Genomic DNA, 55,683 nt, shown 5'->3' with positions numbered 1-55,683 from the left:
CCCACGCCCGATGGGGTACAGATTGTCCTGATGCAGGGAGATCGTCATTACCGACGGGTCGTCGTAGAACAGGGTCTCGGTACCATTGCCGTGATGAACATCCCAGTCGATAACCGCAACCCGCTCCACTTCGCCCGTGTGCTGAAGATGGCGAATGCCGACCGCCGTGTTGTGGAAGATGCAGTAACCCATGCCCTGGCCCGCAAGCGCGTGATGCCCTGGTGGCCGGATGAGTGCGTAGGCGTTGCTCACTGTGCCCGCCACGACCGCCTTGAACGCCGCGATAACTGCCCCTGCCGCGAGCCTAGCGACGTCTGCCGAATTAGGTCCCACAGGTGTTTCGCCATCGCCCGCATCGCTCCACGCAGGGCCGACCGGGTTGAGAATTCGATCAACATAGGCCGGCGTATGCACCCGCAGCAGGTCGGCCTCCGAGGCCGGGCTGAAGGGCAACGCAACAAGGTTTTTCTCAAGGCCGCTGCGTTTGACCAAGCTTGCGAAGCGGCGTTTTGTATCGCCCTTCTCCGGGTGGTCGATCGGCTCCTGCCAAGGCAGGCTCCAGGCCCGGGTATCGTGCGTGGTAAAGCGTTCGTCCCAAATCCAGCCGGTTGTTTTCATATTCATCGCTCGCTGACTTGTTGTTCCTTGTCCACCAGGCGACGTTCGTTGCCCAGATCAAGGGTTCGAGAAGTAAGAAGATAAAGTGCGCTGGCAGCCACCAGGCCCACGAACATCGAGAGGTCGATTTCACCCATTTGCCGGGCGACCCATCCGGTGTAAGGCGCAGTGACAAAGAACGGCACCATCACCGCCAGCGCGCCGATATATGCGACATTTCCTTGCCACCCCCATCGCCCGTAGATACCCGCGGGATTAAACAGTTCGCGGATCGAGTAGCAGCCTTTGCGTACCAGGTAGAAGTCCACCAGATTGATAGCCGTCCAGGGAGTAAATAGGTAGGCAAGGAATACAAGGACATTTCCGTAAAACACGTTGAACCGATCCTCGCCGACCATTGCCGCTATTCCCCACACCGACAGCGTCATCGCAACAATCGTGACAGCTCGCATTGCCAGCGACGGCCGCACTCGGCGGAAGCAGTCGACGATCGAGATCAGGGTCAGGCTGCCGCCATAGGCATTGAGCGCCATCACCACCAGCAGGCCAACGAATAGCAGCGCGACCGCAAGCCGCCCGCCCCCCGCGAACAAGCTGTCGCCACCATTCGCGATCGCCATGATCACCGTGGCGCCGGGCGTGGCCGCCGCGAGCAGCGAGCCCAGGCCGATCACCCACAGCGCCGATATCGCCGACGGCAGGTAGGTCCACAGGAACGAGGAGCGCGTGGAAATGCTGGGGGCCAGGTAACGGGAGTAATCCGACACATAAGGCGCCCAGCCAAGCTGGAAGCCCGCCACGATGACAAAAGTGGTGGCGAAGGCATGCCATTCGATGGGGCCTGGCTCGAACGCCCCCGCGGGAATCGCGCTTCGGGCCACCGAGGCGAAGGTCAGTACCACGATGGTCAATCCGAGCGGCACGACCAGGAAGCGGTTGACCCGGTGGATCCAGCGGTAGCCATACAACGCTAGCGTGCCCGCGAACAGTACCGCGATCGGGAACCCCCAGGCGGTTGGAATTCCCAGCAGAAAATGCAGGCTTGACCCCGCCAGGATGGCATCGGCGACGTTGTAGTTGAAGTAGTTGACGAGGGCGAAGACCCAGACGGTGATCGCGGCGCCGAAGAAGCCGAACTGCGCGCGGGATTGAACCAACTGCGGAAGTCCTAATTGCGGTCCCTGCGAGGAATGTAGCGCCATGAACAGCGTGCCGAACAGTGAGCCGCACACAGTCGCGACCAACGTCCAGAATAATGGCCCTCCCAGCGCCAGCGTGGTAACGCCGGTCGCCATTGCGGTCAGGTTGATGTTGGCAACGATCCAGACTGCCCCTAGGTGTCGCACGCTGCCGTGACGCTCAGACACCGGTACGAAATCTACGGAGCGCCGTTCCGCACCGTCGGTTCGGGCCTGCGCAACCGCAGGCCTCACCGAGGCACTTTGCCCATTGGATGTCATTCTCATGTTCTTGTTTTCCTGGTTGAGATTGATCATGCGTGCATCTTTGATAGTGCGTTTATCGATCGCTCGGTGGTATCCCTCATGGGTCGATGGCAATACTGGGATTCACACCTTGGCTCAACCGGCGACCATCGCCAGCGGTTGCCCCTTGGCATTGGCCAGCAGTGCGGCGGCCAGCCGATCGCGTTCGCGGGCGTAATCGCGGGAGATCTCCCGGCCACGCTGCCGGGTGGCCCATTGCGGGTCGGCCAGCAATGCGGCCCCTTGCGCTTCGGGCAGGTGACGGCCGCGGATCAGGTCGGACAACCGTTCGGCCAGCACCAGGGTGGGGGCCTGCAAGTCGCCTGCGGTGGCCGCCGGCATAAGGGAGGCGTCTACCACGCGCAGCCCGTCGACGCCGCGGACCCTGCCATCCGGGAAGGTCACCGCAGCATCGTCGCTGCCCATGCGACAGGTCCCGCAAGGGTGGTAGGCGCTTTCAAGCTTTTGCTTGAGAAATGCATCGATAGCGGCATCATCCTGCACGGCCGCGCCCGGCGCCAATTCCCGGCCCCGATAGGGCGCAAAGGCCGGCTGGGCGAAAATCTCCCGGGTCAGGCGCACGCAGGCCCTGAATTCCGCCCAATCGTCGGGGTGAGTCATGTAATTGAAGCGTACCCGCGGCAGGCTCTGTGGGAGGGTGTCGCGCAGCCTGACCCAACCCCGGCTTTTCGAGCGTTTGGTGCCCACGTGCACCTGGAACCCATGTCCTTTGGCGAGCGTCTGCCCATCATAGGAGATGGCCAGCGGGAGGAAGTGAAACTGGATGTCCGGATAAACGATGCCCGCCCGGCTGCGAATATGCCCGCCGCTCTCGAAATGGTTGGTGGCCCCAAGCCCGCGCCGGGTGGCGAGCCACTCGATGCCGATCTTCGCCTTGCCTAGCAGGCTCTGGGTGGGGAACAGACTGACCGGCTGGGTGCACTCCATTTGCAGGTAGAGTTCCATGTGGTCCATCAGGTTCTCGCCTACTTCGGGGGCGTCGTGGATCACGGGGATGCCATGCTGCGCCAGCTCTTGCGCCGGGCCGATGCCTGAGCGTTTGAGGATCACCGGGGACATAATGGCACCCGCCGACAAAATCACCTCTCGCGAGGCCATGGCCCTGGCGAGCTTGCCGCCCACCGAAAACACCACCCCGGTGGCTCGCTGGCCCATGAACATCACCCGGTCCACCAGGCCGCCTTTGATCACGCGCACATTGCCGCGGGCGATGGCCGGCCGCAGGTAGGCAACCGCAGCGCTCATCCGACGCCCGTCGCCGACGTTCATCTCCATCGGTCCGAAGCCTTCATGCTGGCGGCTGTTCATGTTGTCGGTCACAGCGTAGCCCGCTTCGTTGCCCGCTCTGACGAAGGCCTGATACAGCGGATTGGTCTGAAGCCCCCGGGTAATTCGCATTGGGCCCTGAGTGCCGCGCAACAGCCCACCGCCTTCGACATTTTCCAGGCGCTGGAAATACGGAAGCACGTTCGACCAGCGCCAGCCCTCGGCCCCCAACGCTTCCCATAGTTCATAGTCCATGGGGTTGCCTCGAACCCAGCACATGCCGTTGATCGACGAGGAGCCGCCTAGGCCCTTGCCACGCGGCAGGTTCACCTGCCGGCCATCCAAGCCGGGCTCCGGCTCGGTTTTCATGCCCCAATTGAAGCGTTTGGTGTTCATCGGGATCGACAACGCCGCCGGCATCGACACGATGACTGAGTTGTCGCTGCCACCGGCTTCGATCACCAGTATCTGCACGCCCGGGTTTTCGCCAAGGCGGTTAGCCAGTACACACCCGGCGGCACCGGCGCCGACGATGATGTAGTCATAGCGCCCTTCGTCATGCGCGCTGGAAATCGAGGTTTGCTCAGAAGTCGACATGGTACAAGTTTCCACCGTCGTGAAGCTGGAGACAGGCCCACCCGCAGTGCGCGGGAATGCCCGCGCAACGTCCAGGGTTTGGGTCGAGTTAAAGACGTGGCGGTTTGCCTGGGCGGGCTAGCCGACGATCACGTAGAACTTGCGCATCGGCACTGGCTGACGCCAGATACCACGAAAGCCTTTGGGTACCAGGAAGCAATCGCCTGGAGCATAGGTTTCGCAGAAGCCCTCTCCCTCAAGCGTGACCTCGCCCTCCAGCACCACCATGAATTCGTCGGCCGGATAGCTTTCGTAGTGTTCGGTATACGGTTCGCAACGCCAGATACCTGATTTCACTAGCGGCTCGCTGCGGCTGAAGTAGGCATGATCAAGGCCCATCGGCCGGCCTTCGATCAGTTCGGCATGTTCAAGGGCTTGGTTCGGCAACCGCTGCCAGCCAGCGGGACCAATAGAAGAAAAGCGGATCGGAAGAAGCATGATGAAGCCTCGGATTTGCGCGTTGAGATTGACATTCAGGCTAGGGTCGGGCTCCCATACAGACAAGTGACAAGATTTCTGCCTGCGTCACCTCAGGTTACGGAGCCTCCCCTTTTGAGAAAGCACCAGTCCCTTACCGCGCTCCGTGCCTTCGAGGCCGTTGCCCGGCTAAACAGCATCTCCTGCGCCGCACAGGAGCTGAATGTCACGCGCCCCGCTGTGTCCAAGCAGGTCACTCAGCTGGAGAGCGACATGGGCTGCCCGCTGCTACTGCGCACAGGCAATATCATCCGCCTGACAGCGGCCGGGCGCGAGTTGTTCATTGCCCTGCAGCAAGCTTTCGAGCTGATTCAGCTCACCACCGATACCATAAGCCGCCGTGCACGCCAGGGCGAACAGCTCCGGGTGCTGGTATGCCGCGATTTCGCCTCGAGCTGGCTGGCCGGCCAGGTGGGAAAATTCCTGGTCGCCAACCCCGGCATCTCCGTGGAAATCACTGCGGAGAAGAACGCGACCTTCCGTCTCGACGAAGACTTCGATTTCCGTATCTTTTATGGCATGCACGGCGCCAAGGTCGGCGGCGGACTGGAAGCCTCTGAGCTATGCCGCTGGATCGACCTGCTGGTCTGCACCCGCGATTTCGCCCAGACGTACTTGTGCGAAGGCCGCAAGCCTTGCAATGCGCCGTACCTGATCGATGCAAATTACGACATCTGGGACGAGTGGTGCGCCCTGACCGGGCTCGACCCCGGCGGCCCACGGCGCCGGCAGACAACGTTCAACGAAACCACCCTGTGCCTGTCTGTCGCGGCATCCGGGGGTGGCCTGACGATCGGCGACAGCTTCCTGGCCATGCCTGCCATCCGCGCAGGCGAGCTTATCGTGCCCTACCCACTTGGCCTGGTCAGCGCTCAGAACTACACCCTCTTCAAACCCAAAAGACCAAGTTCTCCCGCAAGTCAGAAGTTTGAAATCTGGTTGCGTGAAGCAATAGAAAGCTATCAAGTGGCGGTACGCCAAGCGCTGACTGAACAGGGCATTCAGATCATGGAACGTCACGAAGCGCGCATGACATGAACATTTTCTCGTCAAAGTCCAACGGTCCAGCCTCCCATCTTATACATGCCATACCTTGTCTGAGGTGGTTGCTTCAATGGGGCAAGTAATCTTTGACGTAGCGCACTGTCTTTTCCAAAGCTCGCGCCATGTCGGGATGTGTCAACCGATACTTCAGTTCCAATTGCCTGCTATGGCTCATATCAAAGCGTTGCGTCTGAATAAAATTCAATGACTCGGCGCTGATCGCGAATCGGGCCGCCAGTCCGGGAATTGTCAAAAGCCATCTCAGCAACCCTATCGCTACATGGCGGCGGGGTGCCTTGATCTTCAGCGTTTTCGCTATCTGCCCTAGCAGCCCCTGCAAGTTCGGTGTGTGCTCATAGAGTGCCAGGACCTGCTGGTTGGCCATCGAGGGGTCGAACGCCGCGCAAGTCATCATTGTCACCAGGTAATCGACGCTGACTAATGGCAACCAGTGCCTGGTGGAACCGGGAACAGCTTTGAACCGGCCTTGTGCCAGGTTTCGAATGAGTTCGGCCAAAGGTTGTCCTTCCAGAATGTGCCCACTCTCGCTGTGGCCACACACCGTAGCAGGATGAACGATTGTGTAATCCGCGCCCGCTTCCTGCATGTAACGGATGACCGCAAAATGGGACTCGAGCTTGCTGCCTTCGTAGCCACCTGCACGGCAGTAGACCACGGGCCAGTTCGTGTTTTCAGGGCACTCATTGTCAACCCCGATACTGGCAAGGTGGCTAAGGTTTTGCAGCATGAAGCCCCCCACCATCAGCAAGCGGATGCGCTGGCTCGCCGCAAGCCTGGCGACTCTCAGCGCCCCTTGCACATTGACTTCGCGGGCGCGCTCCATTGTCAGCCCCCAGGAAAATTGCGCCGCGAGGTGGAAGACCACAGAGGCCGAAGACACGCGCTGCTCGTCTGCCTCGCTGAGCCCAAGCCCCTCTCTGCTGATATCGCCCTCAACGGCATGGATACAGGCAGGGTTACCGCCCAGTCGGCCTACCTGCTCCCTGAGGCGCTCGATGTTTGCAGGGGTGCGCATAAGCACCCAGGTCTTGTGCCCTGTCGCGGTAAGACGAGCCAGTAAATGTTGACCTACAAACCCACTGCCGCCTGTGACGAAACATTCCACGCTCATGCCTGAATCCTTGTTTGGATGATGGGCCCAGGCTAAGGTGTAGAGCCTGCTCTACAGTCAAGGAATTTTTACTGTGAACATTGGAGAGTTGGAGCGCCGCAGTGGCATTGGCCGCCATGCATTGCGCTATTACGAACAACTCGGGCTTATCGTGGCCCATCGACAGGCCAACAACTATCGCAGCTACAGCGATCAGACCGTTGTTGATCTGGCCTTCATTCAGAGTGCCCAGGGCGTGGGCTTTTCACTCGCCGAGATTGGCGACATTCTTGCTGCCAGGCGGGGTAATACGATCAATTGCGCGCAAGGCGCGGCCTTGGTCGCCAGCAAGATGGCCGAAATTCAGACGAAAATAACCACCTTGCAAGCCACGTATGTTTTTCTGGAAGCAGAGCGTGTGAAGCTTGAAGCCAGTGCCATTGCCCTCGGACAGACCATTCCTCACCTTCCTGTACATGGGCGTGCCGCAACGCAATAGTTCCCGGCTCAACCGTTCAGCGTGGCCCCGCACCCTGGCGGGCCTGCTGGCCGATTACTGCCGATGCAGAATGGCTGCCTGGGTCGGAAGCGGCCATCCACGGCCAGCAGCTTTCCAATCATAGCGGTCAGTCACGGTCTATCTTTTAAGGCTTGACTCAGATTGATCAGGTCCCTGATGCATGAACGCTCTCTGGATCGCACTGGCCATTTTTGGGTGCTTGGTCGCCGCCTCGCTGCTCATGATGCTGTGGTACCCAAAGCTGGCATCCCACCACAGGGATGAAGACACTAATACAGTAATTCGCCTGGTAGCTAACATTTTTGTGGTGATGACATCACTGGTCTTTGGCTTGATGATCAATTCTGCCAAAAATACCTTCGAGTCCATTGATGCAAACTTCCATGGGTATGCAACCAGCATGATCATTTTTGATCGGACACTGCGGGGCTATGGCGATTCGGCCCAAGAGACTCGCAACCGACTGATCATCTATCTTGAGCACGCTATCGCGACGCCATACCGGGGGGACGAGGCGCTGCAACATCGTAACAGCGAAGCAGCTAAATACTTGGATGACATAGGAAAATCTTTGGCCGTTATTAAGCCGCCAGACCGTTACCATGAAACGATGCTGCAGGATATTCGTCAGCAATATCATTCGCTCATCGAGCAACGCTGGAGGATCGTCGAGCAGTCAGAGGGGGCAATTCCCGGCCCGCTTATCGGGATGCTTGCTGCTTGGTTGACGCTCATTTTCGCCAGTTTTGGATACCGCGCGCCCCCTAATTCGATGGTAATAGCGATGTTCATCATTTCTTCATTGCTTATTTCGGCTTCCGTGTACCTCGTATTGGACATGGACGTGCCATTTCACGGCCCTATCCAGATATCCGACGAGCCTCTGCGCAGGGCGCTCGCCGTCATGCAGCTTTAAGAGAGCGGGGGCGCTTGCGTTCTGGGTGGTGACCTCGTGGCGGCATAGCTTTTCGCGAGCCTGTCGAAGCGCGATAGGATCCGGCGATTCTCTTTCAGCCAGCCCGGCGATGAGGCGCAAAGCGGCCAATACCACTAAACAAAGGTGCGGTGGATAGCCGCAGGCATCTGCAATCCAGTACGCCAAGCACCGAAATACAAGGCTTCAACAAACTCACCTCTCATCTGATATGGTTTTTATCTCGATACCTGGGCCTGTGCTGAAAACAGATCGAGGGCCATAGTGCCCTGGCCTGATCGAGGCCTGATGAGCGACGAACCATGAGCGACAGAATCCCCTTCCGAGTCATCGAGATTGCCCCCACCACCCAAAAGAGCAAAAGCCAGGTGGCCGGTGGCATTCATACACGCAGTTTCACCGGCTTCTACCGCAACCTGCGGATCGCCTTCGCCGGGTTGCTGTTCGTGCTGTTCTTCGGCACCGCCTGGTTGCAATGGGGCGACCGCCAGGCCGTGCTCTGGGACCTGGCCGACAGCAAGTTCCATATCTTCGGCGCGACCTTCTGGCCGCAGGACTTCATCCTGCTGTCGGCGCTGCTGATCATCTGCGCCTTCGGCCTGTTCGCCATCACCGTGTTCGCCGGGCGCGTCTGGTGCGGCTACAGCTGCCCGCAAAGCACCTGGACCTGGCTGTTCATGTGGTGCGAGAAGATCGCCGAGGGCGACCGCAACCAGCGCATCAAGCTGGCCGCCGCGCCGTGGGGCGCGGAGAAGATCGCCCGTCGCGGCCTCAAGCATGGCCTGTGGCTGGCCATCGGCGTGCTCACCGGGCTGACCTTCGTCGGCTACTTCACGCCGATCCGCCCGCTGGCTGCCGAACTGTTCACCTTCGAGCTGGGTGGGGTAGCCTTGTTCTGGGTGCTGTTCTTCACCGCCGCCACCTATCTCAATGCCGGCTGGCTGCGCGAAGCGGTGTGCATGCACATGTGCCCCTATGCACGGTTCCAGAGCGTGATGTTCGACAAGGACACCCTGGCAGTGGCCTACGACCCCAGCCGCGGTGAAGCCCGTGGCCCGCGCAAGAAAGGCAGCGACGCACGCAGCCAGGGCCTGGGCGACTGCATCGACTGCACCCTGTGCGTGCAGGTGTGCCCCACCGGCATCGATATCCGCGAAGGCCTGCAAATGGCCTGCATCGGCTGCGCCGCCTGCATCGACGCCTGCGATGGGGTGATGAACAAGATGGGCTATACGCGCGGCCTGATCGGCTACAAGTCCGAACACAACCTGCAAGGCGGCAAGACCCACTGGCTGCGCCCTCGCCTGCTCGGCTACGCCGCCGCGCTGACGGTGATGATCGGCGCCCTGGTGGTCGCCCTGCAGATGCGCCCGATGGTATCGATGGACGTGATCAAGGACCGTGGCTTGTTCCGCGAGAACGCCTTGGGCCAGATCGAGAACATCTACCTGCTCAAGATCATCAACAAGACCCAGGAACCCCAGCACTATCGTCTGCGCCTGGTTGACGCCGACGGCTTCGAGCTGCACGGCCGCACCGAATTCACCCTGGCCTCCGGCGAGATGAGCGAACTGCCGGTGTCGGTGGCGATGCTTGCCGATCGCCCGACCAGCAGCTCCCAGGAACTGACCTTCGAGATCCAGGACAGCGACCAGCCGGGGATCCGCAGCACTGCACACAGCCGTTTCGTCGCGCCGATGAATCGCTGATCCCTTACACTGACACTCACCTTGCCTGCCAAAAACACAATGAAACGCTACGAACGATTCGCCGACGACATTGCCGAACTGATCCGCTCCGGGGTGCTCGGCCCCGGCCAGCGGGTGCCCTCGGTGCGCTACGCCAGCCAGACCCACGGGGTCAGCCCGTCCACCGTGTTCCAGGCCTACTACCTGCTGGAACGCCGCGGCTTGATCCGCGCGCGGCCGCGCTCTGGCTACTTCGTCAACGCCCACGCGCCGCGGCCGTTCTGCGAGCCGCAACCCCAGGCGCCGGCCAGCGAGTCCACCGATGTGGATGTGAGCGGCCTGGTGTTCTCGATCCTCGACTCGATCAAGGACCCGCACACCGTGCCGTTCGGCTCGGCCTTCCCCAGCCCGAGCCTGTTCCCGCTGCAGCGCCTGTCCCGTTCGCTGGCCAGCGCCAGCCGGGCCATGGACCCACGCATGGTGGTCACCGACCTGTCGCCGGGCAATCCGCAACTGCGTCGGCAGATCGCCCTGCGCTACATGGTCGGCGGGCTGATGCTGCCGATGGAAGAGCTGCTGATCACCAACGGCGCGCTGGAGGCCTTGAACCTGTGCCTGCAGGCCGTGACCCAGCCCGGTGACCTGGTGGCCATCGAGGCACCGGCCTTCTATGCCTGCCTGCAGGTGCTCGAGCGCCTCAAGCTCAAGGCGGTGGAAATCCCGGTGCACCCGCGCGAGGGCATGGACCTCGGCGTGCTGGCCCAGACCCTGGACAAGCACCCGATCAAGGCCGTGTGGTGCATGACCAACTTCCAGAACCCGGTGGGCGCGAGCATGCCGGAGGCCAAGAAGCAGGAACTGGTCGAGCTGCTGCGCCGCCACCAGGTGCCGCTGATCGAGGACGACGTCTACGCCGAGCTGTACTACTCGCAGCAGGCGCCGAAGCCGGCCAAGGCCTTCGATACCGAAGGGCTGGTGATGCATTGCGGCTCGTTCGCCAAGAGCCTGGCCCCGGGCTATCGCATCGGCTGGGTCGCGGCCGGGCGCTTTGCGCAGAAGATCGAGCGGCTCAAGCTGATGACCTCGCTGTGCGCCTCGATGCCGGCCCAGGCGGCGATCGCCGACTACCTGCAGCACGGTGGCTACGATCGCCACCTGCGCAAGCTGCGCTACGCGCTGGAGGGCCAGCAGGCCAACATGCTCGCCGCCATCGCCCGCCATTTCCCGGCGCAGACCCGGGTCAGCCAGCCTTCCGGCGGCTACTTCCTGTGGCTGGAACTGCCCGAACAGATGGACGCGCTGAAGCTGTTCCACATGGCGTTGGCCCAGGGCATCAGCATCGCCCCTGGGCCGATCTTCTCGCCGACCCGGCGCTTCGGCAACTGCATCCGCCTGAACTATGGCAGCCCTTGGGGCGATGGCGCGGAGCAGGCCATGGAGACCCTCGGGCGGATCGTGCGTTCGTTCTAGCCGCCGATGGGCATGCAGGATACAGTTGGTTCACGCCCAACGCCGAACTCCGGACACCTGCATGCCCGAACGTGAAATCCAGGCATTGCGCCAGCGCAATGCCGAACTCGAAAGCCAGCTCGCCCAACGCAAGGACATCGACAACAGCCTTTATCGCTTCTTGTTCGACACCATGGACGAGGGCTTCTGCGTCATCGAGTTCTTCGACGGTCCCCATGGGCCGCTCAGCGACTACATCCATGTCGTCGCCAACGCCGCCTACGCCCGCCATGCCGGCATACCCAATGTAGTCGGACAGAAGCTGCGGGAGATGGTGCCCGACGAGGCCGACGACTGGGTGGCCCGCTACGGCCAGGTATTGCGCACTGGCCAACCATTGCAGTTCGAACAGGAACTGGTGGCCACCGGCAGGATCCTGGCGGTAACCACCTTCCGTATCGAGCCCGCCGAGCGCAATCAGGTGGCGGTGCTGTTCCAGGACGTTACCGAGCGACGTCGGGCGGAAACCGCACTGCAACAGCTCAACGACCATCTCGAACAACGCGTGGCTGACGCCCTGGCCGAACGCAGCCTGTTCGCCGAACTGGTCGAGCACAGCGTGGCGCGCGTCCAGGTGGTGGACACCTCGCTACGTTTTCTTGCTGTGAATACCCGTGCGGTCAAGGATTTCCAGTTTCTTTTCGGGCGCACGCTTAAGGCAGGTGATCGCCTGGCCGATTGCCTGGACGGTTTCCCCGATGAGTACCAGCGCTCGGTGGCGCTCTGGCACCGGGCGCTGGCGGGCGAAAGCTTCATCGAAGTGATCGAATATGGGCGCGGCAACTACCGGCGACATTTCGAACTGCGCTTCAACCCCCTGCGCAACGCCGACGGCGGTGTTGTCGGCGCCTACCTGTTCGTCTACGACATCAGCCGTCAGGCCAACGAGCAGAAGCGCCTGCTCGAGGCCGAGGAGGCCTTGCGTCAGGCGCAGAAGATGGAAGCCGTCGGCCAGCTTACCGGCGGCATCGCCCATGACTTCAACAACTTGCTCGGTGGCATACTCGGCGCCCAGGAGCTGATGCGCCAACGCCTGGGCCAGGCACGCCACGAAGAGATCCCTGCCTTGCTCGATACCGCCAGCGATTCGGCACGACGGGCTGCGGCACTGGTGCATCGCCTGCTGGCGTTCTCGCGACGCCAGACCTTGTTGCCACGGGCTACCGCAGTTGGCGCGCTGGTCCTCGACATGGAGGATCTGATCCGCCGTAGCGTGGGACCGGCCATTGATCTCAGTGTCGCTTGCGCACCGCAGCTCTGGCCGACCTTCATCGATCCCCCGCAACTGGAAAGCGCCCTGCTCAATCTGTGCATCAATGCCCGCGACGCCCTGCCCAATGGAGGAAGAATCGAGATACGCTGCGAGAACCGGCATCTGGACGAAGCGAGTGCCGCAGCGCTCGACCTCCCGGCAGGCGACTACCTGCAACTGAATGTCGAGGACAATGGTCGCGGCATGGCGCCGGAGGTGATCGAACGGGCAATCGACCCGTTCTTCACCACCAAGCCGCTCGGCCAGGGAACCGGGCTGGGGCTGTCGATGGCGTTCGGCTTCGTACGCCAGTCCGGCGGCCAGTTGCGGATCCGCTCGACCGTGGGCGAAGGTACGCGGGTCGAACTCTACCTGCCACACCACCATGAGGCGCCAGCGCTACCGCAGGCGCTGCCGCAGGCCACACCGCTGGTGCACCTCGGGCAGGCACGCATCCTGCTGGTTGAGGACCAGGCTGCCCTGCGCCTGGTGATCGGTGAGCTGCTGGAGGAACTCGGGCATGAAGTGCATAGCGCAGGCGACGGTGCCGCGGCGCTGACTATGCTCGAAGGGGGGCTGGTTCCACAATTGTTGATCAGCGATATCGGCTTGCCTGGCAGCCTCAATGGTCGCCAGGTCGCTGAGGCGAGCCGTGCCTTGCATCCGGCGTTGCCGGTGCTGTTCATCACCGGTTATGACGAAAGCGCGGCGCTCGCCGATGGGCAACTGCCCCCACGTACGCAGGTACTGCGCAAACCGTTCGAACTGACGGCCATTACCGACGCGGTGGCCCATTTGTTGAGCGCCGGATGACCCCGGTCAGCGCCCGCCGCCCAGGTCAATGAAACTGCCGGTCGAATAGGAGGCCTTGTCCGACAGCAGCCACATGATTGCCTCGGCCACTTCCTCAGGCTTGCCGCCACGCCCCATCGGCAGGCCGGGCTCGAGCTTGCCGACCCGGTCCGGATCGCCACTCAGGGCATGGAAGCCGGTGTGAATGTACCCCGGGCGCACGCCGTTGACCCGTACCCCCTCGCCCGCCACCTCCTTGGCCAGGCCGAGAGTGAAGGTATCCAGCGCGCCCTTGGACGCGGCGTAGTCGACATATTCGTTGGGCGAGCCCAGGCGCGCGGCCACCGACGACACATTGACGATCGCCCCGCCCTGCCCGCCATGCCGTCGGGCCATGCGCAGCAAGGCATGCTTGGCGCACAGCATCGGCCCGACCACATTGGTCTTCATCACCTTGAGCAGGCGAAACTCCGACATCTCCTCGACCCGGCTCTGCTGGCCGATGGTCCCGGCGTTGTTGACCAGCGCGGTGACCGGCCCGAGCTCCTGGTCGACGAAGTGGAACAGCCGTACCACTTCATCCTCGACGCTGGCGTCGGCGCGCACCGCGATGGCGTCCGCGCCCAGCGCGCGGACCTGCGCCAGCATCGCCTCGGCGGCCTGGTCATCGGCGTGGTAGTTGATGCAGATGCGGTAACCCTGTTGCGCCGCCAGCAACGCGGTAGCGGCGCCGATGCCACGGCTGGCGCCGGTGATGACGATGACCTTGTCCATGAGCCTGCCAAGTAGTCCGGAAAAGACCTACAAGATTAGGGGAAATGCCATCATTTGAAAACCTGCGGCCCCACCGCAAAAGGGGGCTTGTCGGGCCGCCCCCGCAGGTTGCTCTCAATGCCCCGCCGACGCCGGCGCGGCCTTGGCCGTGAACGGTGGCTTGGCCAGCCACACCAGCAAGATCAACCCGGCGAACACCCAGGTCAGCAAGGTGAAGTAGTCCACCGTCGACATCATGTACGCCTGGCTGTTGAGGATCTGCTCCAGCTTCGCGAAGTTCTGCGGGCTGGCACCGCCCAGTTGTTCCAGGGTCTGGCGGGTGGCCGGCTCGAAGGTGCTGATGTGCTCGCTGAGGTAGGCATGATGCTGGTCGGCCCGGCGTATCCAGATCCAGGTGGTCAGCGACGCGGCGAAGCTGCCGCCCAGGGTGCGCAGGAACGTCGCCAGCCCCGAACCGTCGGCGATCTGGTGCGGTGGCAGGTCCGACAGCAGGATGCTCAGGGTCGGCATGAAGAACAGCGCCACGCCGATGCCCATGAACAACTGCACCAGGGCGATGTGCAGGAAGTCCACCTCGTTGGTGAAGCCGGCGCGCATGTAGCAGCTGGTGCCGATCGCCAGGAAGGCGATGCCGGCCAGCAGGCGCAGGTCGAAACGGTGCGCGTACTTGCCCACGAACGGCGACATCAGCACCGGCAACAGGCCAATCGGCGCCACCGCCAGGCCCGCCCAGGTGGCGGTGTAGCCCATCTGGGTCTGCAGCCATTGCGGCAGGATCAGGTTGATGCCGAAGAACCCCGCGTAGCCGCCCACCAGCACCAGGGTGCCAATACGGAAGTTGCGGTGCACGAACAGGCGCAGGTTGACCACCGGGTGGCGGTCGGTCAGCTCCCAGATGACGAACACCGCCAGGAACACCACCGAGATCAACGTGCCGATGACGATGAACGACGACTCGAACCAGTCCAGGTCGTTGCCCTTGTCCAGCACCACCTGCAAGGCGCCGACACCGACGATCAGGGTCAGCAGGCCGATGTAGTCCATCGGCTGGCGGCTGGTGACCACCGGGCGCGTGCGCATCTGCTGGCGCACCACGGCGGCGGCGAACAGGCCGATCGGCACGTTGATGAAGAAGATCCACGGCCAGCTATAGCTGTCGGTGATCCAGCCGCCAAGGATCGGCCCGGCAATCGGCGCGACCACCGTGACCATCGCTAGCAACGCCAGGGCCATCCCCCGTTTCGCCGGCGGATACACGGCAATCAGCAGAGTCTGAGTCATCGGGTACAGCGGGCCGGCCACCACCCCCTGCAGCACCCGGAAGAACACCAGCTCGGGCATCGACTGGGCGATACCGCACAGGAACGACGCCAGCACGAACAGCAGCGTGGCCCAGATGAACAGCTTCACTTCGCCGAAACGCCGGCTCAGCCAGCCGGTCAGCGGCAGCGCGATGGCGTTGCTCACCGCGAACGAGGTGATCACCCAGGTGCCCTGCTCCGAGCTCACCCCGAGGTTGCCGGAAATGGTCGGCAACGCCACGTTGGCGATGGTAGTGTCGAGCACCTGCATGAACGTCGCCAGGGACAGCCCGATCGTGGTCAACAGCAGGCTCGGCGGGGTGAACTGCGCGGGGGCCGCCTGGCTCATCGCTGGGCCGTCTTGCCGGTGGCGCTGTTTTCGTGGATCAGCCGGGCGATCAGGTCATCGGCCTCGACCAGCTGGCGGTCGTACACCTCGGTGGTGTAGCTGGCCTGCTGCGGCGGTTGCTGGGCCAGTGCCGGGCCACTCTGGTCGTGCAGGTCGACTTCGGCGACGGTGGACAGGCCGATGCGCAGCGGATGGGTCTTCAGCTGTTCAGGGTCCAGATGGATCCGTACCGGTACCCGCTGGACGATCTTGATCCAGTTACCGGTGGCATTTTGCGCCGGCAACAGGGCAAAGGCGCTGCCGGTGCCGGCGCCGAGGCTGTCGACGGTGCCGGAGTAGGTCACTTCGCTGCCGTACAGGTCGGCGGTGATTTCCACCGGCTGGCCGATGCGCATGTCGCGCAGTTGGGTTTCCTTGAAGTTGGCGTCGACCCACACCTCGTCCAGCGGGATCACCGCCATGGTCGCGGTGCCCGGCTGCAGGCGCTGGCCCAGTTGTACGGTGCGCTTGGCGACATAGCCGGTGACCGGCGCCACCAGCGTGGTGCGGGCATGGTCCAGGTAGGCCTGGCGCAGGTCGGCGGCGGCGGCCATCACTTCCGGGTGCGACGAGACCACCGTGTCGTCGACCAGCGCGGTGCTGGTGTTGAGTTGCTGGCGGGCACTGTTGACGGCGGCCTGGGCCACGGTCAGGTCATCACGGGAGTGAGCGACTTCCTCGGCGGCGATGGCACCGCTGTCGGCCAGCACCTTGCGCCGGTTGTAGTCCTGCTGGGCCTTCTGCAGCTCGGCCTGGCGGGTCTGCAACTGCGCCTTGAGCGAGTCGACATTGCTGTACAGCCCGCGCACCTGGCGCACGGTACGCGCCAGCTTGGCCTCGGCAGCCTGCAGGGCAACCTCGCTGTCGGCCGGGTCGAAGCGCAGCAATACCTGGCCGGCATGCACCAGGTCGCCATCGTCGGCGCCGATGCTGGTGACGGTGCCGGTCACTAGCGGGGTGATTTCCACGACGTTGCCATTGACGTAGGCATCGTCGGTGCTTTCGTGCCAGCGCCCGACCAGGCTGTACCAGGCCCAGGTGCCGGCCCCGGCGAGGATCAGGATCAGCAACAGGGCGAGCAGCCAGGCCTTGCGCTTGCCCGAGTTGTCAGGCGCGGGTGCCGGGGTGGAGGTGTCAGCGGGAGTGGCCATGACAATACCTTGGAAAATGCGTGACTGGGATCAACGGTCGCCGAAACGGCGGATCGTCAGGGGGTCGCCGGCGCTGAGCAGGACTTTGGCGAGCAGTTGCTCAAGGGTCTTGAGCTCCTCGGGCTGCAGCACGCCGACCAGTTCGTTCATTGCCGCCGCGCCGACCTGGGGCAGGCGGTCGGCCAGGCGCTGACCGTCGGCGGTGAGGGCCAGGCGCACCTGGCGGCGGTCGTCGGGGCAGCGGTTGCGCAGGATCAAGCCCTTCTGCACGAGGCGGTCGAGCATGCGGGTCATCGAACCGCTGTCCAAACCGAGGTAGCGGCACAGTTCGGCCGGGGTATCGACCTGGTACTGGGTGACGATGATCAGCACCTTGAACTGGGCGGCCGTGACGCCGTCGGCTTCTAGGTGCCAGTCGAGGATGCGGTCCTTGAGCAGCGCGGCGCGGCCGAGCAGCATGCCGATGGCGCAGGTCTGGAAGTTTTCCGGGGTGAAATGGGACATCGGCGGTCTGCTCGGGCAATTGTGTGAAAATATTACTGCTTAGGCAGTGAATGTCAAAGCTTTGATTAGGAGGCTAAATAAATATTTATCGGGAGGGGCTGAAAGCGTCAGCGCTTTGCTGCGTGGAGTCGGGCTGTTGCGTATTCATGAAAGGAGCGCCGCCTGAGGCGGGATGCTCGACGTTAGAGTTGCAGTGCCTGTCAGATCGAGCGCCGCCCGCGCGGCGCATCGCGGATGAATCCGCTCCTACACTTGTTGCAACGTACCGAACCTGTCAGGCCATGGTTGCCAGCCTTGGCGCAAGGCTTGAGACAGGTGGGGCAGCAGCAATGCCCACCGAAAAATCGCGTCGAGCAACAAGGCTATCAACCATGGCCTATCAGGCATGGCCACGTTGCAAAAGATGTAGGAGCGGATTCATCCGCGATGCGCCGCGCGGGCGGCGCTCGATCTGACAGGCGTTGCAAGCGTTGAGAGGAACACCCGAAGCCGTCAGCCTTGGCGCGCCACCTGCCACAACCGCGCCACATCCGCGGCCCGCGCCTTGAGCAACGCCCCCGCCTCGGCACAAGCCTGCTCCAGGCTCATCGGCCCGCTGGCCAGGGCGAAGGCCGCATCGATGCCCTGCCCATACAGTTGCTCGTAGCCCGCACCGAGCGTGCCCGCCAGCACCACCACCGGCACGCCGTGGCGCTTGGCCACCCGCGCCACCCCGAGGGGCGTCTTGCCGCGCAGGGTCTGGGCATCGAAACGCCCTTCGCCGGTAATTACCAGATCCGCGCCCTGCACCAGGGCATCGAGCCCGGCCAGCTCGGCGACCACCTCGACCCCTGGGCGGAACTGCGCGCCCATGAACGCCTTGGCTGCGAAGCCCATGCCTCCGGCCGCGCCACTGCCTGGCTCATCACGCACATCCTTGCCGAGCACGTCCGCGCAATGATCGGCGAACCGCGCCAGGGCCTGGTCCAGGGCCTGCACCTGCTCGGGGTTGGCACCCTTCTGCGGGCCGAAGATCGCCGAGGCGCCATTGGCGCCGCACAGCGGATTGTCGACATCGGCGGCAACATCCACCTGCACCCGCGCCAAGCGTGGGTCCAGGCCGCTGGCGTCGATGCGCGCCAGCTGCGCCAGTGCAAGGCCACCCTCGGCCAACGGCTCGCCCCGGGCATCCAGCAGGCGCAGGCCCAACGCACGCAGCATGCCGCTGCCGCCGTCATTGGTGGCGCTGCCGCCGATGGCCAGCACAATCCGCGAAGCGCCGGCCGCCAGCGCCGCGGCGATCAGCTCGCCGGTGCCCCAGGTGCTGCTGCGGCAAGCGTCGCGCTGCCCGTTGGGCACCAGCTGGATGCCACTGGCCTGGGCCATCTCGATCACTGCCGTGCGGCTCTCGGCCAGCCAACCCCACCCGGCCTCGACGGGCTCGCCCAGCGGGCCGCGCACCACCTGGCGGCGCAGCTCGCCCTGACTGGCGGCGACGATCGCCTGCATGGTGCCTTCACCGCCATCGGCCATCGGGCATTCGATGCGCTCGCAAGCCGGCCACACTTCGGCCAGCCCGCTGGCGATGGCGCGGGCGACGCCGGAGGCATCGAGGCTGTCCTTGAACGAATCGGGGGCGATGACGATTTTCATGGGGATTCTCCTGTCCTGTTCCGCGCATGCTGACAGGTGCGCGGTGCACTGGCCTCGGTCGGATGCACAAAACCCAGGGGCGGTTGTTTGGGCGAATGCCTTTGCCAGCCGTCAGTCCGCCGGCAACAGCTGCAACCCCAGGTACAAGCTCAGCATCCCCTCCATGCGCAACGGATCCACCTCCCCCACCTCGGCAATGCGCTCCAGCCGGTAGCGCAAACTGTTGCGGTGGATACCCAGCGCCTCGGCGCAGGCCTGGCTCTGCCCCTCATGGGCGCACCAGGCGCGCAAGGTGAGCAGCAATTGCCCGCTGGCATCCTTGGCGCGAATGCGCTGCAAGGGTTCGAGCAGCTCGTCCAGCGCATCGTCGTTGCGATGCCGCCACAGCAGCGCTGGCAGGCGATAGCGGGCCAGGCTCAGCAGGCGCTCGTCGGGCAGCACCTCACGGCCGTAAGCCAGCAGGTCGCGCACCCGCCGGTAACTGCGGCGCAGTTGCTCCAGGCTCTGCGCCGGGCTGCCCAGGGCCAGACGCTCGACGTCCCAGCCGTGGCGCTGCAAGCGTTCGAGCAGACGCGGCTCGTCCAGCGGCACACCGGCCGGCCGACACCACAGCAGCGACTGGCGCGCAGGGCTGACACACCAGCTGTCCGGGTAGCGGCTCATCAGCCAGGCCGAGAGCGCCTCGGCAGGCGGGCCGCCACGCAACTCGAACAGGCAGGCAATGCGTGGCAGGTTCGGTTTGAGCCCCAGCTGCCGGGCTTCATCGACCAGCCGCGGCGAGTCGCCGCTGCCGCCCAGCAACAGTGCCAGCAGGTCGTCGCAGCGCTGGCGACGCCACTGCTGCTCCACCTGCAGATGGCGCTGGGCCAGGAGCATCTCGGCGGTCATGCGCACCAGCTCGCCGTAGGTGCGCAACTGTTGCGGGTCACCGGTCAGGCCGAGCACGCCGATCAGCCGGCCATCAAGCATCAATGGCAGGTTGACGCCGGGCTGCACGCCCTTGAGGCACTTGGCCGCCTCGACGTCCAGCTCGACGATGCGCCCGTTGGCCAGCACCAGCTGCGCGCCTTCGTGGCGGGTGTTGATGCGCTCGGCCTCGCCACTGCCCAGGATCAGCCCCTGGCTGTCCATCACGTTGACGTTGCACGGCAGGATGGCCATCGCCCGGTCGACGATGTCCTGGGCCAGGTCGTGGTCCAGCTCGAACATTTAAAAATCCTCAGGCTCTGTGCAAAATGTGTCTGCGCGAAGGCCAGATAAGGCGAAACGGGGGGGAGGAAGCGCAGTGTACTGGAGTACATGAGCATTCCGAGCCCCGCTTCAACGCAGTATGGGCGAGTGCAGATACCTTTCGTGCGGGGCCTGGGCTTTGGTCGGGGGCACAGCAGCCCATGCCTGAAGCTGTGCAAAAGCACAAAGACAGCCGCGCTACACTGCCCGAGACTTTTCCAGGCGAGCGCCGGCACAGGCGACGCGGTGACAACCATAACAACAGAGAACCCGATCATGGCACACAGCCCCGCCCCTGACCAAGGCAACGAGATCACCCGCAACGCGCTCTACCGGCGCATCACCCTGCGGCTGATCCCGTTCATTTTCATCTGCTACCTGTTCAACTACCTCGACCGCGTCAACGTCGGCTTCGCCAAGCTGCAGATGCTCGACGCACTGAAATTCAGCGAAACCGTGTACGGCCTCGGCGCCGGCATCTTCTTCATCGGCTACGTGCTCTGCGGCCTGCCCAGCAACCTGGCGCTCAACCGCTTCGGGCCGCGGCGCTGGATCGCGCTGATGATGATCGCCTGGGGCAGCCTGTCCACCTGCCTGCTGTTCGTCACCACCCCCACCGAGTTCTACACCCTGCGCCTGTTGACCGGCGCCGCCGAGGCAGGCTTCTTCCCGGGCGTGGTGCTGTACCTCTCGCGCTGGTTCCCGGCGGACCGGCGCGGCCGCATCATGGCCCTGTTCATGTCGGCGATCCCGGTGTCCGGGCTGCTGGGCGGGCCGTTCTCCGGATGGATCCTCGACCACTTCGCCGCGGGCCAGCACGGCCTGGCCGGCTGGCAGTGGATGTTCCTGATCCAGGGCTTGCCCACCGTCGTGCTGGGCGCGCTGGCCATCGTGCTGCTCAGCGACGGCTACCAGAGCGCCCGCTGGCTGAGCCCGGCCGAACGCCAGCTGATCGAGGCGGACCTGAAAGCCGACGCCGCCGGCAAGCCGGCCACCCGCGGCGACAGCGTGATGTCGGTGCTGGGCAACCCGCTGATCTGGACCTTCGGTTTCGTCTACTTCTGCATCCAGAGCGGTGTCTATGCCATCAACTTCTGGCTACCGTCGATCATCAAGAACATGGGCTTCGACAGCCCCCTGCTGATCGGCTGGCTCAGCGCCATCCCATACCTGCTGGCCGGTGTGTTCATGATTGTCGTCGGCCGCTCGGCGGACCTGCGCAACGAACGCCGCTGGCACCTCGTGGTACCGATGCTGATGGGGGCGCTGGGTCTGTTGATCGCGGTGAACTTCGCCGCCCACCCGACCATCGCCATCCTCGGCCTGTCCATCGCCACCATGGGCGCGCTGACCGGACTGCCGATGTTCTGGCCGATGCCGACCGCGCTTCTCACCGCCGGCACCGCCGTGGCGGGCCTGGCGATCATCAACTCGGTGGGACAGATGGCCGGCTTCCTCAGCCCCTACCTGGTGGGCTTCATCAAGGACCAGACCGGCTCGACCGATGCGGCGCTGTATGCGCTGGCCGGGTTGATCGTGGTCGGTAGCCTGGTGGCCTTGCGCGTTTCGCGCAGCACCAGCAGCGCCCTGGCAGGCGTTCGCCAGTAGGTGCCGACGAGGCCATCGCGGGCTTGCCCCGCGATGGCCACCACGCTAGTCGCGAGGTTTCCAACCGGCTTCATGCAATGCCGTCAGCAAGGTATCCCCGTCCAGCGCCGGCACCACCACGCCTCCCTTGCCCTGCATCGTGCGTCCCGCCAGCAAGGCATTGACGATCGCCTCCTCCACCGCTTCCGCCGCCGCCATGAACAACGCCGAAATATGGTCGTTGTTGAGCATGCGCAACTCGGTGCATTGTTCCAGCCCCTTGCGTGCATAGTCCGCCGGCGGCAGATTCTGGTTGCCGGTGGAGAACGCCAGGAAGATATCGCCGCTGGAGTCCTCGGTGCCGCCACCAGTACGGGCGATGCCGATCGACGCGCGCTGGGCCAGGCGCTGGCACTGATGTGGCAGCAGTGGCGCGTCGGTGGCGATCACCACCACGATCGAGCCCATCCCCGGGGTGCCGGTCACAGGTTCGGCGAAAGGCGACGGCAAATGCCCCAGCTGACGCCCCACCGGGTAGCCATCCACCCGCAACTCGCGCCGCTGGCCATGGTTGGCCTGGACCAGGGCGCCTACGGTCCAGGCGCCCTGCCCGTCCTCCAGGCGCCGCGAGGCGGTGCCGATGCCGCCCTTGAACTCGTGGCAGATCATCCCCGTGCCACCGCCCACCGGCCCTTCCTGCACCGGCCCCGAGATGGCCGCTTCCTGTGCCTGACGCACCTGCGCCGGGGTCACGTGCTGGCCCCAGATGTCATTGAGCAGGCCATCGTAGGTTTCCATCACCACCGGCATGCACCAGTACACCGCCTCGTCCGGCAGGCGCTCACGCTCTGCGGCGATCAGCGCATCGCGCACCACGCCGACGCTGTGGGTATTGGTGATGGCGATCGGCGTGGTCAGCAAACCGGCCTCGCGGATCCACTCCAGGCCCGTGGCGTCGCCGTTGCCGTTGAGCACGTGGCAGCCGGCGAAACAGGGCTGCTGACGAGCCGCGCCTGCGCGGGGCTCGATCAGCGTCACCCCGGTGCGGATCGGCGCCGGGCGGTGTTCGTCGATCAGGGTGCTGTGGCCGACCCGCACCCCCGGTACGTCGGTGATGGCATTGAACGGGCCCGGGGTGCCGTGGCCGAGGGTGATGCCCAGTTGACGCGCACGCATGTGTACTCCTTGGATGCTCACAATTTCTGGAAGGTCGGGCTGAGCCGGCCGTGGGTGCTGTACAGCGTGACCGACACGGCCAGCAGCCCGAGGATGATCAACAGGTCGCGCAGGGACGCCTCGCGCAGCAGGGTCACCAGCAGCCAGCCGGCGCCGCTGACCGCCAGCAGCGCCGGCAACGGCCACAGCGGCATACGGTACGGATGCTCGCGGTCGCGGCGCAGTACCCGGCTGCACAGGGCGCATGCGGCCACCACCAGGTAGATCAGCAGCAACAGCAGCACGGTGAACGAGGTCAGTTCCTCCAGGCTGCCGGACAGGCTCAGCAAGGCCGACGGCACGGCGAGGAACAGCGTGGCCAGCCACGGCGACTCCCAGCGCGGATGGATCAGGGTGAAGGCGCGGTTGAACGTGGGCGTCCAGATCGCGTCGCGCCCGCTGCTGTACACCACCCGGCCGACCTGGATGACAATGGCCACGATGGCGTTGAACACCGAGAGGAAGATCCCCGCGCTGACCAGCCGTGCCAGGGTCTCGTTGCCATGGGCGGTCAGCAAGTAGCCGATCGGATCGCCGCTGGCCAGCATCGCCTGCAGCGACGGCGCGCCGATCAGCAGCGCGGCCAGCGGGATCACCTCGATCGCCACCACCACCGCCAGTGACCACAGCACCGCCCGGTGCACGGTGCGGCCACGGTCCTTCATGTCTTCAGCCAGCAGCACAGCGCCACCATAGCCATTGAAGGCGAACAGCGCCATGCCCACCGCGCCCAGCACCAGTGCCCAGGGTGCCGCCGTCAGCACCCCTTGCTCGAGCATCTGCGGCTGCAACAGGCTCGCCGCCGGTTGGCTGGCATTGCCGAACCCCAGAATCACGATCACCAGCAGCGCGGCGACCTCGCAGAACAGGAACACCCCGGTGATCCAGGCATTCAGGCGGATGTTGAGAATACCCAGCGCATAGCTGGAGACGACGATCACCAGCGCCACGGTCTGGGTGTCGAAACGCGTGCCCAGGGCATTGTTCAGGTAGGTGGCGGCGCCACCTGCAAGCACTGGCGGAATGAACAGCATCGAGGCCAGCACGGTGAGAAAGGTGGCATAGCCCGCCAGCCCGCCGAACACGCGCTTGGCGTACACATACTCGCCGCCGGCAGAGCTGTGCGCGCGCCCCAGTTCGGCGTAGCACCAGGCGAACATCAACGCCAGCGCACCGGCCATGATGAAGGACAGAAACGCACCACTGCCGGCCTGTTGGATGGCGAACGGGGCAATGACGAACACGGAACTGGCCGGGGTCACCGCGGAAACAGTGATGGCGACCACGTCGAACACACCCAGGCGCTGCTTGAGCGCGCTTGCGGGCTCTTCGCTGGAGCTCATGGCGTTTTTCCTCTGATTGTTATTGGTTGTGAGGGGAAAACCGGTCGCGCGGCCGCTGGACCTGGGCCGGACTGTAGGCCTGGGCAAGCCTTCGGCCAATTACCCTTAGGGGGTACGCCTCTTGACGGGGAGCGGGAAACCTCCCGAGACTGCGCAATCGCAGGTCGAAACTTGTGGGAGCGGGCTTGCCCCGCGATGACTCAGGGTTGCCTGATCCGACGCCATCGCGGGGCAAGCCCGCTCCCACGCACCCATTGCGATCGGGAAATCTGCGATATACCTGACCTGCAACTGGCGTAAGCCACGGGGGCCCATGCACCACCTGTTCACCGAAGCCAGCGCCCACGCTGGCCTTGCCCGCACCGTCGAGCAGATCGGCCAGCCGCGCTTCTGGCGCCAGTTGCTCCTGCTGCTGCAGCAATGGCTGGCATTCGACAATGCCCTGGCGATGTTCTACCCCCGTACCGGGCTGCCCCGGGCACTGGAAATTTTCGACGCGCGGGGTGAAGGCAACCCCGAGGCCATGGCCCTGTACCTGAGTGGCCTGTATCAGCTCGACCCGTTCTACCAGGCCTGCCAGGAGTGCATCGGCGATGGCCTGCATCGCCTGGAAGAAGTGGCGCCGGACCAGTTCCGCCAGAGCGAGTACTACCTCAAGTACTTCCACGACCATGTCCTGGAGGACGAGGTGCAGTTCATCGTCCAGCTCGGCGACAGCGGCGCCCTGTCCCTGTCGCTGGGCCGGCGCGAACGGTTCGACAGCGCCAGCCACGGCCTGCTGGCGCTGGTATGTCCGTGGGTGGTCGCGCTGATGACCCAGCACTGGCAGCAGCACAGCCTGCGCCCGGCGCCAGCGGCGGGCATGGCCCACCAGGTGCGCGACGCCATGAGCCTGTTCGGTGCCAAGGTGCTGTCGGAGCGCGAGCTGGAGATCGCCCGGCTTATCCTGCGCGGTTATTCATCGAAAGCCATGGCCGAGCGGCTGGCCATTTCACCGGAGACCATCAAGGTGCACCGCCGGCACCTCTACGCCAAGCTGGACATCTCGTCGCAACCGGAGCTGTTCTCATTGTTTCTGCAATCGTTGGGGCACGATCCGCAGGACCCTTGAAAATGTCACTGGCGCAACCGCCCAAGTGCCTCCAGTACATGCCCGGTCGCCCGCTCCACCTCACCTTCGCGGCAGGCGATGCCCAGCTGGCGCCACAAACCTGGCCGCAGCGGCCGTTGGGCAATGCGCGCCTGCGGCTGACGCACCTCACCTTCCTGCGGCAGCAAGGTGGCGCCGTACCCGGCGGCCACCAGGCTCTTGATCGCATCGTTGTAGTTCAGCTCGATTCGCGGCTCGGGGTACAGCCCCGCCGTGGCGAACCACTCCGAGGTGACCCGCGACAGCTGGGTGGTGCTGTCGTTGAGAATCAGCGCCCTACCGGCCAGCCAAGCCGGGGTGACCCGCGCCGGCGGCTGCCAGTCGGCGGGCACGTAGGCCATGATCGGATCGCGCCGCCACGGCGTGATCCTCAAGCCCTTGCCCGCCACCTGCGGCAGCGCCACCAGGCCGATGTCCAGGGTGCCTTCGCGCAGACGCGCCAGGGAGGCCTGCGAGGTCAGCACCTGGACCTGCACGTCGATCCCGGGGTGGTCCACCCGCAGGGTTTCCAGGGCCTGGGGCAACAGGTGGGCGATGGCGCCGGTCGAGGCGCCGAGGCGCACCCGACCGGTCAAGCCCTCGACCTGGCGACGCACCTCGTCCAGCGCCTGGTCGGCATCGGCCAGCAGGCGCCGGGCGCGGGCCAGCAGGGTCGCACCAACGGTCGTGGGGCGAACCTGGCCGCGCGTGCGGGTGAGCAATGGGGCACCGATGCGCGCCTCCAGTTCGGCCACATGCAGGCTGATGGTCGGGGGCGCCAGGTTGAGCTGGCGGGCGGCCTGCGCGAAGGACGCGCAGTCGGCGATCACCACCAGGGTGCGCAGGCGGTCGAGGCTGATTTCTCGCATGAGATCTCGCAAGAGCGGCTATCAATTCAGGATTACTGAACGTGGCCATCATGATATTCAAATTTTCTTTCGTCCAGTAAGCGGCGAGGATTAGCCATCACCCTCGTCACCGGATAATCGACATGCACCAACCCCTCGTCTTCATCGATGGCGACCAAGGCACCACCGGCCTGCAGATCCACGCCCGCCTGCAAGGCCGCGATGACTTGCGCCTGCTAACCCTGCCCGAGGCCGAGCGCAAGGACCCGGCCCGTCGCAGCGAGGCTATCAACAGCGCCGACATCGCCCTGCTCTGCCTGCCCGACGAAGCCGCCCGCGAGGCCGTGGCCACCCTGCGCAACCCGGCGGTGCGGGTGATCGACGCAAGCTCGGCGCACCGTACGGCTCCAGGCTGGGTCTACGGCCTGCCGGAGCTGAACGCCGAGCAGGCCGAGCGCATCGCCACGGCCACCCGGGTCAGCAACCCCGGCTGCTACCCTACCGGTGCCATCGCCCTGCTGCATCCGCTGGTCAAGGCCGGCCTGCTGCCCGCCGACTACCCGCTGAGCATCCATGCCATTTCCGGCTACTCCGGCGGTGGCCGTGCCGCCGTCGAGCGCCATGAACGGCGCAGCGATGATTACCTGCCGACGCTGCAGCTGTACGGCCTGGAACTGGCCCACAAGCATGTGCCGGAGATCCAGCGACACGCCGGGCTCAGCGCAAGGCCGGTGTTCGTCCCTGGCTACGGCGACTACCGCCAGGGCATCGTGCTGAGCATCCCCCTGCAGTTGCGCCTGCTGCCCGGCGTCAGCGCCGAGCAGTTGCAAGCCTGCCTGGAACAACACTACCAGGGTGCCCGGCACGTGCAGGTCATGCCCCTGCACCAGCATGGCGCGGCCGCGGCGCTCGACCCGCAGGCGCTGAACGATAGCAATGACCTGCGCCTGGCCCTGTACGCCAACCCCGAGCACGGCCAGGTGCTGCTGACCGCGGTGTTCGACAACCTGGGCAAGGGCGCGTCGGGCGCCGCCGTGCAGAACCTCGACCTGATGCTGGCTGGGCTGCGCTAGCATCTGCGGGTAGAATGGACACCCGCCTCGTCCGGGGCGGGTGTTTCACACCTTGCCGGAGTTCCACCCGCGATGTTCATCCTCAGCCGCCTTGACGGCGTGCCGCCCGAATCCTTCCAGAACCAGATCCGCCAACTGGTGATCGACCATGTCGGTCAGCTCAGCAGCGTCGCCATCAACCCGGACAACCCGCTGTACCCGCTGTACCAGTACGGTGTCGGCCTGGAGGTGCACCAGTACCTGATGGCCCTGGACGGCACCCGCGGCCTGCGGGTCGAACTGACCCTCGCCCTGGATGCCGACGCGCCGGACCAGTTGCTCGGCTTTGCCCTGGTATTGCCAGCCCAGGACAACCCGCAAGCCTGCGCCCTCGCCTACCTCGCCGTGGACGCCAGCCACCGCCGCCAAGGCATCGCCCGTGGCCTGCTGGATGCCGTGCGTGGCCGCTATGCCTGTGTCGAGCTGAGCGCCTTTGCCCAGCAAGTGCCGTGGTTCGAGAACATGGGCCTGCAGGTAGTCGCCAGCGCCGGGCCGCAGGTATTGATGAGCAGTACCGGCAAGGCCAGCGACGCACTGATCGGGCGACTGGACATCGCGCCGATCTACCAGACCGTCGAGGTGCGGCAGATCCATGCCTACCTGCTCAAACAGCAGGGCGAGGCGACGATGGTCGAGGCCGAACGGCTGCGCGACGAACGGTTGGATACGCTGGCCGAGCAAGCGAGGGCATGCGTCAGCGAACGCAAGCGCGTGCACTGAGGCGCCCCTCGGTTCAGCCCTTGATGGCTTTCTCGATGGCGGCGATATCGATCCTGCCCATCTGTAGCATTGCCTCGAACGCCCGCTTCGCCACGCCGCGATCGGCGCTGGCAACGGCCTCGGTGAGTATCCGTGGACTGATCTGCCAGGACAGGCCCCATTTGTCCTTGCACCAGCCACAGACACTTTCACTGCCACCATTGCCGACGATGGCGTTCCAGTAGCGGTCGGTCTCTTCCTGGCTGTCGGTCGCCACCTGGAACGAGAACGCCTCGCTGTGGCTGAACGCCTTGCCGCCGTTCAGGCCGATGCAGGGCACGCCCATCACGGTGAACTCGACGGTGATCACGTCGCCCGCCTTGCCCGAAGGGTAGTCGGCGGGCGCCTTGTGCACCGCGGTCACGCGGCTGTCGGGAAAGGTGCTGGCGTAGAAGTTCGCCGCGTCCTCGGCGTCGTTGTCGTACCACAGGCAAACGGTGTTCTTGGCGGTCATGGGCGCTCTCCTGGGCGGGTCTCACTGCCCACGAGTCTAGTCCCCGGATCCACCTGCCCTGGGCAAGCGCGATCAACGGCTGACCAGTCAGCCCCCCTGGCTCAGGAGGCGACCCATGCGGCTTGCACGGCGTCAGCGTCGCGCTGGCTGAACGCCAGGTAGGAGGTACCAGCGCAACCTGGCGCTTGCCGCCACAGGTCCTGCTCGGTGAAGAGCAGGCCTCCAGGTGCCCGCCGCAACCCTTACAGCGCCTATAAAATCGAGCGCCGCGCGGGCGGCGCTCGATTTCATAGGCGCAGAAGCCTTCGTGGCGAACACTTTGAAATGAACGCAGACAGCAACAAGGGTGCTGTATGCCGGGTTTGCTCGCCATCTGTGTCTAACGGCAATTGTCCGCCACGCCTAGGATCGAAGGCTGTAACCAAGGGAGCTGCCATGAACGAACTGCCCACCACCAGCGACTTTCCCGGGCTGGTCCTGCGCCGCTTGCTGCCGGGCGACCAGGCCATGGTCTGCGCCCAACGCGAGGCCATGTTCCTGGAGGCCGGTGGCGACCCTCTAAACCTGCAAACCATGACCGAACACTTCCGGCCCTGGCTGCAACCGCGCCTGGCCGATGGTCGTTACTACGGGTTCGTGCTGCTGGATGACGAGCAGCCGGTGGCGGCCATCGGCCTGATGTCGATCGACTGGCCGCCGCACCCGGCGCATCCCTGTCACGACCAGCGCGGCTATGTGCTCAATGTCTACGTGGAACCTTCCCATCGCCGCCGGGGACTGGCGTCGAAACTGATGCGTCTGGCCGAGGCAGAGTTCACCCGGCGCGGCCTGGGCTTTGCCGTCCTGCATGCCACCGAGGTGGGCCGCCCGGTCTACGCCGGCATGGGCTGGGCGCCTACCACGGAAATGGCCAAGCACCTCGGCTGAGCGCTCAAGTCAGCCGCGCAAGCGCCGATACCTCTCGTGCATCCGCCCTGATTGTGCGGTTACTCAAGGAAGATTCAAGTTGCGTTACAACCTCCCGGCCCTGCTGATCCTGTCGCTGTTCCTGTCACTCACCGGCTGCAATGGCCTGCCTCGCGCCACCAACGACAACGCCCCGCCACTGGGCCCGGTTCTGCCGGACAGCGAGGCGCGCAATGCCTGGATCGCCCAGGCGCTCGCCCGGGATCCGCTGGCCAGCCAGAACCGCCAACCAGCACCGCGCCAGAGCAATGCGCAGGTCGTCGCCAAGCTGCGCCAGAAGCGCGATCTTCAGCTGCCGGACGCCTACTGGACGCAATGGCAACGTAACCTCGATGCTTTCGATGCCGACACCCTGCGCCACAAGGAAGCGCAGCGTGCCCTTTACATCGCCACCTTCACCGATCAGCTCAAGCGCGTCGACGACCTCACCCTGCAACGCCTGGCCAACGCGCCCGACACATTGGACGCAGCCACTCGCGAGGACTGGAAGCTCCGCCTGATCGATCGTTACAGCCGCTACATCATCGACAGCGAAGTAAACCGCGACATCATCGACGCCCACCTGCGGCGCATGGCGCAGATGGACCGGCAGTACGGCGTCTGCGCCCTGGACAGCGACTGCTGGGACCGCCCACCCACGCCCTGATATTTGACGCTCGGTGGCCCAGCGTTCAAGGTTGTCGCACCCCATCGATCCGGAGTTCTCCATGCATTTCGACCTGATCCAGTCCCTGAGCCTGGCCGGCAAGACCGATGTGCCCAATGACGACCGCCTCGGCAGTGCCGACCGTCATGCCTGGGTGATCGACGGCGCCACCGACCTCGGCGCCCCAGGCCTGCTGGGTGAGCGCGGCGGCGCGGCCTGGCTCTCGGCCACGGCCCAGCGTGCCTTCGCCATGGCGTCGGGGCCGCTGCGGCAGGTCTGCGCGTCAGTCTTCGACTCGATCGCCCAGGCCTATCTGCAAGACCGCCAGCGTGAGCCCGTGGCCACCTGGGAGTTGCCACGTGCCGCCTTTGCCGCCGTGGCGCTGGAAGGCGAAGAGCTGGTCTGCGCGCACCTGGCCGACTGCGTGGTGCTGCACCGCAGCGCGCGCGGCATTCACTTCCTCACCCCGGAGCCCGACCGCGAGGCCGAGCGTGCCGAGGCTACGGCACTTGGCCCCGGCACCGGCGCCCATGGCGTGCGCACCCCCGCTGTGCTGGCTGACCGACGGGTAGCCCGTGAACGCCCCCGCGCCGTGCTAGGCATCGATGCCCAGTTGTCCCGGGAAGGGACGCTCTACAGCCGCGCTCCAGTGGCCCGAGGCGACGATATCCTGTTGATGAGCGACGGTTTCGCGGCGCTGTTCGACACCTACCGGGCCTACGACCCGGCCGGTTTCATCGAGCGCCTGCTGGCTCATGGCCTCGATGACCTGGCGCGCACGTTGCGTGGCATCGAGCACGACGATGCGGCCTGCCTGCGCTATCCGCGCTTCAAGATGAGCGACGACGCCTCGGCGATCTGGTTGCGGGTTGGTTAAGTCCCCGCGAGCCAGGCCAGGCGCTTGTGCAAAAAATAGCGGGTATGCCCAGGCGGGAAATCGGCAATCTCGCCAAAGACTTCGAACCCCAGCTTGCGGTAAAAGTCCGGCGCCTGGAAGCTGAAGGTGTCGAGCCAGATCCCGCCACAGCCCTTCTCCCTCGCCAGAGCCTCGGCCCTGGCCATCAGTTCACGCCCACAGCCCTGCCCGCGCATCCGCTCGGGCACCACCAGCAGTTCGACGAACATCCAGCCCCCGCCGAGCCTGGCATAAAGGCCACCGACGATTTCATCGTTGGCAGGATCGCGTAGCGTCCAGGCGACAGTGGCCGCGCCGGGCGAGCCGATCACGCCATCGTTGAATGCGCGCAAGGGTTTTAGAATTGCATCGTGATGCAGGCTGGTCGCCTGGTCGGTGAAATCGATACCGAGTGTCATGGCAGGTCGTCCGGTTGACCATGGAGGGGCGGCGCCAAGCGCGCCGGGTTAAATTTGCTTGACGTTACATCAAGGCTTTACGTACAGAGCGTAACGCCAGAAACCTGTTTCCCTGCTATGGTAGCGCCCTTCTACCGGGCAGCAGGAAGCAAGTTGGGGATGGACCTCTTGAGAACTCTAGGCATGATTTTATTGGCCTGTGCTTGCGCTCCTACAATGGCGCACGAAACGAGTGATCCATTCGAAAGTGCGACGTATGGCACGACACTACTCCCCTTTATAATTGTTGGGGGGACCACGGCGCTGACGGTCTGGAATACCAATATGAAATCGGCAAAAGCCGACGCACTGGCGTTCATCGGTTCAGGTGGCGAGATACGGGGAGCTCAATTTGAGCAAGCTGTCCGGTACTACCATTCAGCCTACAGCCAACCTTATATGTCTGATGAGCAGCTGGCTCTTGCGATCGTAACTTCGATCTAGGCGCTGTATGAAAAGCCTTTGGACGAAGGTCAGGCAAGGCGAAAACCGCCTAGGCTCTGTATGAAAAGCCTAAGAGCCCTGCGCCTTCACCTGGCAAATGCCGTTGGCCCGGTTCCTTCCGGTGTATGAGACGCTCGGGGAGCCGTCCGGGTTGATCGATAGCGAAATGGTCACTCCGCTGGCTTTGGCTTCGAAGTAGTTCTCGTTGAACTTCTTCAGTTTGCCCTCTTTGCCATTGATGTAGATCGGGCCGCCCTCGTCCGCGTGGACTTCAATTTTCCCGGGGCATGTTGCGTTCAGCAGTGGAATACCAGCCTGAGCCGCGCCTGACGCTACCAGCAAAGCCAACAGCAGTAATCGCTTCATCTCACGCGCCTTGAGTGGTTGATCAAGATCGAAGCAATAGCTCAAATCGGCGCTGCCCGCCAGCGTCTTCCCCACTTCAACGAATTCAGCGAGTGACTTGTCCGAGCTTGCCAAGCTGGAATCGGCGGTAATTGGTACAGGATTGGTACAGGATTAAATTTCGTTCACGTTACGCCCTTTGGATATAAGGCATTCGACAGCCGTTCGACCATACTCCAGAATGCAACGGTTTTTTGGGGGAAACCCTTGCACAGCCAACGACATACCAACATTTAGTGAGCCTCAACGTGAAAACTTCCCTGTCCATCCTCAGCCTGCTGCTGTTGCTCACAGGAACCGCGACCCTACCGTCGACCGCTGCTGCACAACCCCCGGCCCAGGTCCAGCGTGACCCGAGCAAACTGCACCTGGCGTCCGGCAGCGCCCTGTTGATCGACCTCAACACCAACAAGGAGCTGTATTCCAGCCACGCCGATCGCGTGCGCCCCATCGCCTCGGTCACCAAGTTGATGACCGCGATGGTCGTGCTCGACGCCAAGCTGCCCATGGACGAGATGCTCACAATGACCATCGCCAACAACCCGGAGATGAAAGGCGTGTATTCCCGGGTAAGGCTGGGCAGCGAGCTGAACCGTCGCGAGACGTTGCTGATCACCCTGATGTCGTCGGAAAACCGTGCGGCCAACTCACTGGCCAACCACTACCCCGGTGGCTACGGCGCGTTTATCAAGGCGATGAACGCCAAGGCCCGCAGCCTGGGCATGAGCCACACCCGCTACGTCGAGCCGACCGGCCTGTCGACCTTGAACGTCTCCACCGCCCAGGACCTGGCCAAGCTGCTGATGGCCTCGCGCAAGTACCCGATGCTCAGCGAGCTGTCGGTCACCCGCGAAAAGACCGTGGCGTTCCGCAAGCCCAATTACACCCTGGGTTTCCGTAACACCGATCACCTGGTGAACAAGAGCAACTGGGACATCAAGCTGACCAAGACCGGCTTCACCAACGAGGCGGGGCACTGCCTGGTGCTGCTGACGAAGATGGACAACCGGCCGGTGGCCATGGTGATCCTCGACGCCTTCGGCAAGTACACCCACTTCGCCGACGCCAGCCGCATGCGCCAGTGGCTGGAAACCGGCAGTGCCAAGCCGGCGCCGGCGGTGGCCATGCAATACAAGAGCGAAAGACAGCGTGCGCGCCTGGCGCAGGACTGAAACGACAACGCCCCGCGCAAGCGGGGCGTTGTGGGCTGAAACCGGGCGTTTTCAGGCCTGGGTGGATACCATGCCACCGGCACTGTTGCCGCCGGTCTTGGTCAGTGCATCAAGCAACTTCGCGGTCGCTGCCTGTATTTGCCCGCTCAAGGTGGCAATGCTCGACTGCTTGGCGAGAATCATCGTCGCTTTCGTGGTGTCGTCCATTTCCTGCGCGGCGATCTTCGCCAGCTGACGCTGCTCTTCGGCCATCTGCTTCTGCAATTGCCTGATCATCTCGCGCATTTGCTGAATGTACGACGGCTCGCCGCTACCCTCGTCATCCTCGGCCTTCTTTGCGCTGGCAGGCTTGCCTGATTCGCCGGTGCCTTTGAGGTCTACCGCGACAGTAGCCGGCGACTTCTCGTCTTCTTTGGCCTGCCCCTTGACCAGTTGCGTGGCGATGCTGCTGCTGACGTTGTTGATACCTACCATTCCTTAATCCTCCACGGTGGGTCCTTTCAATGACTGGAGTATCGGCGCCACGCGCGCAAACTTGATGCTCGCCCACCGATAAATTTACCCGCCCGCCATTCGTCCACCTGATACCCGAGCCCTGCCCTAGCGCCCACCGCGCCGCCAGGCCGGAACCGATCAGCCCTGCAACGAGATGGCAATGACCAAGACCCGCTCCCGCAAAGCCTTGTACATCGGCCTGCCCCTGGCCCTGGTGGCCGCCCTGGGTGGAGCCGCCGGCTATTACTTCTGGAAACAGGACGGCGGCTACCCCCGTGCGATCGTGCAGCAGGCCAACGACCTGCATGAGCACATGCTCTCCTTCGACAGCCATGTCACCGTGCCGTTGGGCTACGGCAGCACCGGTTACGAAGCAGACAAGGACGGCCGTGGCCAGTTCGACCTGGCCAAGGCGGCCAAGGGCCGGCTGTCCGGCGCGGCGCTGACCGTCTTCGGCTGGCCGGAGCTGTGGAACGGCCCGAACGCGCCACACCGCCCCACCCCTGGCTTCATCGACGAGGCCCGCAATCAGCAGGAAGTGCGCTACAAGATCATCAGCGGCATTGTGCGCGACTTCCCCAACCAGGTCGGCATCGCTTACACACCGGACGACTTCCGGCGCCTGAACGGCGAAGGCAAATTCGCCATCTTCATCAGCATGCTCAACGCCTACCCACTGGGCAGCGACCTGTCACAGCTCGACCTGTGGACCAAGCGCGGCATGCGCATGTTCGGCTTCAGCTACACCGGCAACAACGCCTGGGCCGATTCCTCACGGCCACTGCCATTCTTCAACGACACCCCCGACGCCTTCGGCGGCCTGTCGCCACTGGGCGAGCAGGCGGTCAAGCGGCTCAACGACCTGGGGGTGATCATCGATGTCTCGCAGATGTCCACCCTGGCCCTGGAAGATGTCGCCCGCCTGAGCCGCGCGCCGTTCGTGGCCTCGCATTCGGCACCACGGGCGCTGGTGGACATTCCGCGCAACCTGTCCGACAAAGAGATGCAACTGATCAAGGACAGCGGCGGCGTGCTTCAGGTGGTGGCCTTCACCACTTACCTCAAGCCCCTGAGCAAGCCGACCCTGGAGAAACTCGAAGCCCTGCGCGCACGCTTCGACCTGCAACCGTTGCAAGGTTTGACCAACGCACTGATGCCGGGCGACCCGATCATCGCCATCTGGCCAGAGGCGCGCTTCGGCGAATACGCCAGCAGCCTGTACGCCATCGTCGACGAAGAGCCCCGCGCCGGCCTCAAGGAGTATGTCGACGCCATCGACTACGCCGTGAAGAAGATGGGCATCGATCATGTCGGCATCAGCTCCGACTTCAACGATGGTGGCGGCGTCACCGGTTTCATGAACGTCGGCGAGATCCGCAACGTGACCGCCGAACTGCTGACCCGTGGCTATTCCGAAACCGATATTGCCAAGCTCTGGGCAGGCAACTTCCTGCGCGTCTGGGGGCAGGTGCAGAAAGCCGCCAACCCCGTGGCCCAGCTCGCCAATACCGCCCAGGAAACCCGCCATGACTGATCGGCGCGCCTTCCTCAAGCAGGCCGCCGCCCTGGCGGCCAGCCTGCCGTTGCTGCCAAGCGCCCTGGCCGCCACCGCCACCCCGGCGTCATTGCAGGGCCCGGACAAATGGCGTCAGTTGCGCCAACTGTTCCCCCTGGCGCCGGATGTCGCGCACTTCGCCAACTTCCTGATCACCGCCCACCCGCGCCCGGTACAGGATGCGATCGACCGCCACCGCGCCACCCTCGACCACAACCCTGCGGTGTGCATGGACTGGGAGAGCCAGTACGAATGGCAGCGCGAGGATGAGGTCCGCGAGTGGGCTGGCCGCTATCTGGACGTGCGCCCCCGTCAGGTCGCCCTCACCGGCAGCACCACCGAAGGCCTGGGCATGATCTACGGCGGCCTGCACGTGGCGTCGCACCAGGAGATCCTGACCACCGAGCACGAGCACTACTCGACCCACAACTGCCTGGCCTTCCGTCAGCGCCAGCATGGCACCCAGGTGCGCAAGCTGCGCCTGTTCGACAAGCCGGGCGACGTGTCCACCGACCGGGTGCTGAGCGTGATCGACCGCAGCATTCGCCCTGAAACCCGGGTGCTGGGCATGACCTGGGTGCATTCGGGCAGCGGCGTCAAGCTGCCGGTGGGCGCCATCGGCGAGCTGGTGCGCCAGCACAACCGCAACCGCGACGAGGCCGAGCGCATTGTCTACGTGGTCGATGGCGTGCATGGCTTCGGCGTGGAAAACGCCCGCTTCGCCGACTTCAACTGCGACTACTTCATCGCCGGCACCCACAAGTGGATGTTCGGCCCACGCGGGACCGGGATCATCTGCGCGGCGTCCGAGAAGATGCAGCACCTGACACCGACCTTCGCCACCTTTTCGCGCAACGAGGACTTTGGCACCATCATGACCCCGGGCGGGTACCACGCCTTTGAGCACCGCTGGGCGCTGGGCGAGGCCTTCAAGCTGCACCTGGAGCTGGGCAAGGCCGATGTCCAGGCGCGTATCCACCAGCTCAACGACTACCTCAAGGCGCGGCTCGCCGAACACCGCGCCGTGGAGCTGGTAACTCCGGCCAGCCGCGAGTTCTCCGCAGGCTTCACCTTCTTCCGCATCAAGGATCGCGATCCCGATGCCGTCGCCGCCTACCTGAACGCCAACAAGGTCATGGTCGATGCCGTGGATCGCGACGCAGGACCGGTGATCCGCTTCGCACCGAGCCTGCTCAACGACGAACAGCAGGTTGACCGGGCCACGGCATTGCTGCGTACGCAGATCGGGTAAGCCTCGTCACAGGCTCCACAGGGCTGCGTGGGAGCGGGCTTGCCCCGCGATCACCGGCCCCGCCGGTGCCATCCTGCATGCGCGCCGTCGCGGGGCAAGCCCGCTCCCACTTTAACCGGCCACGTGCTCGCAGCTAGCGCAGCAACGCCTGGATCTGCTCGTGCAGGGTATCCAGGTCGAACGGTTTGGCGAGGATCGGCGCCTTGCGTGCGATCGGGCTGCCGGACTCGAGAATCTCCGCCGGGTAGCCGCTGATGAAGATCACCTTCAGGTCAGGCCGCAGTTTCACGGCAGGCTCGGCGATCTCCACTCCGGAAATCCCGCCCGGCAGGCGGAAATCGGTGACCATCAGGTCCAGGTGCGGCTTGCTGGCCAGGATCGCGAACGCCTGCTCGCCATCCTCGGCCACCAGCACGTGGTAGCCCTCGCCTGCCAGGTAATCGCGCAGGATCATGCGGATCGCTGGCTCGTCCTCGACCACCAGTACCACGTCTTGTGCATCTTCACTCATGACAACGCCTTCGAATTCAATAGGTTGGCTATCAGACCGCAGCTTTACGCAGAGGTTGCCCGGGTCTGGTCACAGGCGTGCGGCAACACCGATAGCGGCAGCTGGACGGTGAACGTCGACCCTGCTCCAACCTGGCTGTGGACCTGGATCCGCCCGCCATGGGCGAGGATGATCTGCTCGGAAATGTACAGCCCCAGGCCCAGGCCGCCACTGGCCTGCTGCGCGGCGACACGCTCGAACTGCTGGAAGATCCGCTGCTGGTTCTGCGCATCGATGCCGATACCCTGGTCCTGCACCTGCACGCAGGCCATGGCATCCTCTTCGAACACCCGCACCTGCACAGGCTTGCGATTGCCGTAGCGCAAGGCATTGGACAACAGGTTGGCCACCACCTGTTCAATCCGGAATTCGTCCCACTCGCCCTGCAAGGCATCGCAACGCTGCAGCTCGATGACGGTATCCACCGCGCTGGCCTGGGCGGCGAAGTTCTCCACCAGCCCGCGTACCAGCTGGCCAAGGTCGAAGGTGCGCGGCCGGATCGACAGCTTGCCAGTGCGAATCCGCGAGACATCGAGCATATCCTCGACCAGGCGGATCAGGCTGTTGATCTGACGCTCGTCGCGCTCGACCATGGCCTTGAGCTTGTCCTCGCTGAACGCCGCGAGGTTGCCGCGGGACAGGTGCATGCGGCGCAACTGGGTTTCCAGGATCAGCCCGTTGAGTGGCGTACGCACCTCATGGGAGACGATCGACATGAAGTCGTCGCGCATGCGCACCGCCCGCTCCAGCTCGCCACGGGCCAGCTGCAACTGGTTGAGCAACAGTTCCTGCTCCTGGCGGCCCTGCTCCAGGGCCTGCAGTTGGCGGTCCAGCGCCTTGCGCTGACGGAACAGGTCGACAAACACCGACACCTTGCTCTTCACCGCCAGGGTTTCCAGTGGTTTGTGCAAGAAATCCACCGCCCCGCTCTCGTAACCCTTGAAGGCATAGTTCATCTCGCGCCCGGCGGCGCTGACGAAGACGATGGGGATGTTGCGGGTCTTCTCCATGCCGCGCATCAGCTCGGCCAGCTCGAAACCGTTCATGCCCGGCATCTGCACATCGAGAATGGCCAGGGCGAACTCGTGCTCGAGCAGGAGCGACAACGCCTCGTCGGCGGACTGGGCCTGGTACACCTCGCGGTCATCGCCGTGGATCAGGGCGTCCAGAGCCAGCAGGTTTTCCGGCAGGTCGTCGACGATCAGCAGTTTCGCGGTGATGTGGCTTAGCATGCGCTGGGTTCCAGGGTAGCGAGCAACTGCCCGATACCACTCAGGGAAAGAATATGGTCCGGGTCGTGCAGGGCCAGGGCGGCCTCCGGCATCAACGCGACCTGTGCTTCGCGGGGGTCCTGGACGACCGTCCGGCCACCGCTTTGTCTGATGCGCAAAAGCCCTCGGGCACCGTCTTCATTGGCCCCGGTGAGCAATACGCCGAGCAGCTCCGAGCCATAGGCGTCGGCGGCCGACTCGAAAAGAAAATCAATGGCCGGTCGCGAGAAATGCACCGGTTCCTCCTGGCTCAACGACAAGGTGCAATCACGCTCCACCGACAGGTGATAGCCCGGCCCCGCCACATAGATCAGCCCCGGCTCTATCCGCGCCTTGTCGAAGGCCTCGCGAACCGGGCGGCGCAGGCGGCGTTGCAGCACCTCGGCCAGCTGGCTGTGGCGATCATCGGGCAGGTGCAGCACGCACAACACCGGGATGGCGAAATCGTCGGGCAGCACGCCGAGCACGCTGAACAGTGCCGACACGCCACCCGCCGAGGCGCCAATGACAATCGCACGCACGCTGTTCATGTCTTGCGGTAGATCCGCTCGGGCCGCACCAACGGCTCGAAACGCTCGCCGTAGGCCGAGAAGTCCACCGACTCCTTGCTGCCCAGCACCAGGAAACCGCGGTGGCACAGCGACTCGTGGAACAGCCCCAGGGCACGGTCCTGCAGGCCCTTGTTGAAGTAGATCAACACATTGCGGCACGACACCAGTTGCGTCTCGGAGAACACGCTGTCAGTGGCCAGGCTGTGATCGGCGAAGGTCACGTTGTCACGCAGGCTGGCGTCCATGATGGCGTTGCCATAGGCGCTGGTGTAGTACTCGGAAAAGTCGCGCCGGCCTCCGGCCTTGCGGTAGCTCTCTTCGTACTCACGCATGCTCTGCATCGAGTAGATGCCCTGCTTGGCCCGCTCCAACGAGTGTGGATTGATGTCGGTGGCATAGAGGATGGTGCGCTCGAGCAGGCCTTCCTCGCGCAGCAGGATGGCCATGGAGTACACCTCCTCGCCGGTGCTGCAACCGGCGATCCAGATCTTCAGCGACGGCCAGGTGCGCAGCAGCGGCACCACTTCGTTGCGCAGTGCCAGGAAGTGCCCGGGGTCGCGGAACATCTCGCTGACCGGGATCGTCAGGTACTGCAGCAGCTCGAGGAACATGCCCGGGTCATGCAGCACCCGCTCCTGCAACGACGATACCGTGCGGCAGTCGAACTGGCGCACGGCATGGAGGATCCGGCGCTTGATCGAGGCGCCGGAGTAATCGCGAAAATCGTAGCTGTACTTGAGGTAGATCGCCTCGATCAGCAGCCGGATCTCGATATCGGTATTGCGTTCACTGGTCAAGATTTCAGATTCGCTCCAATTGCGGCAGCCAGACCCGGATCAGCGAGAACAGGCGGTCCAGCTCGATCGGTTTGGCCAGGTAGTCGTTGGCCCCAGCCTGCAGGCAACGCTGCTGGTCGTCCTTCATCGCCTTGGCGGTCACGGCGATGATCGGCAGCTTGCGCCAGCGCGGTTGCTGGCGGATCAGCCGGGTCGCCTCGTAGCCGTCCATTTCCGGCATCATCACGTCCATCAGCACCAGGTCGATGTCGTCGTTGGCTTCCAGGCATTCTATGGCCTCACGCCCGTTGCGCCCGATCTCGACGATGGCGCCCTTGTGTTCCAGGGCGCTGGTCAGGGCGAAGATATTGCGCACGTCATCGTCCACCAGCAGGATCTTGCGCCCCTCGAACACCTTGTCGCGGCTGCGGGCGGTCTTGAGCATGCGCTGGCGTTCGTTGGACAGCTGCGACTCGACCTTGTGCAGGAACAGCGTCACCTCGTCGAGCAAGCGCTCGGGCGAACGCGCGCCCTTGATGATGATCGAGCGCGAATACTTGAGCAGGTCGGCCTCCTCCTCGCGGGTGAGGTTGCGCCCGGTGTAGACGATCACCGGCGGGAAGCTGCGAATGTCTTCGGCAGTCATGCGCTTGAGCAGCTCATTGCCGAGCATGTCGGGCAGCTTGAGGTCGATGATCATGCAGTCGTAGATGTTCTCGCGCAGCAGCGCCAGGGCGTCCTGGGCCATGGCTACGGCAGTGATCTGGATATCGTCGTCGCCGATCAGGCGGGCGATGCTCTCGCGCTGCAGGTCGTCGTCCTCCACCAGCAGGATATGCTTGAGCTTCTGCGTGAGCTTGGCCTCCAGACGACCGAACACTGCCTTGAGTTCCTCGCGGCTGGTGGGCTTGACCGCGTAGCCCACCGCGCCCATGTGCATGGCAGCCTCGACCCGGTCCTCGACCGAAATGATATGCACCGGAATGTGCCGGGTACTGGCCTGCTCCTTCAGGCGCTGCAGCACGGTGAGCCCGGAATGGTCAGGCAGGCGCATGTCCAGCAGGATAGCGTCGGGCAAGTACTGGGCGGCCAGCTCGAAGCCCTCGTCGGCGGCATGGGCAACCAGGCAGCTGTAACCCAGCTCGTGGGCCAGGTCGAAGAGAATGCGGGCGAAATTCGGCTCGTCCTCGATCACCAGGATGCAGCGGTTGCCGAACGGCGCCCTCTCGCGGTCATCGGCAAAGGCCGGGGTCGGACGCTCGCTGCGCACGGGTGTCGGCACTGGCGGTGGCGGCGGCAGTTCGTCGACCGCCGGGCGAAGGCTGTGCACCTCGACCTGCTGCGCGGAGGGCTCGAAGTGCTCGGGCAGGATCAGGCTGAACACGCTGCCCTGCCCCGGGCTGCTGTCGACATTGATCTGTCCGCCAAGCAGGTGGGCCAGGTCACGGGAGATGGACAAGCCCAGGCCCGTGCCGCCATAGCGCCGGTTGCTGGTGCCATCGACCTGGTGGAAGGCGCCGAAGATCGCCTGCTGCTGGTCGGCGGCAATGCCGATGCCGGTGTCGCGCACCGCGAAGACGATGCCCAGGCCCGTCTGGTGGCTGATGCGCAGGCTGACCTGGCCGCGCTCGGTGAACTTGATGGCGTTGGACAGCAGGTTCTTGAGAATCTGTTCCAGGCGCTGACGGTCGGTGAACAGGGACGCCGGCAACGGCTGCTCCAGCTGCACGGCGAAGGACAGGCCCTTGTCCTGCGCCAACGGCCGGAACATGCCCTGCAGGCCTTCGACCAGGCGCTCCAGCGGGGTGCTTTCGGCGCGCACTTCCAGCTTGCCGGCCTCGACCTTGGCGATGTCGAGAATATCGTTGATCAGGTTGAGCAAGTCGTTGCCAGCCGAATAGATCGACTCGGCGAATTTCACCTGCTCCTCGCTGAGATTGCCTTCGGCGTTCTCGGCCAGCAGCTTGGCCAGGATCAGCGAGCTGTTGAGCGGTGTGCGCAGTTCATGGGACATGTTGGCAAGGAACTCGGACTTGTACTTGCTCGAGCGCTGCAGGTCGTCGGCGCGGGCCTGCAACTCGACCTGGGCCTGGTTCAGCTCGCTGTTCTTGCGGTCCAGGGCCTCGGTGCGCTCGGCCAGTTGTTCATTGGTCTGCTCAAGTTCGGCCTGCTGGGTCTCCAGGTGGGCCTGGGATTCCTTGAGCACCCGCGACTGCTCCTCGAGCTCCTCGTTGGCGGTCTTGAGCTCCTCCTGCTGCACCTGCAGTTCTTCGTTGAGCTGCTGGGTCTCGGCCAGCACTTCCTGCAGGCGCTGGCGATAGCGGGCGCTTTCGATGGAGATGCCCAGGTTTTCGGCGACTCGCTGCAGCAATTCCACGTCGCGCTCTTGCAGTGGACGCAGGAATCCCAGCTCCAGCACGCCGTTGACCCGCCCATCGTCCTGCGACGGCACCACCACGCCGCTGCGCGGCAAGCCACGGCCCAGGCCCGAGCTCAGGCGATAGTAGTCCTCCGGCAGTTCGTCCAGGCGCAACAGCCGCGCCTGGGCCACCGCCTCGCCCAGCAGGCCGGCATGATCGCCCACGCGCGGTTCGCTGCCCTGCTGTTCGGCATCCAGACCATAGGTGGCGACCCGCACCAGCTGGCCATGTTCATCGCGCACATACAGCGCACCGACCACACTGCCCAGGTAGCCGGCGAAAAAGCGCAGGATATTGTCGCCGAGCATTGGCAGCGTCAGTTGACCCAGCACCTGCTCGGCCAGCTGGGTCTGCCCGGCGCGCAGCCAGGCCTGTTGTTCCAGGCGCTCGGCGGCGCGTTGCTGGGCTTCCAGGTTCTCGACATAGCTCGATGACAAGGCCAGCAGGTCACGCCGCCCCAGGTAGGCGAGCAACGCGCTCAGGGCTACGATGAACAGCACGAACGCCGAGATCGCGGTCATGGTGACCGTGCTGACCGTCTCGTTGCGCGTCGTGCGCAGTTGCTGCTCGGTGTTGATGAAGGTCTCGAACTCCTTGCGGATCTCGTCGGTCAGGCGCTTGCCGCGGCCACGGCCAATCGACGACACCACATCACCCTGCTGGCTGCGCCGCTGGCTGATGACTTCGTTGCCGAAGGTGTTCCACTCGCGCTGCAGCGCCGCAATGCGGTCGATGCGGTCGACTTGCTGAGGGTTGTCGGCCACCATTGCCCGCAGGCTGTCCAGGCTGCCGAAGATGCGTGGCTTTGCCACTTCATAGGGGTCAAGGAAACGCTCTTCGCCTGTCAGCAGATAGCCGCGCATGCCGGTTTCCATGTCGATCGACAGCTTGATCGTCTCGTTGGCATTGCCGATCACCCGATCGGTGTGCTCGACCCACTGCATGGCCGAAAGCAGGTAGTAGATCACCGCGACAAAGGCCACGGCGCCCAGTAGCCCCACTCCCAGGGGCAGGCCGACGTTGCGGCTCAGCAGTTTGCGAAAACTGCGTTGGTCCATCGAGGCTGCTTGAATCATGTGAAAGTGCCCGAGCGAAATAAATCCATTGAACAGACCGGCGTCTACATCGTGTAAGGGTTGCCCTGCGCCAGACCGACCGCGAATACAGCGAGTCTAACCAGCTTTCGCGGAACTGGCAGGGCATTTAGCCAGTATTTGAAGCCTGTCTATGGCAATCGTTCCATCTATTTGTCCATGCCGTTAAGCTTGGGAACTTCTGCCATGGCCCTGCGCACAGAGTAGAGACAATCCATCGAAACAGGATCCACACAATGCACCTTCTGGTAGTCGAAGACGACGACATCGTTCGCATGCTGATAGTCGAAGTGCTCGACGAACTGGGCTATGCCGCCATTGAGGCCGACAGCGCTGCCGCGGCCCTGAAGATCATCGAGGATCCCACGCAACCGCTGGCGCTGTTGATGACCGACGTGGGGTTGCCCGACCTGCGCGGCGAGGAACTGGCGGCCAAGGCCCGGGAAAGCCGGCCGGCATTACCGGTGCTGTTTGCAAGTGGCTACGCCGAGAGCTTCAACGTGCCCCCGGGCATGCACCTGATCGGCAAGCCGTTCAGCATCGACCAGTTGCGCGACAAAGTGCTGGAGATTCTCGGCGCACCGTTAACCCGCTGAAGGGGCCAGGCTAGCCCCGCCAGGCACCGACGCCATTGTGTCAGGGATAGAGTGGCCGCTTTGCGGCCCATCGCCGGCAAGCCGGCACCCACGGGAACCGTGCAATGCCAGGGCCAACTGAAATAATTTGAACGTCTCGCGCCTTTAGGCTTCAAATCTTCGAGGTATGCCTCTTTCGTCGGAAAGCCACCATGAAGATGCCCTGTCGTGCCCCTTGCGCTTGCCTGGAGCTGGATTTCGTCCGCGATACCCTGTTCGGCCCAGTGGCCCAGCGCGCCATGTGTCAGGTCCAGTTGGCCGCCCTCAGCCTGCAGGGCCGCCCCGCGCTGCGCCTGCATATCGAACCACCGCTACCCGGCAAGGTGGAGAAGGCGCACAGCGTCGCCTTCGCCTGGGAGGGGCGCAATTATCGGGGCGTGGTCCGTGAACACGTCAAATGCGGCGACGGCGGCATCAATCTGCTGCTCGAGCTGCAATGACCTCAGGCAATCGCCTTGCGGGCCCCCGGCGGGGCATCACGTTGTGCCTTGACCCGACTAACAAGGCCCAGCAGGTCATGGCAGGTATTGAGGCTGGCAATCGGCACGCCCGTCACGGTAAGGCACTCGTCCAGGCTCGAGCCCTGGCCCAGGCGAATGGTGAGGTGCTGGCCGTCCGGGCAGCTCACCTCGCAGCAGTCGGGCAGGCAGGCCTGTTCGATCATCTGCCGCATCTCAAGCATCGATACGCCAATCAACGACATGGTACGACCCTCTCTTGTACTGGATGACCTGTTTGGTGTGGTACGCCCGCGACGGGCAGGATGCCAATTGAAATTGCCCATGATGGGACGCAGGTCCATTCGCCCCGACGATGACAACAGCTCAATGCCTCTAGCACCTTAGTGGAAGAAACCACTGGCCGGGCAACGTTCGGTCTTCTTCGTCCTACAGGCGACGGGCGGTCAGCACCTACATCCGTGCCAGTTCCTCACGGCAGAATTCCACGAACAGTTGCGCCGGCTTGGTCAGTTGCACACGCTTGAGGTGCGCCGCCGCCAGCCCCGACAGCGTCACCGGCTCGGCGATTGCGAGCGTCACCAGTCGCTGCCCGTCGTAGGTGAACTCCGAGTGCGGCCGGGTGACCAGCAGCGAGAAACCGAAGCCCTGCCCCACCATGCCCCGGACCATCTCGATCGACGGCGAACTGAAGACGATGTTCGGCGTCAGCCCCAGTTCGTTGAACAGGCTGACGAAGTAGGTGCGGCTGGGCGCCACGTCGAGCAGGATCATCGGCTCGGGACACAGGTCACGCAACGACACCTGGGCCTGGCCGGCGAAGCGGTGCTTTTCCGGCAGCAGCACATAGGGTTTCTGTGGCGGCATCAGCGGCTCGGTCTCGATGGTGCCGTCCAGGTCATGGTCATAGAGAAACGCCAGGTCGAAGGTACCGGCCGTCAGCCCCTGGATCAGGTCCTGTTGCTCGCCGTCGCGCAGGCGGATGTCCACCCCTGGGTAGCGCTCGCGAAAGCCTGCGATCAGCCGCGGCAAATACAGCGGCGCCACGGTCTCGAAGCAGCCGATGTCAATCTGCCCGGCCACCGTGTCGTTATCGGCCAGGGCGTTCTGCTCGAACTCGTGGGCCATCTGCAACAGGGACCGGGTCTTGGCGTAGAAACGCTTGCCGCTGGGCGTCAGTGACACGCCCTGGGCGTGATGGCGTATGAACAACTGCACGCCGAAGCTCTCTTCCAGGCTCTTGATCGCCGTGGAGATCGAAGGCTGGGCGATGTACAACTGGCGCGAGGCCTCGGCGACGCTGCCGGCCTCCACGGTGGTGACGAAGTACTTCAGTTGGCGCAAGGTGTAGGAAGCCACGCTGACCTCTCTGGCGCCGTGGGCGGCGCGCGGGATTTTCCTGTCAGCTTACCTCGCCTTGAGGCGCGCGGGCGGATCACCCAGGCAAGGATTTACCTGGGGGTTGAGCAGCATTTTCCGTGGCGGCCCGGACCATGCAGGGTCAAACCGCCTGTAGCGGAATATCGCCACCACTGACTTTCCCGTCGCGTCGCTCGCTCATCCAGTCATTGACCTTCTGCCCGAACTCGGCCGGCGCCTTGCGCCCGAACCGCCGCGCCAGGTCGAGGATGGTCTGCTGGGCCAGCGCCTCCTCCATGCGTTTCTGCGCCCCCAGCATCACCGCGTGGATCGCACAGGTGCCCTCGGTCGCCCAGCCCGGCGCCGAACCCTCGAACACCGCGCAGCGCTCGCGGATCTCCCGGCAATCGAAGAGCTTCTTCGGCCCATCGATGGCCGTGACGATATCCAGCACGGTGATTTCGTCGGAAGGCCGCGCCAGGTGAAACCCGCCGCGCACGCCTTCGGTCGCGGCCACCAGCCCGGCCCGGGCGAGCTTGGTAAAGACCTTGGCCAGGTACTCCGGGGGCACCCCCTGCAGCTCGGCCAGGTCGCGCACGCTGGACTCGCGGCTGTCGCCACGCTCGTCCACCAGAAACAGCAGGCAGTGGATGCCGTACTCGACGCCTGCACTGTAGAGGGACATATGAATCTCCGACTGACTTTGTCGCAAATAGTACGCCCTTCAGCGCTGGCAAGCAAAGCCGGGCGTAGCCGCCCGTCGTCGCACTGGCCGATCAAGACCCCGCTTTACGCCAGTAAACACAAGGTATCTGCGCGTTTCATGGCGGTTGGCGAACAACCCGATGCGTAAAAAACACTTGCCGGATTAAACTGCGACCAATACAGTCGTAGTTATTCGGCAAGCAGCACATGCTTCGTCGAAGCCCTTTCTTACCTTGCGGAGCACCTTCATGACCTCTCGTATCCTGATCATCGGTGCCGGCTTTGCCGGTGTCTGGAGCGCCCTGAGCGCCGCCCGCCTGCTCGACCAGGCCCAGCGCGGCGACGTGCGCATCAGTGTGCTGGCCCCGCAGCCGCAATTGCGGATTCGCCCACGCTTCTACGAAGCCGACGTGCACAGCTTGCAGGCGCCATTGGAGGCGCTGTTCGACGTGGTGGGCGTGGAGTTCATCCACGGCATCGCCGATACCATCGACAGCGACGCCCGCCAGGTCAGCTATCGCGACACCGACGGCCGCCAGCACCAGCTCGCCTACGATCGCCTGATCCTCGCCGCCGGCAGCCAAGTGGCCCGCCCTGCCGTCCCAGGCCTGGCCGAGCACACCTTCGATGTCGACCAGATCGAGTCGGCCACTCGCCTGGAGCAGCACCTGCACAGTTTGGCCACCCTGCCCGCCTCCCCGGCGCGCAACACCGTGGTGGTGTGCGGCGGTGGCTTCACCGGTATCGAAACGGCCACCGAGCTGCCATCCCGGCTGCGCGCCATCCTCGGCGCAGGCCAGGCCCGCGTGGTGCTGATCGACCGTGGTCCCAGCATCGGCGCCGCACTCGGCGCCGGGATCACCCCGGCCATCGTCAGCGCCAGCGAGCAGGCCGGGGTGCAATGGCTGACGGGCACCTCGGTGGTGGCGGTGGATGCGGGAGGCGTGACCCTGGACAACGGCGAATACATCGCCAGCAAGACCGTGATCTGGACCGTGGGGGTCAAGGCCAGCCCACTGACCGTCCAGATCGCAGGCGAGCGTGACAGCCTGGGCCGCCTGAAAGTCGACGGTCACCTGAAAGTCGTTGGCCAGGACTACATCTACGCCACCGGCGATGTCGCCTGCGCCGCCGTCGATGACAAGGGCAACCACGCGCTGATGACCTGCCAGCACGCCATTCCCATGGGCCGCCATTCTGGCAACAACGCCATGGCCGACCTGCTCGGTGTAGAGCCGGTGATCTATCGCCAGCCCAAGTACGTCACCTGCCTGGACCTGGGAGAATGGGGCGCGGCCTACAGCGAAGGCTGGGAACGCGAACTGCACCTGCAGGGCCAGGACGGCAAGAACCTCAAGCGCCAGATCAACACGGTGTGGATCTACCCCCCGGCAGCGGATCGCGCCCAGGCGCTGGCGGCTGCCGACCCATTGATCCCGATCGTTGCATGATCATAAAAGGGCCGCTCTGCGGCCCTTTTTGCGACGGAATGAATACTAATGGTCAGCAAGTGACGACATACCGGGGGAGCCGAACTTTGATTGAACGACTGGTCAAAAATAGTGGCACTGTGTCATCATTCTGAAAAAACAACATGAACCGTGAGGATATAACCCTTTCGCAGTGCATCGAGAGCCCTACCAGCCGAGCCCGGTCCGTCCGCGCTCTTGACGCCTGCAGCCACCGTCAAGGAGCGTCGCATGCAGTTACGGAACGTTAAGATCGGCATTCGGGCAGCAGGAATGTTCACCCTGCTCGGGATCCTGGTCCTGGCCATGGGCCTGGTCGCCCTCTACGAAACCCGCAGGATGGACAGCGCCACCGACGAAATCCGCATCACCTGGATGCCTGCGGTACTCGCCCTGGGCGAGGTCAGCAGCAACCTGGGCCGGGCCCGTGCCCTCACCTTGCGCAGTGTCCTGGAGGACAGCAGCAGCGCCCGCCACGCCACCCTGGACAAGATCGTCCAGGTCAACCAGCAACTCGAAAGCGATCTCAAGGCCTACGAGCACACCATCATCGAAGCCGACGATCGCGCCCTGTTCGATACCTTCATTGGCCTGAGCGAGCGTTACCACGGCCTGCAGAAAGCCATTCGCAACGCCGCCGGCAACGACCAGCTGGATGAGGCCCGCCGCCTGGTCAACGGCCCGCTGGCCGAATACGCCGATAGCATGATGAAGGCCCTCGCCGAGCTGATCGCCTACAACACCCAGGGCGCCGAGCAGGCCTCGCAGCGCAGCAGCGCGGCGTCCGACGAAGCCTTTACCCTGATCATCACCGCCATCGCCGTGATCCTGCTCGCGCTGGTCGGCATCGCCACCCTGCTCACCCGCAGCATCATCGTCCCACTGGCCGACGCCGTCGCCGTGGCCGAGCGCGTCGCCACCGGCGACCTGACCCGCGAGATAACCGTGCTCGGCCGCGACGAGCCGGCCTTGCTGCTGCGCGCCCTGAGCCGCATGCAGCACAGCCTGCGCGACACCTTGCGGCGGATCGCCGCCTCCTCCGACCAGTTGGCCTCGGCCTCCGAGGAACTGCACACGGTCACCGAGGACACCAGCCGCGGCCTGCACCAGCAAAGTGCCGAGATCGACCAGGCCGCCACCGCGGTCAACCAGATGACCGCCGCCGTCGAAGAAGTGGCCAGCAACGCCGTGAGCACCGCCGATGCCTCCCAGGGCGCCGACCGCACCACCCGCGATGGTCGCGACCAGGTCAACCAGGCGCTCGTGTCGATCCAGCACCTGGTGGATGACGTGACCGGCACCGCCGAAGAAATCGAGCAGTTGGCCAGCCACGCCAACCAGATCAGCCAGGTGCTCGACGTGATCGGCTCGATCGCCGGGCAGACCAACCTGCTGGCCCTCAACGCCGCCATCGAGGCCGCCCGTGCCGGCGAGGCGGGCCGCGGCTTCGCCGTGGTCGCCGACGAAGTGCGCGCCCTGGCCCATCGCACCCAGCAGTCCACGGCGGAAATCGAGCAGATGATCGACGGCATCCAGACCGGCACCGAGCGTGCGGTCAGCGCCATGCACAGCAGCCAGGGCCGCGCCGGCGGCACCCTTGAAGTGGCGCAGTCGGCCGGCCAGGCCCTGGAGCTGATCGCAGAGGCAATCGCCACGATCAACCAGCGCAACCTGGTGATCGCCACGGCCTCTGAGCAGCAGGCCCAGGTGGCGCGGGAAGTGGACCGCAACCTGGTGAACATCCGCGACCTGGCAATGCAGACTTCGGCTGGCGCCAACCAGACCAGCGCGGCGGCCCAGGACCTTTCACGCCTGGCGGTGGAGCTGAATGGGATGGTGGCGCAGTTCAAGGTCTGAGGTGCAAGAACTGCACGCGAGGCACGCGCGCCCCTACAGATCAACTGCAAGGTTGCTGTAGGGACAGGCTTGCCCCGCGATCGCATTCCAACCCTGACGAACAGGAAAAAACGCTATAGCGCGTAGGACCTGGCGACTACCCCCTGCTCCTCCCCCAGCCCATGCTCTTGACGTTTGCATTCACACGTCAAGGAACACCCATGCTGTTGAGAAACATGAAGATCGGCAAACGGGCGACCAGCCTGTTCACCCTGCTGGCGGCCCTGGTCATGGCCATGGGGCTGGTGGCGCTGTACGAGACCCGGCAGATGAACGATGCCACCGACGAAATCCGCGGCAACTGGCTGCCAGCGGTGATTGCCCTCAACGAAATCACCGGCACCCTCGCCCAGGAACGCGCAGCGACGCTGCGTACCGCCCTGGAGCAGGACGGTGACGACAATGCCAGCGGCAACTTGCTGAACAGCATCGAGGACGCGGTGCAGCAGGACCTGAAGGACTATGAAAAGACCATTTTCGACGCCGAGGACCGCAGCCTGTTCAATGCTTTCATCACTGCGCGCCAACAATACACCCAGCAGCAGCAAGAAGTGCTGCGCAACATCAGCGCCGGCTACGTGACAGAAGCCCGGCGCCTGATCAATGGCCCATTGATCCAACGCGCCGACCGCATGATGGAAACCTTGGCGACTTTGGTGGCCTACAACTACAAGGGAGCGCAAGCCGCCTCGCAGCGTAGCGACGCGGTCAGTGATCAAGCGCTCACCGTGATCATCGGTTCGATGGTTCTGATCGTACTGGTATTGATCGCTATCGCCACTCTGTTCACTCGCAGCATCGTGGCGCCGCTGACCGAGGCCGTCATCGTGGCCGAACGTGTCGCCACCGGCGACCTTACCCACGAGATCGTGGTCATTGGCCAGGACGAACCGGCGTTGCTGCTGCACGCCCTGCGCCGCATGCAGCAAAGCCTGCGCGACACTATTGGCAAGATCGCCGCGTCCTCCAACCGCCTGGCCTCGGCCTCGGAGGAGCTGCACAGCGTCACCGAGGACACCAGCCGTGGCTTGCTGCAGCAGAGCACCGAGATCGACCAGGCCGCCACTGCGGTCAACCAGATGACCAGCGCCGTCGAGGAGGTGGCCAGCAACGCCGTGAGCACTGCCGAAGCCTCCCAGGGCGCGGACCAGACCACCCGTGACGGCAGAGACCAAGTCAACCAGGCCCTCGCCTCGATCCAGCACCTGGTCGATGACGTCACTGGCACCGCCGCAGAGATCGAACAGCTGGCCAACAGCGCCAACGACATTACCCGCGTACTGGATGTGATCGGCGCCATCGCCGGCCAGACCAACCTGCTGGCGCTCAATGCCGCCATCGAGGCCGCCCGCGCCGGCGAGGCAGGCCGTGGCTTTGCCGTGGTCGCCGACGAAGTGCGCGCCCTGGCCCACCGTACCCAGCAGTCCACCGCGGAGATCGAGCAGATGATCGGCGGCATCCAGATCGGCACCGAACGAGCGGTCAGCGCCATGCACAGCAGTCAGGGCCGCGCCAGCGGCACCTTGGAGGTGGCGCAGTCGGCCGGTCAGGCTCTGGAGGTCATCTCGCGGACCATCACCTCGATCAACCAGCGTAACCTGGTGATCGCCAGCGCCACCGAGGAGCAGGCGCAGGTGGCCCGGGAAGTGGACCGCAACCTGGTGAATATCCGCGAGCTGGCAATGCAGACGACCACCGGGGCCAACCAGACCAGCGCATCGGCCCAGGACCTGTCGCAGCTGGCGCTGGAGCTCAATGGGCTGGTCGCGCAGTTCAAGCTCTGAACGGCCTGACGAACATCGCGGGGCACACCCGCTCCTGCAAGGGTTGCGCAGGATCTGGCATGCCCCGCGATGAGTTTGGCGCGGACCTCAGGATTTGACGCCGACCACCCGCTGCGCCTTTTCCGGCTGAGCCCGCGTCGCCAGGCAGTAATACAGCGGCACTGTCACCAACAGCCCGAACAGCCACGACAGGTCGGCCCCCTCGACGATGTTCGAGTACGGCCCAACATACAGCGACGTATTGGCGAACGGCAGCTGCACCAGGATGCCGCAGGCATAGGCGATGATCGCGTGGTGATTGAAACGCCCGTAGATGCCGCCGTCGGCGCGGAAGATCGAGGCGATGTCGTATGCGCCGCGCTTGATTAGGTAGAAATCCACCAGGTTGATCGACGCCCACGGCACCAGCACCAGCAACAGCGCCAGGATCAGCCCGATGAACTGGCCGATGAAGTCCACCGAGGCGTTCAACGCCACCAGACCGCAGCCCACCAGGATCACCCCCGCCAGCAGCACCCGCAGCTTGATGCTCGGCGTCCAGTGGGCGGCGAAGGTCTGGATCGCAGTGACGATCGACAACACCGCACCGTAGAGGTTGAGGGCGTTGTGGCTGATGATGTTGAGCAGGAACAGCACCATCAGCACCGGGCCCAGCCAACCGGTGGCCTGCTTGACCGCCACCATGGCATCGGTGCCTTCCGGCACGCACAGCACCGCCACCGCACCGAAGCTGAAGCACAGGATGGTACCCAGCGTGGCCCCGAGGTAGGTGGCCCAGAACGGTTTGGCGATGCCGACTTCACGGGGCAGGTAGCGCGAGTAGTCCGAGGTATAGGGCGAGAAGCTGATTTGCCAGATGATGCCCAGCGACACCGTGGCGACGAAGCCGGACAGGTTGAACGCGCCACGGCTGAAGAAGTCGCCCGGCAGCTCCTGGGCGAACATCATGATGAAACCCGCCAGCAACGCCGAGCCCATCACCCAGGTGCCGACGCGGTTCAGCGTATGGATGAAGCGGTAGCCGATCACCCCGATGGCGGTGGCGCTCAGGGCGCCGATGACGATGGCGCCGGGCATCGGCACGCCAGGGGCGATGCCGTGGATCGACTTGCCGGCCAGGACGATGTTGGAAATGAAGAAACCGACGTAGATCAATGCGGTGAAGAACACGATCAGCAGCGCACCATAGCGCCCGAACTGGCCGCGGCTCTGCACCATCTGCGGAATGCCCAGTTGTGGCCCCTGCGCCGAGGCCAGGGCGATCACCACCCCGCCCAGCAGGTGCCCCAGCACGATGGCCAGCAGCCCCCACAGCAAGTTCAGGTGGAACACCTGGACCACCATGGCCCCGGTGACGATCGGCAGCGGCGCGATGTTGGTGCTGAACCACAGGGTGAAAAGGTCGCGCGCCTTCCCATGGCGCTCGGACGGTGGCACGTAATCGACCGTGTGTTGCTCGACGAGATGGTGTTGCGACGACGGTTGGGACATAGGATTCAGCTCGAAAGGTCGTTTTTATCGTTGTATGGAAACCGCTCGGGGCGGCCTCTCAGCTGAAGACCATATTATGGTATTCCAAGAGTTTGACAACACTGCGCCGCTCATTTTCACCACAACTGATCCGCTCCATACACTGACTTGCAGCCCGAAGGTTTACACCAAGACCCGTGATTACGGGGGCTTGCGCCGTTTATCGCGAACTCCAGCGCACGGAAAATTCCTCTTGCAATATAGGTATTACGGTATACCATCAGACACATCAACGATAAAAACCGCGGACCACCGCAGCCTTTTCAGAGGTACACGAGATGATCGACGCAACCGTCTACAAGCACGTCCTGGGCTCCTTCCCCTCCGGCGTGACCGTCATCACCACCCTGGACGACGACGGCTCGATCGTCGGCCTCACCGCCAGCGCCTTCTCCTCCCTGTCAATGGACCCGCCACTGGTGCTGTTCTGCCCCAACTACAGCTCCGACTCCTACCCTGTACTGATGAAGAACAAGCGCTTCGCCATTCACCTGCTCTCCGGTGAACAGCAGGCCGAGGCGTATGCGTTCGCGAAAAAAGGCAAGGACAAGGCCGTCGGCATCGAGTGGACCCTGAGCGAACTGGGCAACCCGATCCTGGCTGGCGCCACCGCCGTGATCGAATGCGAACTGTGGCGTGAATACGAAGGCGGCGACCACGCCATCATGGTCGGCAAGGTACACAACCTGATCGTCCCGCAGGAGGCGCCCCGCCCGATGGTCTATTGCCGCGGCAAGATGGCCAGCCTGCCGGCCTTCGCCTGAGACTCTGACGACTGATTCCACTTAGAGCGCCTGCCACGGCGGGCGAAAACAACAAAGCTCCGAGGAAAAGCCCCATGAAATTTTCGCTGTTCGTACACATGGAACGTTGGGATGAGCAGGTCAGCCACCGCCAGCTGTTCGAAGACCTCACCGAACTGACCCTGATGGCCGAAGACGGCGGTTTCAGCACCGTGTGGATCGGCGAACACCACGCCATGGAGTACACCATCTCGCCGAGCCCGATGCCGCTGCTGGCCTACCTGGCCGCACGCACCGAGAAAATCCGCCTGGGCGCCGGCACCATCATCGCGCCCTTCTGGAACCCGATCCGCGTCGCCGGCGAATGCGCCCTGCTCGATGTGATCAGCAATGGCCGCATGGAAGTGGGCCTGGCCCGTGGCGCCTACCAGTTCGAGTTCGACCGCATGGCCGGCGGCATGCCGGCCACCGATGGCGGCAAGGCCCTGCGCGAGATGGTCCCGGCGGTGCGCCAGCTGTGGCAAGGCGACTATGCCCATGAAGGCGAGATCTACAACTTCCCCACCTCCACCAGCGTGCCCAAGCCGGTACAGCCGGGCATGCCGCCGATGTGGATCGCCGCCCGCGACCCTGACTCGCACAACTTCGCCGTGGCCAACGGCTGCAACGTCATGGTCACCCCGCTGATGAAGGGCGACGAGGAAGTGCTGGACCTGAAGAACAAGTTCCAGGCCGCGCTGGACAACAACCCGGACGTGCCGCGCCCACAACTGATGGTGCTGCGCCACACCCACGTGCACAGCCCGGCCGAGCCGGACGGCTGGAAGGTCGGTGCCCAGGCCATCTCACGCTTCTACCGCACCTTCGATGCCTGGTTTGGCAACAAGACCGTGCCGGTCAACGGCTTCCTCGAACCAAGCCCGGAATCGAAGTTCGCCGAGGTGCCAGCGTTCGCGCTGGAGAACATTCGCAAGAACACCATGATCGGCACGCCGGAAGAAATCATTGCGCGCATCAAGTACTACCAGGCGCTCGGCGTCGACGAGTTCAGCTTCTGGTGCGACAACAGCCTGCCCCATGCCGAGAAACGCAAGTCGCTGGAGCTGTTCATCAAGGAAGTGGTGCCGGCCTTCGCCTGAATTCCCTTTGCCTGATTGATTGCGGGAACCAGCCCGCTCGCGTTGGCCCCAGTGGCCGACGTGGGCGGGCTTTTTTACTCATCGCGGGGCAAGCCCGCTCCCACGCCAGACATGAATGCATCGTGGGAGCGGGCTTGCCCCGCGCTGAGTCCAGTCCGGACAGCAATCAAGGTCCCAACGGTCCTGTCGTCCCCGGACGAACCCCAATTTTCGACCGACCCGTGCACATCAACTAT

General features: G+C 64.2%; 51 protein-coding genes (1 of these 51 only partly in view). 24 read left to right on the top strand and 27 right to left on the bottom strand.

What is annotated here, in order from left to right; translation table 11 throughout:
* The 4 genes from ACVWY1_RS18840 to ACVWY1_RS18825 all read right to left on the bottom strand — a co-directional run.
* Window positions 1–624: the 5' portion of a class II histone deacetylase gene (locus tag ACVWY1_RS18840; RefSeq protein WP_102682416.1), read on the bottom strand. It extends 495 nt beyond the left edge of the window; the window shows 624 of its 1,119 coding nt (coding positions 1–624); it begins with the start codon at window positions 622–624; the stop codon falls past the left edge of the window.
* Complete coding sequence (locus ACVWY1_RS18835) at window positions 621–2,114, bottom strand: purine-cytosine permease family protein (protein WP_457378616.1); 1,494 nt, start codon at window positions 2,112–2,114, stop codon at window positions 621–623. Before ACVWY1_RS18835 ends, ACVWY1_RS18840 begins: the two co-directional genes overlap by 4 nt.
* Before the next feature lie 84 nt (window positions 2,115–2,198).
* Window positions 2,199–3,986 (bottom strand): choline dehydrogenase, encoded by a 1,788-nt coding sequence (locus ACVWY1_RS18830; protein ID WP_198754253.1) that lies wholly within the window; start codon window positions 3,984–3,986, stop codon window positions 2,199–2,201.
* 117 nt (window positions 3,987–4,103) lie between these two features.
* Window positions 4,104–4,463: a cupin domain-containing protein gene (locus tag ACVWY1_RS18825; RefSeq protein ID WP_102682414.1), complete on the bottom strand. Its 360-nt coding sequence runs from the start codon at window positions 4,461–4,463 to the stop codon at window positions 4,104–4,106.
* Between the two features lie 114 nt (window positions 4,464–4,577).
* On the opposite strand from ACVWY1_RS18825, the gene ACVWY1_RS18820 reads away from it, so the two are divergent.
* Window positions 4,578–5,540, top strand: a complete 963-nt coding sequence (locus ACVWY1_RS18820) for a LysR family transcriptional regulator (RefSeq protein WP_198754254.1) — start codon at window positions 4,578–4,580, stop codon at window positions 5,538–5,540.
* 73 nt (window positions 5,541–5,613) lie between these two features.
* Here the strand turns inward: ACVWY1_RS18820 and ACVWY1_RS18815 are convergent, their stop codons facing one another.
* On the bottom strand, window positions 5,614–6,678 hold the full coding sequence (locus tag ACVWY1_RS18815; protein WP_457378615.1) for an SDR family oxidoreductase: 1,065 nt from the start codon (window positions 6,676–6,678) through the stop codon (window positions 5,614–5,616).
* 73 nt (window positions 6,679–6,751) lie between these two features.
* Here ACVWY1_RS18815 and ACVWY1_RS18810 point away from each other — a divergent pair, with 73 nt between their 5' ends.
* The 5 genes from ACVWY1_RS18810 (at window position 6,752) to ACVWY1_RS18790 (ending at window position 13,373) form a co-directional block, all read left to right on the top strand.
* Window positions 6,752–7,156: a MerR family transcriptional regulator gene (locus tag ACVWY1_RS18810; protein WP_198754256.1), complete on the top strand. Its 405-nt coding sequence runs from the start codon at window positions 6,752–6,754 to the stop codon at window positions 7,154–7,156.
* A gap of 181 nt (window positions 7,157–7,337) precedes the next feature.
* Entirely contained in the window at window positions 7,338–8,093 is a 756-nt protein-coding gene (locus tag ACVWY1_RS18805; RefSeq protein WP_277504595.1) for a bestrophin-like domain, read from the top strand.
* 320 nt (window positions 8,094–8,413) lie between these two features.
* Entirely contained in the window at window positions 8,414–9,820 is a 1,407-nt protein-coding gene (gene ccoG, locus ACVWY1_RS18800; protein WP_457378614.1) for a cytochrome c oxidase accessory protein CcoG, read from the top strand.
* A gap of 39 nt (window positions 9,821–9,859) precedes the next feature.
* On the top strand, window positions 9,860–11,269 hold the full coding sequence (mapR, locus tag ACVWY1_RS18795; protein WP_457378613.1) for a GntR family transcriptional regulator MpaR: 1,410 nt from the start codon (window positions 9,860–9,862) through the stop codon (window positions 11,267–11,269).
* 61 nt (window positions 11,270–11,330) lie between these two features.
* Window positions 11,331–13,373, top strand: coding sequence for a PAS domain-containing protein (locus ACVWY1_RS18790; protein ID WP_457378612.1), 2,043 nt, complete (start codon window positions 11,331–11,333; stop codon window positions 13,371–13,373).
* Window positions 13,374–13,379: 6 nt separating this feature from the next.
* On the opposite strand, the gene ACVWY1_RS18785 is transcribed toward ACVWY1_RS18790, so the two are convergent.
* The 6 genes from ACVWY1_RS18785 to ACVWY1_RS18760 form a co-directional block, all read right to left on the bottom strand.
* The gene (locus ACVWY1_RS18785) at window positions 13,380–14,126 is read right to left on the bottom strand and encodes an SDR family oxidoreductase (RefSeq protein WP_102682406.1); all 747 of its coding nucleotides are present in this window, start codon (window positions 14,124–14,126) and stop codon (window positions 13,380–13,382) included.
* A 114-nt stretch (window positions 14,127–14,240) separates the two neighbouring features.
* Window positions 14,241–15,776: a DHA2 family efflux MFS transporter permease subunit gene (locus ACVWY1_RS18780; RefSeq protein ID WP_277504603.1), complete on the bottom strand. Its 1,536-nt coding sequence runs from the start codon at window positions 15,774–15,776 to the stop codon at window positions 14,241–14,243.
* A complete protein-coding gene (locus ACVWY1_RS18775; RefSeq protein WP_102682404.1) occupies window positions 15,773–16,966 on the bottom strand; it encodes an HlyD family secretion protein in 1,194 nt (397 codons plus the stop codon). Before ACVWY1_RS18775 ends, ACVWY1_RS18780 begins: the two co-directional genes overlap by 4 nt.
* Window positions 16,967–16,996: 30 nt before the next feature.
* Window positions 16,997–17,470 carry a MarR family winged helix-turn-helix transcriptional regulator gene (locus ACVWY1_RS18770; RefSeq protein WP_277504606.1) on the bottom strand — a complete coding sequence of 158 codons (474 nt, stop codon included), beginning with the start codon at window positions 17,468–17,470 and terminating at the stop codon, window positions 16,997–16,999.
* 492 nt (window positions 17,471–17,962) lie between these two features.
* Window positions 17,963–19,102 carry a glycerate kinase gene (locus ACVWY1_RS18765; RefSeq protein ID WP_457378611.1) on the bottom strand — a complete coding sequence of 380 codons (1,140 nt, stop codon included), beginning with the start codon at window positions 19,100–19,102 and terminating at the stop codon, window positions 17,963–17,965.
* 111 nt (window positions 19,103–19,213) lie between these two features.
* Window positions 19,214–20,311 (bottom strand): sugar diacid recognition domain-containing protein, encoded by a 1,098-nt coding sequence (locus ACVWY1_RS18760; RefSeq protein ID WP_139670461.1) that lies wholly within the window; start codon window positions 20,309–20,311, stop codon window positions 19,214–19,216.
* Between the two features lie 297 nt (window positions 20,312–20,608).
* On the opposite strand from ACVWY1_RS18760, the gene ACVWY1_RS18755 reads away from it, so the two are divergent.
* Window positions 20,609–21,940 (top strand): MFS transporter, encoded by a 1,332-nt coding sequence (locus ACVWY1_RS18755; RefSeq protein ID WP_198754259.1) that lies wholly within the window; start codon window positions 20,609–20,611, stop codon window positions 21,938–21,940.
* Between the two features lie 45 nt (window positions 21,941–21,985).
* Here ACVWY1_RS18755 and ACVWY1_RS18750 read toward each other — a convergent pair whose 3' ends face one another.
* Together ACVWY1_RS18750 and ACVWY1_RS18745 are read right to left on the bottom strand one after the other, a co-directional pair.
* Complete coding sequence (locus ACVWY1_RS18750) at window positions 21,986–23,095, bottom strand: DmpA family aminopeptidase (protein WP_277504612.1); 1,110 nt, start codon at window positions 23,093–23,095, stop codon at window positions 21,986–21,988.
* 17 nt (window positions 23,096–23,112) lie between these two features.
* A complete protein-coding gene (locus tag ACVWY1_RS18745; protein WP_277504614.1) occupies window positions 23,113–24,477 on the bottom strand; it encodes an APC family permease in 1,365 nt (454 codons plus the stop codon).
* 313 nt (window positions 24,478–24,790) lie between these two features.
* Between ACVWY1_RS18745 and ACVWY1_RS18740 the strand changes: the two genes are divergently transcribed.
* Window positions 24,791–25,588, top strand: a complete 798-nt coding sequence (locus ACVWY1_RS18740; RefSeq protein WP_277504616.1) for a helix-turn-helix transcriptional regulator — start codon at window positions 24,791–24,793, stop codon at window positions 25,586–25,588.
* A gap of 5 nt (window positions 25,589–25,593) precedes the next feature.
* On the opposite strand, the gene ACVWY1_RS18735 is transcribed toward ACVWY1_RS18740, so the two are convergent.
* On the bottom strand, window positions 25,594–26,475 hold the full coding sequence (locus ACVWY1_RS18735; protein ID WP_102682397.1) for a LysR family transcriptional regulator: 882 nt from the start codon (window positions 26,473–26,475) through the stop codon (window positions 25,594–25,596).
* 122 nt (window positions 26,476–26,597) lie between these two features.
* Here ACVWY1_RS18735 and argC point away from each other — a divergent pair, with 122 nt between their 5' ends.
* Together argC and ACVWY1_RS18725 are read left to right on the top strand one after the other, a co-directional pair.
* A complete protein-coding gene (gene argC / locus ACVWY1_RS18730; RefSeq protein WP_277504618.1) occupies window positions 26,598–27,527 on the top strand; it encodes an N-acetyl-gamma-glutamyl-phosphate reductase in 930 nt (309 codons plus the stop codon).
* Window positions 27,528–27,599: 72 nt separating this feature from the next.
* Entirely contained in the window at window positions 27,600–28,286 is a 687-nt protein-coding gene (locus tag ACVWY1_RS18725; protein WP_277504620.1) for a GNAT family N-acetyltransferase, read from the top strand.
* Between the two features lie 13 nt (window positions 28,287–28,299).
* Here ACVWY1_RS18725 and ACVWY1_RS18720 read toward each other — a convergent pair whose 3' ends face one another.
* Window positions 28,300–28,779 (bottom strand): VOC family protein, encoded by a 480-nt coding sequence (locus tag ACVWY1_RS18720; protein ID WP_139670445.1) that lies wholly within the window; start codon window positions 28,777–28,779, stop codon window positions 28,300–28,302.
* A gap of 435 nt (window positions 28,780–29,214) precedes the next feature.
* On the opposite strand from ACVWY1_RS18720, the gene ACVWY1_RS18715 reads away from it, so the two are divergent.
* The 3 genes from ACVWY1_RS18715 (at window position 29,215) to ACVWY1_RS18705 (ending at window position 31,268) form a co-directional block, all read left to right on the top strand.
* On the top strand, window positions 29,215–29,706 hold the full coding sequence (locus tag ACVWY1_RS18715) for a GNAT family N-acetyltransferase (protein WP_139670444.1): 492 nt from the start codon (window positions 29,215–29,217) through the stop codon (window positions 29,704–29,706).
* A gap of 79 nt (window positions 29,707–29,785) precedes the next feature.
* Entirely contained in the window at window positions 29,786–30,391 is a 606-nt protein-coding gene (locus tag ACVWY1_RS18710; RefSeq protein WP_277504624.1) for a hypothetical protein, read from the top strand.
* Between the two features lie 61 nt (window positions 30,392–30,452).
* The gene (locus ACVWY1_RS18705) at window positions 30,453–31,268 is read left to right on the top strand and encodes a protein phosphatase 2C domain-containing protein (RefSeq protein WP_102682391.1); all 816 of its coding nucleotides are present in this window, start codon (window positions 30,453–30,455) and stop codon (window positions 31,266–31,268) included.
* Here the strand turns inward: ACVWY1_RS18705 and ACVWY1_RS18700 are convergent.
* Complete coding sequence (locus tag ACVWY1_RS18700; RefSeq protein ID WP_110699658.1) at window positions 31,265–31,705, bottom strand: GNAT family N-acetyltransferase; 441 nt, start codon at window positions 31,703–31,705, stop codon at window positions 31,265–31,267. The genes ACVWY1_RS18705 and ACVWY1_RS18700 overlap by 4 nt on opposite strands.
* 159 nt (window positions 31,706–31,864) lie before the next feature.
* On the opposite strand from ACVWY1_RS18700, the gene ACVWY1_RS18695 reads away from it, so the two are divergent.
* Window positions 31,865–32,188, top strand: coding sequence for a DUF2388 domain-containing protein (locus ACVWY1_RS18695; RefSeq protein WP_102682389.1), 324 nt, complete (start codon window positions 31,865–31,867; stop codon window positions 32,186–32,188).
* A gap of 69 nt (window positions 32,189–32,257) precedes the next feature.
* On the opposite strand, the gene ACVWY1_RS18690 is transcribed toward ACVWY1_RS18695, so the two are convergent.
* Entirely contained in the window at window positions 32,258–32,554 is a 297-nt protein-coding gene (locus ACVWY1_RS18690) for a hypothetical protein (RefSeq protein WP_198754278.1), read from the bottom strand.
* Between the two features lie 287 nt (window positions 32,555–32,841).
* On the opposite strand from ACVWY1_RS18690, the gene pbpG reads away from it, so the two are divergent.
* Window positions 32,842–33,765 carry a D-alanyl-D-alanine endopeptidase gene (gene pbpG, locus ACVWY1_RS18685; RefSeq protein ID WP_046857753.1) on the top strand — a complete coding sequence of 308 codons (924 nt, stop codon included), beginning with the start codon at window positions 32,842–32,844 and terminating at the stop codon, window positions 33,763–33,765.
* 51 nt (window positions 33,766–33,816) lie between these two features.
* Here the strand turns inward: pbpG and ACVWY1_RS18680 are convergent, their stop codons facing one another.
* A complete protein-coding gene (locus ACVWY1_RS18680) occupies window positions 33,817–34,239 on the bottom strand; it encodes a hypothetical protein (protein ID WP_277504629.1) in 423 nt (140 codons plus the stop codon).
* Window positions 34,240–34,420: 181 nt separating this feature from the next.
* Here ACVWY1_RS18680 and pvdM point away from each other — a divergent pair, with 181 nt between their 5' ends.
* Together pvdM and pvdN are read left to right on the top strand one after the other, a co-directional pair.
* Window positions 34,421–35,794: a pyoverdine-tailoring dipeptidase-like protein PvdM gene (pvdM, locus tag ACVWY1_RS18675; RefSeq protein ID WP_046855255.1), complete on the top strand. Its 1,374-nt coding sequence runs from the start codon at window positions 34,421–34,423 to the stop codon at window positions 35,792–35,794.
* Window positions 35,787–37,067 (top strand): pyoverdine-tailoring periplasmic protein PvdN, encoded by a 1,281-nt coding sequence (pvdN, locus tag ACVWY1_RS18670; protein WP_277504635.1) that lies wholly within the window; start codon window positions 35,787–35,789, stop codon window positions 37,065–37,067. Before pvdM ends, pvdN begins: the two co-directional genes overlap by 8 nt.
* Window positions 37,068–37,200: 133 nt before the next feature.
* Here pvdN and ACVWY1_RS18665 read toward each other — a convergent pair whose 3' ends face one another.
* Genes ACVWY1_RS18665 through ACVWY1_RS18645 form a run of 5 tightly spaced genes read right to left on the bottom strand, consistent with a single transcriptional unit; the run spans window position 37,201 to window position 43,711 of the window.
* A complete protein-coding gene (locus ACVWY1_RS18665; RefSeq protein WP_023629509.1) occupies window positions 37,201–37,578 on the bottom strand; it encodes a response regulator in 378 nt (125 codons plus the stop codon).
* Window positions 37,579–37,622: 44 nt separating this feature from the next.
* Window positions 37,623–38,849: a hybrid sensor histidine kinase/response regulator gene (locus ACVWY1_RS18660; RefSeq protein ID WP_102682386.1), complete on the bottom strand. Its 1,227-nt coding sequence runs from the start codon at window positions 38,847–38,849 to the stop codon at window positions 37,623–37,625.
* Window positions 38,843–39,418 carry a chemotaxis protein CheB gene (locus ACVWY1_RS18655; RefSeq protein WP_102682385.1) on the bottom strand — a complete coding sequence of 192 codons (576 nt, stop codon included), beginning with the start codon at window positions 39,416–39,418 and terminating at the stop codon, window positions 38,843–38,845. The genes ACVWY1_RS18660 and ACVWY1_RS18655 overlap by 7 nt, the downstream gene beginning before the upstream one ends.
* Window positions 39,415–40,236: a CheR family methyltransferase gene (locus tag ACVWY1_RS18650; protein ID WP_277504647.1), complete on the bottom strand. Its 822-nt coding sequence runs from the start codon at window positions 40,234–40,236 to the stop codon at window positions 39,415–39,417. Before ACVWY1_RS18650 ends, ACVWY1_RS18655 begins: the two co-directional genes overlap by 4 nt.
* A gap of 4 nt (window positions 40,237–40,240) precedes the next feature.
* Window positions 40,241–43,711, bottom strand: coding sequence for a response regulator (locus ACVWY1_RS18645; RefSeq protein ID WP_277504648.1), 3,471 nt, complete (start codon window positions 43,709–43,711; stop codon window positions 40,241–40,243).
* A gap of 254 nt (window positions 43,712–43,965) precedes the next feature.
* Between ACVWY1_RS18645 and ACVWY1_RS18640 the strand changes: the two genes are divergently transcribed.
* Both ACVWY1_RS18640 and ACVWY1_RS18635 read left to right on the top strand, forming a co-directional pair.
* The gene (locus ACVWY1_RS18640) at window positions 43,966–44,325 is read left to right on the top strand and encodes a response regulator (protein ID WP_277504650.1); all 360 of its coding nucleotides are present in this window, start codon (window positions 43,966–43,968) and stop codon (window positions 44,323–44,325) included.
* Between the two features lie 191 nt (window positions 44,326–44,516).
* On the top strand, window positions 44,517–44,804 hold the full coding sequence (locus tag ACVWY1_RS18635) for a hypothetical protein (RefSeq protein ID WP_102682381.1): 288 nt from the start codon (window positions 44,517–44,519) through the stop codon (window positions 44,802–44,804).
* Window positions 44,805–44,806: 2 nt separating this feature from the next.
* Here ACVWY1_RS18635 and ACVWY1_RS18630 read toward each other — a convergent pair whose 3' ends face one another.
* The 3 genes from ACVWY1_RS18630 to ACVWY1_RS18620 all read right to left on the bottom strand — a co-directional run bounded on the left by ACVWY1_RS18630 (window position 44,807) and on the right by ACVWY1_RS18620 (window position 46,866).
* On the bottom strand, window positions 44,807–45,067 hold the full coding sequence (locus tag ACVWY1_RS18630) for a DUF1652 domain-containing protein (protein ID WP_277504652.1): 261 nt from the start codon (window positions 45,065–45,067) through the stop codon (window positions 44,807–44,809).
* Between the two features lie 208 nt (window positions 45,068–45,275).
* Complete coding sequence (locus tag ACVWY1_RS18625; protein ID WP_046855246.1) at window positions 45,276–46,181, bottom strand: LysR family transcriptional regulator; 906 nt, start codon at window positions 46,179–46,181, stop codon at window positions 45,276–45,278.
* 142 nt (window positions 46,182–46,323) lie between these two features.
* Entirely contained in the window at window positions 46,324–46,866 is a 543-nt protein-coding gene (locus tag ACVWY1_RS18620) for an RrF2 family transcriptional regulator (protein ID WP_277504654.1), read from the bottom strand.
* 268 nt (window positions 46,867–47,134) lie between these two features.
* On the opposite strand from ACVWY1_RS18620, the gene ACVWY1_RS18615 reads away from it, so the two are divergent.
* From ACVWY1_RS18615 to ACVWY1_RS18605, 3 genes are all read left to right on the top strand, one after another.
* On the top strand, window positions 47,135–48,337 hold the full coding sequence (locus tag ACVWY1_RS18615; protein ID WP_277504656.1) for an NAD(P)/FAD-dependent oxidoreductase: 1,203 nt from the start codon (window positions 47,135–47,137) through the stop codon (window positions 48,335–48,337).
* Window positions 48,338–48,586: 249 nt separating this feature from the next.
* Window positions 48,587–50,212 carry a methyl-accepting chemotaxis protein gene (locus ACVWY1_RS18610; RefSeq protein ID WP_277504658.1) on the top strand — a complete coding sequence of 542 codons (1,626 nt, stop codon included), beginning with the start codon at window positions 48,587–48,589 and terminating at the stop codon, window positions 50,210–50,212.
* Window positions 50,213–50,373: 161 nt separating this feature from the next.
* Entirely contained in the window at window positions 50,374–52,035 is a 1,662-nt protein-coding gene (locus tag ACVWY1_RS18605) for a methyl-accepting chemotaxis protein (protein WP_457378610.1), read from the top strand.
* Between the two features lie 87 nt (window positions 52,036–52,122).
* On the opposite strand, the gene ACVWY1_RS18600 is transcribed toward ACVWY1_RS18605, so the two are convergent.
* Entirely contained in the window at window positions 52,123–53,526 is a 1,404-nt protein-coding gene (locus ACVWY1_RS18600; protein WP_277504662.1) for a purine-cytosine permease family protein, read from the bottom strand.
* Between the two features lie 317 nt (window positions 53,527–53,843).
* Between ACVWY1_RS18600 and ACVWY1_RS18595 the strand changes: the two genes are divergently transcribed.
* Both ACVWY1_RS18595 and ACVWY1_RS18590 read left to right on the top strand, forming a co-directional pair.
* Window positions 53,844–54,329, top strand: coding sequence for a flavin reductase family protein (locus tag ACVWY1_RS18595; protein ID WP_023630914.1), 486 nt, complete (start codon window positions 53,844–53,846; stop codon window positions 54,327–54,329).
* A gap of 74 nt (window positions 54,330–54,403) precedes the next feature.
* Window positions 54,404–55,447 (top strand): LLM class flavin-dependent oxidoreductase, encoded by a 1,044-nt coding sequence (locus ACVWY1_RS18590; protein ID WP_198754272.1) that lies wholly within the window; start codon window positions 54,404–54,406, stop codon window positions 55,445–55,447.
* The last annotated feature ends 236 nt before the right edge of the window (window positions 55,448–55,683 follow it).

Source organism: Pseudomonas sp. TE6288, assembly GCF_054062095.1.
Note: the sequence above shows the minus strand (reverse complement) of the source record. Positions and strands in the feature narration are given on the sequence as shown.

What these genes read in the sequence shown, in the direction of transcription:
- ACVWY1_RS18770 (WP_277504606.1), bottom strand. Translation starts at nt 17,470, where the DNA reads ATGTCCCATTTCACCCCGGAAAACTTCCAGACCTGCGCCATCGGCATG.
- ACVWY1_RS18635 (WP_102682381.1), top strand. Translation starts at nt 44,517, where the DNA reads ATGAAGATGCCCTGTCGTGCCCCTTGCGCTTGCCTGGAGCTGGATTTC.
- ACVWY1_RS18835 (WP_457378616.1), bottom strand. Translation starts at nt 2,114, where the DNA reads ATGATCAATCTCAACCAGGAAAACAAGAACATGAGAATGACATCCAAT.
- argC (WP_277504618.1), top strand. Translation starts at nt 26,598, where the DNA reads ATGCACCAACCCCTCGTCTTCATCGATGGCGACCAAGGCACCACCGGC.
- ACVWY1_RS18630 (WP_277504652.1), bottom strand. Translation starts at nt 45,067, where the DNA reads ATGTCGTTGATTGGCGTATCGATGCTTGAGATGCGGCAGATGATCGAA.
- ACVWY1_RS18830 (WP_198754253.1), bottom strand. Translation starts at nt 3,986, where the DNA reads ATGTCGACTTCTGAGCAAACCTCGATTTCCAGCGCGCATGACGAAGGG.
- ACVWY1_RS18725 (WP_277504620.1), top strand. Translation starts at nt 27,600, where the DNA reads ATGTTCATCCTCAGCCGCCTTGACGGCGTGCCGCCCGAATCCTTCCAG.
- pvdM (WP_046855255.1), top strand. Translation starts at nt 34,421, where the DNA reads ATGACCAAGACCCGCTCCCGCAAAGCCTTGTACATCGGCCTGCCCCTG.
- ACVWY1_RS18640 (WP_277504650.1), top strand. Translation starts at nt 43,966, where the DNA reads ATGCACCTTCTGGTAGTCGAAGACGACGACATCGTTCGCATGCTGATA.
- ACVWY1_RS18680 (WP_277504629.1), bottom strand. Translation starts at nt 34,239, where the DNA reads ATGGTAGGTATCAACAACGTCAGCAGCAGCATCGCCACGCAACTGGTC.
- ACVWY1_RS18815 (WP_457378615.1), bottom strand. Translation starts at nt 6,678, where the DNA reads ATGAGCGTGGAATGTTTCGTCACAGGCGGCAGTGGGTTTGTAGGTCAA.
- ACVWY1_RS18715 (WP_139670444.1), top strand. Translation starts at nt 29,215, where the DNA reads ATGAACGAACTGCCCACCACCAGCGACTTTCCCGGGCTGGTCCTGCGC.
- ACVWY1_RS18745 (WP_277504614.1), bottom strand. Translation starts at nt 24,477, where the DNA reads ATGAGCTCCAGCGAAGAGCCCGCAAGCGCGCTCAAGCAGCGCCTGGGT.
- ACVWY1_RS18735 (WP_102682397.1), bottom strand. Translation starts at nt 26,475, where the DNA reads ATGCGAGAAATCAGCCTCGACCGCCTGCGCACCCTGGTGGTGATCGCC.
- ACVWY1_RS18600 (WP_277504662.1), bottom strand. Translation starts at nt 53,526, where the DNA reads ATGTCCCAACCGTCGTCGCAACACCATCTCGTCGAGCAACACACGGTC.
- pvdN (WP_277504635.1), top strand. Translation starts at nt 35,787, where the DNA reads ATGACTGATCGGCGCGCCTTCCTCAAGCAGGCCGCCGCCCTGGCGGCC.
- ACVWY1_RS18755 (WP_198754259.1), top strand. Translation starts at nt 20,609, where the DNA reads ATGGCACACAGCCCCGCCCCTGACCAAGGCAACGAGATCACCCGCAAC.
- ACVWY1_RS18785 (WP_102682406.1), bottom strand. Translation starts at nt 14,126, where the DNA reads ATGGACAAGGTCATCGTCATCACCGGCGCCAGCCGTGGCATCGGCGCC.
- ACVWY1_RS18615 (WP_277504656.1), top strand. Translation starts at nt 47,135, where the DNA reads ATGACCTCTCGTATCCTGATCATCGGTGCCGGCTTTGCCGGTGTCTGG.
- ACVWY1_RS18620 (WP_277504654.1), bottom strand. Translation starts at nt 46,866, where the DNA reads ATGTCCCTCTACAGTGCAGGCGTCGAGTACGGCATCCACTGCCTGCTG.
- ACVWY1_RS18655 (WP_102682385.1), bottom strand. Translation starts at nt 39,418, where the DNA reads ATGAACAGCGTGCGTGCGATTGTCATTGGCGCCTCGGCGGGTGGCGTG.
- ACVWY1_RS18775 (WP_102682404.1), bottom strand. Translation starts at nt 16,966, where the DNA reads ATGGCCACTCCCGCTGACACCTCCACCCCGGCACCCGCGCCTGACAAC.
- mapR (WP_457378613.1), top strand. Translation starts at nt 9,860, where the DNA reads ATGAAACGCTACGAACGATTCGCCGACGACATTGCCGAACTGATCCGC.
- ACVWY1_RS18605 (WP_457378610.1), top strand. Translation starts at nt 50,374, where the DNA reads ATGCTCTTGACGTTTGCATTCACACGTCAAGGAACACCCATGCTGTTG.
- ACVWY1_RS18705 (WP_102682391.1), top strand. Translation starts at nt 30,453, where the DNA reads ATGCATTTCGACCTGATCCAGTCCCTGAGCCTGGCCGGCAAGACCGAT.
- ccoG (WP_457378614.1), top strand. Translation starts at nt 8,414, where the DNA reads ATGAGCGACAGAATCCCCTTCCGAGTCATCGAGATTGCCCCCACCACC.
- ACVWY1_RS18690 (WP_198754278.1), bottom strand. Translation starts at nt 32,554, where the DNA reads ATGAAGCGATTACTGCTGTTGGCTTTGCTGGTAGCGTCAGGCGCGGCT.
- ACVWY1_RS18645 (WP_277504648.1), bottom strand. Translation starts at nt 43,711, where the DNA reads ATGATTCAAGCAGCCTCGATGGACCAACGCAGTTTTCGCAAACTGCTG.
- ACVWY1_RS18595 (WP_023630914.1), top strand. Translation starts at nt 53,844, where the DNA reads ATGATCGACGCAACCGTCTACAAGCACGTCCTGGGCTCCTTCCCCTCC.
- ACVWY1_RS18825 (WP_102682414.1), bottom strand. Translation starts at nt 4,463, where the DNA reads ATGCTTCTTCCGATCCGCTTTTCTTCTATTGGTCCCGCTGGCTGGCAG.
- ACVWY1_RS18740 (WP_277504616.1), top strand. Translation starts at nt 24,791, where the DNA reads ATGCACCACCTGTTCACCGAAGCCAGCGCCCACGCTGGCCTTGCCCGC.
- ACVWY1_RS18660 (WP_102682386.1), bottom strand. Translation starts at nt 38,849, where the DNA reads ATGCTAAGCCACATCACCGCGAAACTGCTGATCGTCGACGACCTGCCG.
- ACVWY1_RS18700 (WP_110699658.1), bottom strand. Translation starts at nt 31,705, where the DNA reads ATGACACTCGGTATCGATTTCACCGACCAGGCGACCAGCCTGCATCAC.
- ACVWY1_RS18790 (WP_457378612.1), top strand. Translation starts at nt 11,331, where the DNA reads ATGCCCGAACGTGAAATCCAGGCATTGCGCCAGCGCAATGCCGAACTC.
- ACVWY1_RS18805 (WP_277504595.1), top strand. Translation starts at nt 7,338, where the DNA reads ATGAACGCTCTCTGGATCGCACTGGCCATTTTTGGGTGCTTGGTCGCC.
- ACVWY1_RS18590 (WP_198754272.1), top strand. Translation starts at nt 54,404, where the DNA reads ATGAAATTTTCGCTGTTCGTACACATGGAACGTTGGGATGAGCAGGTC.
- ACVWY1_RS18760 (WP_139670461.1), bottom strand. Translation starts at nt 20,311, where the DNA reads ATGTTCGAGCTGGACCACGACCTGGCCCAGGACATCGTCGACCGGGCG.
- ACVWY1_RS18610 (WP_277504658.1), top strand. Translation starts at nt 48,587, where the DNA reads ATGCAGTTACGGAACGTTAAGATCGGCATTCGGGCAGCAGGAATGTTC.
- ACVWY1_RS18665 (WP_023629509.1), bottom strand. Translation starts at nt 37,578, where the DNA reads ATGAGTGAAGATGCACAAGACGTGGTACTGGTGGTCGAGGACGAGCCA.
- ACVWY1_RS18780 (WP_277504603.1), bottom strand. Translation starts at nt 15,776, where the DNA reads ATGAGCCAGGCGGCCCCCGCGCAGTTCACCCCGCCGAGCCTGCTGTTG.
- ACVWY1_RS18765 (WP_457378611.1), bottom strand. Translation starts at nt 19,102, where the DNA reads ATGAAAATCGTCATCGCCCCCGATTCGTTCAAGGACAGCCTCGATGCC.
- ACVWY1_RS18750 (WP_277504612.1), bottom strand. Translation starts at nt 23,095, where the DNA reads ATGCGTGCGCGTCAACTGGGCATCACCCTCGGCCACGGCACCCCGGGC.
- ACVWY1_RS18720 (WP_139670445.1), bottom strand. Translation starts at nt 28,779, where the DNA reads ATGACCGCCAAGAACACCGTTTGCCTGTGGTACGACAACGACGCCGAG.
- ACVWY1_RS18695 (WP_102682389.1), top strand. Translation starts at nt 31,865, where the DNA reads ATGGACCTCTTGAGAACTCTAGGCATGATTTTATTGGCCTGTGCTTGC.